The 51,909-nt window shown below is 33.5% G+C and carries 57 protein-coding genes and 1 pseudogene (1 of these 58 cut by a window edge); 42 read left to right on the top strand and 16 right to left on the bottom strand.

The genetic code is table 11. The features are described from left to right. The first annotated feature begins 135 nt into the window (after window positions 1-135). From hisF to DYH56_RS06305, 14 genes are all read left to right on the top strand, one after another. The gene (gene hisF / locus DYH56_RS06365; RefSeq protein ID WP_114642031.1) at window positions 136-894 is read left to right on the top strand and encodes an imidazole glycerol phosphate synthase subunit HisF; all 759 of its coding nucleotides are present in this window, start codon (window positions 136-138) and stop codon (window positions 892-894) included. A gap of 16 nt (window positions 895-910) precedes the next feature. Next, window positions 911-1,519: a bifunctional phosphoribosyl-AMP cyclohydrolase/phosphoribosyl-ATP diphosphatase HisIE gene (gene hisIE, locus DYH56_RS06360; RefSeq protein ID WP_114642030.1), complete on the top strand. Its 609-nt coding sequence runs from the start codon at window positions 911-913 to the stop codon at window positions 1,517-1,519. A gap of 257 nt (window positions 1,520-1,776) precedes the next feature. Further along, window positions 1,777-2,208 (top strand): MarR family winged helix-turn-helix transcriptional regulator, encoded by a 432-nt coding sequence (locus tag DYH56_RS06355; protein WP_114642029.1) that lies wholly within the window; start codon window positions 1,777-1,779, stop codon window positions 2,206-2,208. Between the two features lie 143 nt (window positions 2,209-2,351). Beyond that, window positions 2,352-2,705 carry a carboxymuconolactone decarboxylase family protein gene (locus tag DYH56_RS06350; protein WP_114642028.1) on the top strand — a complete coding sequence of 118 codons (354 nt, stop codon included), beginning with the start codon at window positions 2,352-2,354 and terminating at the stop codon, window positions 2,703-2,705. An 88-nt stretch (window positions 2,706-2,793) separates the two neighbouring features. Beyond that, window positions 2,794-4,494, top strand: coding sequence for a dihydrolipoyl dehydrogenase (gene lpdA, locus DYH56_RS06345; RefSeq protein ID WP_114642035.1), 1,701 nt, complete (start codon window positions 2,794-2,796; stop codon window positions 4,492-4,494). After that, window positions 4,487-5,482 carry a lipoate--protein ligase gene (gene lplA / locus DYH56_RS06340; protein WP_114642027.1) on the top strand — a complete coding sequence of 332 codons (996 nt, stop codon included), beginning with the start codon at window positions 4,487-4,489 and terminating at the stop codon, window positions 5,480-5,482. Before lpdA ends, lplA begins: the two co-directional genes overlap by 8 nt. A gap of 216 nt (window positions 5,483-5,698) precedes the next feature. Continuing rightward, on the top strand, window positions 5,699-6,595 hold the full coding sequence (locus DYH56_RS06335) for a GGDEF domain-containing protein (RefSeq protein ID WP_114642026.1): 897 nt from the start codon (window positions 5,699-5,701) through the stop codon (window positions 6,593-6,595). A gap of 615 nt (window positions 6,596-7,210) precedes the next feature. Beyond that, a complete protein-coding gene (gene glsA, locus DYH56_RS06330) occupies window positions 7,211-8,128 on the top strand; it encodes a glutaminase A (protein ID WP_114642025.1) in 918 nt (305 codons plus the stop codon). A gap of 28 nt (window positions 8,129-8,156) precedes the next feature. Beyond that, window positions 8,157-9,599, top strand: a complete 1,443-nt coding sequence (locus DYH56_RS06325; protein ID WP_114642024.1) for an alanine/glycine:cation symporter family protein — start codon at window positions 8,157-8,159, stop codon at window positions 9,597-9,599. Window positions 9,600-9,773: 174 nt separating this feature from the next. Then, window positions 9,774-11,024, top strand: a complete 1,251-nt coding sequence (locus DYH56_RS06320; RefSeq protein ID WP_114642023.1) for an ATP-binding protein — start codon at window positions 9,774-9,776, stop codon at window positions 11,022-11,024. Continuing rightward, a complete protein-coding gene (locus DYH56_RS06315; protein WP_114642022.1) occupies window positions 11,021-11,881 on the top strand; it encodes a DNA-binding domain-containing protein in 861 nt (286 codons plus the stop codon). Before DYH56_RS06320 ends, DYH56_RS06315 begins: the two co-directional genes overlap by 4 nt. A 189-nt stretch (window positions 11,882-12,070) precedes the next feature. Then, window positions 12,071-12,979 carry a GGDEF domain-containing protein gene (locus DYH56_RS06310; protein WP_114642021.1) on the top strand — a complete coding sequence of 303 codons (909 nt, stop codon included), beginning with the start codon at window positions 12,071-12,073 and terminating at the stop codon, window positions 12,977-12,979. A 147-nt stretch (window positions 12,980-13,126) separates the two neighbouring features. Continuing rightward, complete coding sequence (locus tag DYH56_RS15960; RefSeq protein ID WP_158539082.1) at window positions 13,127-13,276, top strand: SAM-dependent methyltransferase; 150 nt, start codon at window positions 13,127-13,129, stop codon at window positions 13,274-13,276. Beyond that, window positions 13,273-14,538 (top strand): glycosyltransferase, encoded by a 1,266-nt coding sequence (locus DYH56_RS06305; protein WP_114642020.1) that lies wholly within the window; start codon window positions 13,273-13,275, stop codon window positions 14,536-14,538. The genes DYH56_RS15960 and DYH56_RS06305 overlap by 4 nt, the downstream gene beginning before the upstream one ends. A 40-nt stretch (window positions 14,539-14,578) precedes the next feature. Here DYH56_RS06305 and surE read toward each other — a convergent pair whose 3' ends face one another. The 3 genes from surE to DYH56_RS06290 are packed head-to-tail and all read right to left on the bottom strand — an operon-like array spanning window position 14,579 to window position 18,885. Beyond that, entirely contained in the window at window positions 14,579-15,493 is a 915-nt protein-coding gene (surE, locus tag DYH56_RS06300; protein ID WP_158539081.1) for a 5'/3'-nucleotidase SurE, read from the bottom strand. A gap of 34 nt (window positions 15,494-15,527) precedes the next feature. Further along, window positions 15,528-16,955: a glycoside hydrolase family 1 protein gene (locus DYH56_RS06295; protein ID WP_114642018.1), complete on the bottom strand. Its 1,428-nt coding sequence runs from the start codon at window positions 16,953-16,955 to the stop codon at window positions 15,528-15,530. A gap of 16 nt (window positions 16,956-16,971) precedes the next feature. Next, window positions 16,972-18,885 (bottom strand): beta-glucoside-specific PTS transporter subunit IIABC, encoded by a 1,914-nt coding sequence (locus tag DYH56_RS06290; protein ID WP_114642017.1) that lies wholly within the window; start codon window positions 18,883-18,885, stop codon window positions 16,972-16,974. Between the two features lie 193 nt (window positions 18,886-19,078). On the opposite strand from DYH56_RS06290, the gene DYH56_RS06285 reads away from it, so the two are divergent. Continuing rightward, a complete protein-coding gene (locus tag DYH56_RS06285) occupies window positions 19,079-19,933 on the top strand; it encodes a replication initiation protein (RefSeq protein ID WP_114642016.1) in 855 nt (284 codons plus the stop codon). Between the two features lie 317 nt (window positions 19,934-20,250). Next, a complete protein-coding gene (locus DYH56_RS06280) occupies window positions 20,251-20,445 on the top strand; it encodes a hypothetical protein (protein ID WP_233500001.1) in 195 nt (64 codons plus the stop codon). A 144-nt stretch (window positions 20,446-20,589) separates the two neighbouring features. Here DYH56_RS06280 and DYH56_RS15955 read toward each other — a convergent pair whose 3' ends face one another. Further along, window positions 20,590-20,736 (bottom strand): hypothetical protein, encoded by a 147-nt coding sequence (locus DYH56_RS15955; RefSeq protein ID WP_158539080.1) that lies wholly within the window; start codon window positions 20,734-20,736, stop codon window positions 20,590-20,592. An 88-nt stretch (window positions 20,737-20,824) separates the two neighbouring features. Continuing rightward, the gene (locus tag DYH56_RS06275; RefSeq protein ID WP_114642015.1) at window positions 20,825-22,072 is read right to left on the bottom strand and encodes an L-lactate MFS transporter; all 1,248 of its coding nucleotides are present in this window, start codon (window positions 22,070-22,072) and stop codon (window positions 20,825-20,827) included. Between the two features lie 261 nt (window positions 22,073-22,333). On the opposite strand from DYH56_RS06275, the gene DYH56_RS06270 reads away from it, so the two are divergent. From DYH56_RS06270 to DYH56_RS06245, 6 genes are all read left to right on the top strand, one after another. Continuing rightward, complete coding sequence (locus tag DYH56_RS06270; RefSeq protein ID WP_114642014.1) at window positions 22,334-22,885, top strand: PadR family transcriptional regulator; 552 nt, start codon at window positions 22,334-22,336, stop codon at window positions 22,883-22,885. 448 nt (window positions 22,886-23,333) lie between these two features. Next, window positions 23,334-24,896, top strand: a complete 1,563-nt coding sequence (locus DYH56_RS06265) for an acyl CoA:acetate/3-ketoacid CoA transferase (protein WP_114642013.1) — start codon at window positions 23,334-23,336, stop codon at window positions 24,894-24,896. 50 nt (window positions 24,897-24,946) lie between these two features. Continuing rightward, entirely contained in the window at window positions 24,947-25,879 is a 933-nt protein-coding gene (locus DYH56_RS06260; RefSeq protein WP_114642012.1) for a nitronate monooxygenase, read from the top strand. Between the two features lie 135 nt (window positions 25,880-26,014). Then, window positions 26,015-26,680 carry a Crp/Fnr family transcriptional regulator gene (locus DYH56_RS06255; protein WP_114642011.1) on the top strand — a complete coding sequence of 222 codons (666 nt, stop codon included), beginning with the start codon at window positions 26,015-26,017 and terminating at the stop codon, window positions 26,678-26,680. A 155-nt stretch (window positions 26,681-26,835) separates the two neighbouring features. Beyond that, window positions 26,836-27,327, top strand: coding sequence for a phenolic acid decarboxylase (gene padC / locus DYH56_RS06250; protein WP_114642010.1), 492 nt, complete (start codon window positions 26,836-26,838; stop codon window positions 27,325-27,327). Window positions 27,328-27,359: 32 nt separating this feature from the next. Beyond that, window positions 27,360-28,076 (top strand): alpha/beta fold hydrolase, encoded by a 717-nt coding sequence (locus DYH56_RS06245; RefSeq protein ID WP_114642009.1) that lies wholly within the window; start codon window positions 27,360-27,362, stop codon window positions 28,074-28,076. A gap of 110 nt (window positions 28,077-28,186) precedes the next feature. On the opposite strand, the gene DYH56_RS06240 is transcribed toward DYH56_RS06245, so the two are convergent. Together DYH56_RS06240 and DYH56_RS06235 are read right to left on the bottom strand one after the other, a co-directional pair. Continuing rightward, entirely contained in the window at window positions 28,187-29,029 is an 843-nt protein-coding gene (locus DYH56_RS06240) for a sulfurtransferase (RefSeq protein ID WP_114642008.1), read from the bottom strand. Window positions 29,030-29,154: 125 nt separating this feature from the next. After that, complete coding sequence (locus DYH56_RS06235; RefSeq protein ID WP_114642007.1) at window positions 29,155-29,601, bottom strand: GNAT family N-acetyltransferase; 447 nt, start codon at window positions 29,599-29,601, stop codon at window positions 29,155-29,157. A 173-nt stretch (window positions 29,602-29,774) separates the two neighbouring features. On the opposite strand from DYH56_RS06235, the gene DYH56_RS06230 reads away from it, so the two are divergent. From DYH56_RS06230 to DYH56_RS06195, 8 genes are all read left to right on the top strand, one after another. Continuing rightward, a complete protein-coding gene (locus DYH56_RS06230; RefSeq protein ID WP_114642006.1) occupies window positions 29,775-30,665 on the top strand; it encodes a nucleoside hydrolase in 891 nt (296 codons plus the stop codon). Window positions 30,666-31,011: 346 nt separating this feature from the next. Then, window positions 31,012-31,308: an ArsR/SmtB family transcription factor gene (locus tag DYH56_RS06225; protein ID WP_114642005.1), complete on the top strand. Its 297-nt coding sequence runs from the start codon at window positions 31,012-31,014 to the stop codon at window positions 31,306-31,308. After that, window positions 31,305-32,276: a permease gene (locus DYH56_RS06220; RefSeq protein WP_114642004.1), complete on the top strand. Its 972-nt coding sequence runs from the start codon at window positions 31,305-31,307 to the stop codon at window positions 32,274-32,276. The genes DYH56_RS06225 and DYH56_RS06220 overlap by 4 nt, the downstream gene beginning before the upstream one ends. A gap of 48 nt (window positions 32,277-32,324) precedes the next feature. Next, window positions 32,325-32,843, top strand: coding sequence for a 4Fe-4S binding protein (locus DYH56_RS06215; RefSeq protein WP_114642003.1), 519 nt, complete (start codon window positions 32,325-32,327; stop codon window positions 32,841-32,843). Between the two features lie 88 nt (window positions 32,844-32,931). Continuing rightward, window positions 32,932-33,162, top strand: coding sequence for a thioredoxin family protein (locus tag DYH56_RS06210; protein ID WP_114642002.1), 231 nt, complete (start codon window positions 32,932-32,934; stop codon window positions 33,160-33,162). A gap of 21 nt (window positions 33,163-33,183) precedes the next feature. After that, entirely contained in the window at window positions 33,184-33,654 is a 471-nt protein-coding gene (locus DYH56_RS06205) for a YbaK/EbsC family protein (RefSeq protein WP_114642001.1), read from the top strand. 244 nt (window positions 33,655-33,898) lie between these two features. Next, window positions 33,899-34,654 (top strand): flavodoxin domain-containing protein, encoded by a 756-nt coding sequence (locus DYH56_RS06200; protein WP_114642000.1) that lies wholly within the window; start codon window positions 33,899-33,901, stop codon window positions 34,652-34,654. Between the two features lie 329 nt (window positions 34,655-34,983). Continuing rightward, window positions 34,984-36,978, top strand: a complete 1,995-nt coding sequence (locus DYH56_RS06195; protein WP_114641999.1) for a cache domain-containing protein — start codon at window positions 34,984-34,986, stop codon at window positions 36,976-36,978. Window positions 36,979-37,195: 217 nt separating this feature from the next. On the opposite strand, the gene DYH56_RS06190 is transcribed toward DYH56_RS06195, so the two are convergent. The 8 genes from DYH56_RS06190 to DYH56_RS06155 all read right to left on the bottom strand — a co-directional run bounded on the left by DYH56_RS06190 (window position 37,196) and on the right by DYH56_RS06155 (window position 42,346). Further along, window positions 37,196-37,624, bottom strand: coding sequence for an Hsp20/alpha crystallin family protein (locus DYH56_RS06190; protein WP_114641998.1), 429 nt, complete (start codon window positions 37,622-37,624; stop codon window positions 37,196-37,198). Between the two features lie 163 nt (window positions 37,625-37,787). Further along, window positions 37,788-38,216 carry an Hsp20/alpha crystallin family protein gene (locus DYH56_RS06185; RefSeq protein WP_114641997.1) on the bottom strand — a complete coding sequence of 143 codons (429 nt, stop codon included), beginning with the start codon at window positions 38,214-38,216 and terminating at the stop codon, window positions 37,788-37,790. Window positions 38,217-38,696: 480 nt separating this feature from the next. After that, window positions 38,697-39,182, bottom strand: a complete 486-nt coding sequence (locus tag DYH56_RS06180; RefSeq protein WP_114641996.1) for a Crp/Fnr family transcriptional regulator — start codon at window positions 39,180-39,182, stop codon at window positions 38,697-38,699. A 277-nt stretch (window positions 39,183-39,459) separates the two neighbouring features. Continuing rightward, window positions 39,460-40,317 (bottom strand): ATP-binding protein, encoded by an 858-nt coding sequence (locus tag DYH56_RS06175; protein WP_114641995.1) that lies wholly within the window; start codon window positions 40,315-40,317, stop codon window positions 39,460-39,462. Beyond that, complete coding sequence (locus DYH56_RS06170; RefSeq protein WP_114641994.1) at window positions 40,314-41,159, bottom strand: ATP-binding protein; 846 nt, start codon at window positions 41,157-41,159, stop codon at window positions 40,314-40,316. Before DYH56_RS06170 ends, DYH56_RS06175 begins: the two co-directional genes overlap by 4 nt. Next, window positions 41,156-41,515, bottom strand: coding sequence for a NifB/NifX family molybdenum-iron cluster-binding protein (locus DYH56_RS06165; RefSeq protein ID WP_114641993.1), 360 nt, complete (start codon window positions 41,513-41,515; stop codon window positions 41,156-41,158). The genes DYH56_RS06170 and DYH56_RS06165 overlap by 4 nt, the downstream gene beginning before the upstream one ends. Before the next feature lie 154 nt (window positions 41,516-41,669). Further along, on the bottom strand, window positions 41,670-42,035 hold the full coding sequence (locus DYH56_RS06160; protein WP_114641992.1) for a NifB/NifX family molybdenum-iron cluster-binding protein: 366 nt from the start codon (window positions 42,033-42,035) through the stop codon (window positions 41,670-41,672). Window positions 42,036-42,067: 32 nt separating this feature from the next. Continuing rightward, complete coding sequence (locus tag DYH56_RS06155; protein WP_114641991.1) at window positions 42,068-42,346, bottom strand: DUF134 domain-containing protein; 279 nt, start codon at window positions 42,344-42,346, stop codon at window positions 42,068-42,070. Between the two features lie 457 nt (window positions 42,347-42,803). On the opposite strand from DYH56_RS06155, the gene DYH56_RS06150 reads away from it, so the two are divergent. From DYH56_RS06150 to DYH56_RS06120, 7 genes are all read left to right on the top strand, one after another. Then, the gene (locus tag DYH56_RS06150; RefSeq protein WP_114641990.1) at window positions 42,804-43,016 is read left to right on the top strand and encodes a DUF1858 domain-containing protein; all 213 of its coding nucleotides are present in this window, start codon (window positions 42,804-42,806) and stop codon (window positions 43,014-43,016) included. Window positions 43,017-43,074: 58 nt separating this feature from the next. Continuing rightward, entirely contained in the window at window positions 43,075-43,458 is a 384-nt protein-coding gene (locus DYH56_RS06145) for a C-GCAxxG-C-C family protein (protein WP_114641989.1), read from the top strand. An 89-nt stretch (window positions 43,459-43,547) separates the two neighbouring features. Further along, on the top strand, window positions 43,548-43,916 hold the full coding sequence (gene nifU / locus DYH56_RS06140; RefSeq protein ID WP_114642034.1) for a Fe-S cluster assembly scaffold protein NifU: 369 nt from the start codon (window positions 43,548-43,550) through the stop codon (window positions 43,914-43,916). Between the two features lie 275 nt (window positions 43,917-44,191). After that, a complete protein-coding gene (gene dps, locus DYH56_RS06135) occupies window positions 44,192-44,743 on the top strand; it encodes a DNA protection during starvation protein (protein ID WP_114641988.1) in 552 nt (183 codons plus the stop codon). Window positions 44,744-44,789: 46 nt separating this feature from the next. Further along, window positions 44,790-45,074, top strand: a complete 285-nt coding sequence (locus tag DYH56_RS06130) for an ATP-binding protein (protein WP_114641987.1) — start codon at window positions 44,790-44,792, stop codon at window positions 45,072-45,074. Window positions 45,075-45,349: 275 nt separating this feature from the next. Next, window positions 45,350-45,667, top strand: a complete 318-nt coding sequence (locus DYH56_RS06125) for a metal-sensitive transcriptional regulator (RefSeq protein WP_114641986.1) — start codon at window positions 45,350-45,352, stop codon at window positions 45,665-45,667. Window positions 45,668-45,742: 75 nt separating this feature from the next. Next, window positions 45,743-46,318: a class I SAM-dependent methyltransferase gene (locus DYH56_RS06120; protein WP_114641985.1), complete on the top strand. Its 576-nt coding sequence runs from the start codon at window positions 45,743-45,745 to the stop codon at window positions 46,316-46,318. A 33-nt stretch (window positions 46,319-46,351) separates the two neighbouring features. Here the strand turns inward: DYH56_RS06120 and DYH56_RS16125 are convergent. Beyond that, window positions 46,352-46,528: pseudogene (locus DYH56_RS16125) on the bottom strand (heavy-metal-associated domain-containing protein); the annotation flags it as partial. Window positions 46,529-46,870: 342 nt separating this feature from the next. Here DYH56_RS16125 and DYH56_RS06110 point away from each other — a divergent pair. The 5 genes from DYH56_RS06110 to DYH56_RS06090 form a co-directional block, all read left to right on the top strand. Then, window positions 46,871-47,644, top strand: a complete 774-nt coding sequence (locus DYH56_RS06110) for a sterol desaturase family protein (RefSeq protein WP_114641984.1) — start codon at window positions 46,871-46,873, stop codon at window positions 47,642-47,644. A gap of 101 nt (window positions 47,645-47,745) precedes the next feature. After that, a complete protein-coding gene (locus DYH56_RS06105) occupies window positions 47,746-48,936 on the top strand; it encodes an aspartate kinase (protein WP_199532982.1) in 1,191 nt (396 codons plus the stop codon). A gap of 183 nt (window positions 48,937-49,119) precedes the next feature. Further along, window positions 49,120-49,356, top strand: a complete 237-nt coding sequence (locus DYH56_RS06100) for an SHOCT domain-containing protein (RefSeq protein ID WP_114641982.1) — start codon at window positions 49,120-49,122, stop codon at window positions 49,354-49,356. 23 nt (window positions 49,357-49,379) lie between these two features. After that, window positions 49,380-49,874, top strand: coding sequence for a periplasmic heavy metal sensor (locus DYH56_RS06095; RefSeq protein WP_114641981.1), 495 nt, complete (start codon window positions 49,380-49,382; stop codon window positions 49,872-49,874). Between the two features lie 267 nt (window positions 49,875-50,141). Further along, on the top strand, window positions 50,142-51,909 hold the 5' portion of the coding sequence (locus tag DYH56_RS06090; RefSeq protein WP_114641980.1) for an FAD-dependent oxidoreductase. Its footprint extends 761 nt past the window's final position; 1,768 of the gene's 2,529 nt are visible here — the first part of the coding sequence; it begins with the start codon at window positions 50,142-50,144; its stop codon lies off the right edge, out of view.

Genomic DNA, 51,909 nt, shown 5'->3' with positions numbered 1-51,909 from the left:
AGAGCCTAAAAGAAATAGTCGAAGCTATAGGAGGTCACACTAATCCACAGCGTCTATGTTAATTATATACTAAAAAATTAAATAAACTAGAAATAGTGCTTTTATAGCTCTATTTCATTATACAAGGAGGTAACAATGATAACCAAGAGAATTATCCCGTGTCTGGATGTGAGGGACGGGAAGGTAGTTAAAGGGGTTAAATTTGAAGGTGTCAGAGATGTGGAAGATCCTGTAAAGCTTGCCGGGATATACAATGAAATGGGAGCTGACGAGCTGGTATTTTACGATATCACTGCTACCAACGAGGGAAGAAAACTTTTTACAGATATTGTTAAGGAGGTGGCAGACCAGGTATTCATACCTCTCACAGTAGGAGGAGGGATCAACACTTTAGGCGACTTTGACAGGGTGCTAAAGGCTGGGGCAGACAAGGTAAGTGTCAATTCAGGGGCCATAAAAAATCCTGAACTCATAAGGGAGGCTGCACTGAAATACGGCAGCCAGTGTGTGGTCCTGTCTGTAGATGTAAAAAGGGTAGATGGTATATTCAAGGTATTTTTAAACGGGGGAAGAAAAGAAACAGAATTGGAAGCTGTAGAATGGGTTAAAAAAGGATGTCACCTTGGAGCAGGAGAAATAGTGGTAAATAGTATAGACACAGATGGTGTCAAAGGCGGATTTGACCTGGAGCTCTTAGAAGCTGTAAGCAATGTGGTGGATGTACCTGTTGTTGCTTCCGGGGGAGCTGGAAAGATGGAGGATTTTAAAATACTTTTTGAAAGACTTCCAAAAGTGGATGCAGGGCTGGCTGCTTCTATCTTTCACTTTGGAGAGGTAAAAATACCCGATCTTAAGAGGTACTTAAAAGATTGCGGAATTGAAATCAGAATATAGTTTGAGGGGAGTAAATATGGAAAATATAAAATTTGATAAAAACGGACTAATACCTGCCATAATTCAGAACTCTAACAGCGGGGAGGTACTGATGTTAGCCTATATGAACGAAGAAAGCTATAAGAAAACTCTGAATACAGGATACACATGGTTTTATTCCAGAAGCAGACAGGAACTTTGGAACAAGGGAGCTGTTTCAGGAAATACTCAGAAAGTAAAAGAAATATCCTATGACTGCGACGGGGACACTCTTCTTATAAAGGTTGAACAAAAAGGTCCTGCGTGCCATACAGGAAAAAAATCATGTTTCTTTAACAGGGTGACACCTGCAAAAAGTATGACCATGGGAGAGGTGCTTTTTACCCTGGATGATATTTTAAAAGACAGAAAAACCAGCCCTGTGGAAGGTTCCTACACTGCTTACCTGTATAAAGAGGGGGTAGATAAGATCCTTAAAAAGGTAGGAGAAGAGTGTGCAGAGGTGATTATCGCTGCCAAAAATCCCGATAAATCAGAACTTATATATGAGGCAAGTGACCTTATATACCATCTTTTAGTGCTTTTAAAGGATCAGGATGTAGAGCTGGAAGATATAAAAGACCAGCTTATGGGAAGAATGAAATAAGAGATTTATACCAACACCTTTCAATTTTAATAAATTAATGATATTGTTATGCATACAAAACCTCCATCATGAATTTCCAGTGAATTCCTATGATATCAGGTTTTGTATGCTTTTTTTATTTAAATTATTCTCAAATTCTCCATTAAGATTATACAGCCAATATATATATATGTTATTATAAAGTAAAACTTAATTCAAATAGACTTTTTATTCTAATGAATTTATAGCTCTATTTTACTACACGAGGAGGAGAGTGCATGATTAAGCTTAGTGATTGTGTTGGATTTATAACGAATAAAGCTTCAAAAAAAATTGCAGATGTTTTCAATGAAAAATTAAGTGCTCATGAGATTACAAGGGTTCAATGGACGGCCTTATATTTTTTAGGTAAATGGGAATATATTAATCAAAGTGAGTTAGCTGAAAAGATGGATATAAAAAAATCTACAATAGTAAGATTGGTTGACCGAATGGAAAAGGAAGGATATGTCCGGCGGAAAAAAGATATAAAAGATAGGAGAATAACATATATATGCTTAACCGAATTGGGTAAAAAATTGAGAAAAGAATTGTTACCCTTTGGTGAAGAGTTTAGTAAGTTAATCACTAGAGATATTTCTCATGAGGAGATTGAAATATTTAAAAAAGTGTTGAATAAATTGGTTGAAAATGCACAACTTAGCGAGTAATAGATAATTTAAGATAATATATATATAATTATTAATAAAAATCTTGATTTATTAAATAGATAATGTTATTATCTAGGCAAATATAGTTGCTATACTAACTACTGTTGTGACAACTATTGAAAAAAGAAAATGGGGGGATAAAAATGAAAAAAAATCCAAGAGTACTATTAGACGCATTTATGGGAGGACTGCAAGATGTAGGTGAAACTAGTGGAGAACATGTAAACGCTTTTATGGGACTATTAGGGGCAGCTTATAAACCGGGAACACTGGATACAAAAGCTAAAGAGTTGATAAGTGTAGCCATTGGAGTTTATAATCGTTGTGAATATTGCATCGTATTTCATGCCTATAAAGCTTTAGAGGCAGGAGCTAATCGTGAAGAAATCATGGAAGCTGCAATGGTATCGGTAGCTTTTGGTGGAGGACCTGCTATGGCATACAGTGCAACACTATTAAAAGATTCAATAGATGAATTTGAGAAAGATTTTAAATAATATTTAATTGTAGATAAAAGGCAGATTACTTTAACTGCCTTTTCTTTATATGAATAAATCAAAGTTTTTGAATGGGGGAGGAGCAATGATGGAAATAAAACTTGAACAATTATCCGGAGAGAGTAAAAGCGGAAGTGTGGGAAAAATAAATGTAAAAATAGGGGATGAAATAAAAACAGGTGATATCCTGCTTCAGGTAGAATCTCAAAAAGGAAATGTTTCTGTGAAATCTAATGCCAGTGGTATTGTTGAAAAAATAGCAATAGATGAAGGAAATACAGTTAATATAGGGGATGTTTTATTTGAAATAGACGGAGTGCAAAATGAGGAATCCACTGAAAAAACAGGCGGATTTAATTATTTTGGTAATTTAATGAAACCTCAAAAGCAAGAAATAGAGGCAGATATAACTATAATAGGAGCAGGTCCGGGGGGATATGTTGCAGCAATTCATGCAGCAAAGCAGGGAAAAAAAGTGGTTATAATTGAAAAAGAACATGTAGGAGGGACATGCTTAAATCATGGATGTATACCTACAAAAGCACTTGTACGTTCATCGGAAATCTATAGAAATATGAAAGAAGCTGACAGTTTTGGTATTTTTGCTGAAAATGTTTCTGTGGATATGGGAAAAGTTATTGATAGAAAAGATAAGATTAAAAATCAGCTTAAAAATGGAATAGAATATCTATTGGAAAACCATAATATAGAAAAGCTTCATGGGAAGGGCAAAATTATAGATGCAAATACCGTATTTGTAAAAACAAACAGAACAGAAATAACTATAAATACTAAAGATATAATAATCGCCACCGGATCGGAATCTTCAACTGTACCTATTAAAGGAATCGAGTCTAAGAATGTATTAACAAGCAAAGAAGCTCTGAATATGACCAGTCTGCCTCAAAAATTAGTAATAGTTGGTGGAGGAGTTATAGGGATGGAATTTGCTTTTATTTATGAAAGCTTTGGAGTGGAAGTTTTTGTGGTTGAATATGCAGATGGAATATTAGCTTCATTAGATGAGGATGTATGTGATGAAATCAGTAAAATTGCAGTGGAAAATGGGATTAAATTATATACCGGTTCAAAAGTTGGAGCAATAGATGAAACTGAAAATGGCGGAGCTGTAGTTTCATTTATCAAGGAAGGAGAAACTAGGTATATTTCATGTGACAAAGTACTGGTTGCAGTTGGAAGACAGCCATATTTTAAAGGGTTGGGCCTTGAAGAATTAGGCATTGAAATGAATGACGGTAAAAAAGGTATCAAAATAAATGAAAAAATGCAGACAAATATCCAAAATATTTATGCTATAGGTGATGTTACAAATGTCCTGCAATTAGCACACGTTGCTTCCCACCAGGGAATGGTTGCTGTGGATAATATTTTAGGAGAAAATAAAATTATTGATTACTCTACAGTTCCAAGTGCTATTTTTACTGAACCTGAAATAGCAGTTGTAGGAATTACTGAAAAAATAGCAAATGAAAAAGGGATAGAAATTGTAGTGGGAAAATTTCCCATGTCTGCTAATGGCAAGGCATTGACATTGGGAGATCCTAAAGGTTTTGTTAAAATAATAAAAGAAAAATCAACCGGGAAAATAATAGGCAGCACAATAATAGGGCCCCATGCAACAGATCTACTTTCTTCTGTGACATTGTGTATAAATAACGGGCTTACTACGGAGCAGATAACAGAAACTATATTTGCACACCCGACAACTGCCGAATCAATACATGAAGCAGCACTGTCTGTAGAAGGGGGGGCTATCCACTTTGCATAGTAATATTTCAACCAAAATAATATGTTCAACATCGTATAACCCGTGGCATAATCTGGCTTTTGAAGAATATCTGCTGGAAAAAGTTAAAGAAAATGAAATGATATTATATCTGTGGCAAAATGACAATACTATTGTCGTAGGAAGAAATCAAAATCCATGGAAAGAATGTAAGTGTAAAGATTTTGAAGGAGACGGTGGAAAGATAGCCCGGAGATTATCCGGCGGGGGAACCGTTTTTCACGATATTGGAAATTTAAACTTTACCTTTGTTATGGATAAAAAATTATATGATTTAGAAAAACAGCTCAGTGTAATCCTTAAAGCTGTGAACAATTTAGGAATTGACGCTGAATTTTCAGGAAGAAATGACATATTAGCAGGGGAAAGAAAATTTTCAGGAAATGCATTTTATGAAAAAGAAAATTCATCATATCATCACGGAACTATCCTTGTTGATGCAGATATGGATAAATTGAGTAAATATTTAAAAGTATCCAAAGAAAAAATTGCTTCTAAAGGAATTGAGTCGGTTCGTTCCAGAGTAGTGAATTTGAAAACCATTAAAGGGGACATAACCATTGAAAACTTAAAAGATAATATTATGAGTAGTTTTCTTGAGATTTATAAAGGTAAATCAGATATAGAGTATGTAGAAGACCAGAATTTTATAAAGGATTTATATGAAAAATATTCTTCCTGGAAATGGAAATATGGAGAAACTCCTAAGTTTGACATAAATTTTGTAAACAGATTTACATGGGGAGAAATAGATCTGAATTTAAATTTAAAGGATGGTATGATTGATTCTATAGTTATTTATTCCGATGCAATGAATAGTATTTTTATTAAGGATATGGAGTGTGAATTATTAGATTCACCATTTAAAATGGAATTTATTTCTGAAAAACTAGATAATATCAACTGTAAAGTTGATGAAAAAAATATGATTTTTGAGATAAAAGAATGGTTAAAAAGTAAAATTGGATAAGGGAAAGAAAAAGTAAACAAAAGGAGCTGTTCTTTTTTGAAAAACCTCTTATAAGCTGATTTTTTTACTAAATATTTCCAAAATGAAAAAAAAACAGATAATTTGTCATTTATTCTTTCTAGCTGTATAAATAACAAGGAATCTAAATAGTAATATTATTGGCTTTCTAATGTCTTGGGGTTATACAATTATTAGCAGGGATGGTGTTGAGATAATATGAACTTAATTGAATTTATTAAAGAACAGAGTCAATCATTAACAGAGTTAGTGGATCTGCTTCCTATCCCGATCTTCTATAAAGATAGAAAAGGAGTATATTTAGGATGCAATCAGGCATTTGAAGAATTTATAAAACTTTCAAAAAAAGAGCTGATAGGAAAAACAGTACACGAACTGTTCCCCAAAAAAGAAGCGGATGTTTATTTCCAGAAAGATGAAGAGTTATTTAACAGTCCGGGGATTCAACTTTATGATGGAAAGGTAGCGACCCATGAGAATGATTCATACAATGTTCGTTTTCATAAAGCCACCTTTAAAAATGATAGGGGGGAAATCACCGGGCTTATTGGTGCAGTGTTTGATATTACCAAAGAGGTGATACAGGAAAAACATTTAGATAGACTTGCTTCCTATGATGAACTCACAGAACTCTATAACAGGCGTAAGGGAATGCTTCTATTGGAAGAACAGATTGAAAAAAGTAAATGTGACAACATTCCATTTTCAGTTATTATGATGGATATAGATCACTTTAAAAAAATCAATGATAACTACGGCCACACTTATGGAGATGAAGTTCTTAAGATTATTTCACAGGTGCTGAAAAGTAATTTGAGAGATCAGGATGTAGTTTTTAGACATGGCGGAGATGAGTTTATCTATTTCCTGCCAGGGATAGGTAAAGAAGACGGTTTTTTAATTTCGGAAAGGATACGGGAGAGTATATTGAAGAGGTTTAAGAATCACGAGAAAAAGATATGCAGAGATATCAGTGCAAGTTTTGGGGTTGCAGTATTCCCTGATGACGGGAATACCTCTGATAAGCTCATCACTAGAGCAGATGATGCAATGTATAGAGTTAAAACAAGTGGACGTAGCGGGGCTGGATTTTGATTCATAGAATTTCCTTTAATGTTTGGTGGTACAAACATTGGGCAGGATTTTTCTATGGATCTTTTTTTTTTGCATTTAATTATACAGCACAAGATAAAAAAAAATAGGGACAGCTAACAAAATAAATGGGAAAAAGTGTTTTCTATATCGATATTTAGATTATACACTCAGTGAGTTAGGAATAAAGTTCTGAAAGTCCAGAAAAATTAATAAAAAATAATAATAGATGAAAAATTCATTCTAAATCCTTATTTTTAAAGGTCTTACAGGGGTAGACCTGATTTTTTCCTCCACCTCTATAATTATATATATATTATATTGTTAAAATATATGGTGTTTATGGAGTGTGGTTCATTATTTTTTCAGCTAACTGGATCTCACTGTGCTCTACTAGAACCTACTGGAAGTAAAAAAAAGATATGAATTATAGATCACAATATATATATATAATATATTATTTGAGTTTTTTTAGTATATAAAGCATATTTCTATCAATTTGACGCTTCCTTTATTCGTGTATTATAATTGCACAAACAGATGGTTGGCCGACCTTATAGTTTCAAAAAAGTATAATCGATGTATGGTGATTATGATTTACATCGGGGGAGATTCATTATGATAGATTCGGATATTCTTTATCAGTTAATTTTAGCAAATAAAGACAAGTGTAAAGGGGGGAAGGTAGCGGACTATATCCCGGGTTTGAAAAATGCCAATAAGGAAAATTTTGGAGTTTGTCTTATTGATAATAATAACAAAGTTTCTTGTGCTGGAGATTATGAGAAAAAATTTACCATCCAAAGTATATCAAAACCCTTAATTTTAATGCTGGCAATATTGGACAATGGAGAAGATTATATCTTTTCAAAGATAGGAATGGAACCTACCGGGGATCCCTTTAATTCTATAAAAAAATTAGAAACATCTTTAAGCAAGCCTTTTAACCCCATGATAAATGCTGGAGCAATAGCAGTCTCCTCCATGATAAAAGGAAGCACTTCAGAGAATAAATTTAACAGAGTTCTAGATTTTATAAAGAAAATTTCAGAAAATCCTAATTTGGATTATGATGAAGATATCTATATGGGAGAAAAAATAACTGGAAATAAAAATAGAGCCATGGCTTATTTTATGAAAAATGATGGGATTATAGAGGGAGACGTAGAGGAAGCTTTAGATATCTATTTTAAACAATGTTCCATAAGGGTATCTGCATTTGATCTGGCAAAAATAGGACTTTTTCTTGCAAACAACGGAGTGACCAGCTATGGGGAAAGGGTTATTACAGAACATACTGCGAAATTAATAAAAAGTCTGATGGTTACATGTGGGATGTATGATGGTTCAGGAGAATTTGCAGTAAGGGTGGGAATACCTGCCAAATCAGGAGTAGGCGGCGGAATACTTTCACTTGTTCCAGGAAAGATGGGAATAGGAGTTTATGGTCCTGCTTTAGATTCCAAAGGGAATTCCATAGGAGGATATGCTCTTTTAGAGGAGATGTCTAAAATTCTCTCTTGCAGCATTTTTTAAAAATAAAACACATAATAAGGAGGAACAGATGCTTAATTTAATCAATAATATTATCGATACAGGAAATACAATTTTATGGTCTTATGTACTTATAGCAGTTTTAATAGGGGTAGGGTTATTTTTCACCCTGAAGACGAACTTTATCCAATTTCATTATATAGGAGAGATGTTTAAAGTTTTAGGAGGAAGTGGTTCGAAAAAAGAAGGAGGAGTATCAGCATTTCAGGCATTCTGTATAAGTGTGGCCTCCCATGTAGGGACAGGTAACCTTGCAGGGGTTGCAATAGCAGTTTCTGTAGGAGGTCCGGGAGCAGTATTCTGGATGTGGGTTATTGCCCTTATAGGAGCAGCTTCAAGTTTTATCGAAAATACCCTGGCTCAGGCATTTAAAATAAAGGATAAAAATGGTTATCGTGGGGGACCTGCCTACTATATGGAAAAAGCCCTGGGAAAGAAAAAAATGGGAATGGTTTTCTCTGTACTTATAACAATATCATTCGGACTTGTTTTCAACTCAGTTCAAGCAAACACTGTTTCATTTGCCTTTGAGGAAGCTTTTGGTTTGAGTAGAGTCGCTGTAGGATTAGGACTGAGTGTTCTTACTGCCATGGTTATATTCGGAGGTGTTAATAGGATAGCAAGAGTTTCTGAGATTTTGGTACCTGTTATGGCTACAGCATATGTTTTAGTTGCGTTATTTGTAATTGCAAAGAATTTCACCCTTATTCCTGGAGTGTTTGCTATGATTTTTGAAGGAGCTTTTGGAGTGAAAGCTGCAGCAGGCGGGGGGATCGGAGCTGCCATGATGATGGGTATCAAAAGGGGACTCTTCTCCAATGAGGCTGGTATGGGATCTGCTCCAAATGCCGCTGCCACTTCTGAAGTAAGTCATCCTGTAAAACAAGGTCTTCTTCAGACTTTGGGAGTTTTTGTGGACACTATATTAATATGCAGTTGTACTGCTCTTGTGGTTCTTATTTCAGGAGCTAACCAGACTGAAGGACTCACTGGAATTCAACTTACTCAGACAGCTCTTTCTTCACAAGTTGGTTCTTGGGCTAATCTATTTATCGCTGTATGTATCATGTTATTTGCATTTAGTTCAATCATAGGTAACTACTACTATGGTGAATCCAATATAGAGTTTCTTAAGGTGAACAAAAATTGGCTTCAAGTATTTAGAATATCCGTAATATTCATGGTTTTCTTTGGAACTCAATCAGCCGTATCGGTAGTATGGAATATGGCAGATCTCTTTATGGGTCTTATGGCTCTTATGAACCTATATGCTATAGTTAGACTAGGTCATATTGCAGTGGATATCCTGGCTGATTATAAAAAACAAAAATCCCAAGGGAAAGATCCTGTATTCATAGCTTCTAATATAAAAGGGTTGGAAAAAGCTGAAGTTTGGACAGAGGAACATGCAGATCAATTTAGAGAAAAAGAAGTGGAACCTGTAAATGTTTAAAAATTTATAAAAATTATCATTAAATTTGACCCTTGTTCTAAATTCAGGACAGGGGTTCTTTATATCCGTGTTTCCTAAATACTTTGTATTCTATTGGCTTATATAGTATAATTTCACTATATTTTGCAATAGTTTTAATAAAAGCAACCGACGTTGCATTGGTGAGGTGGCATTTTGAACAAATATTTTTCTTACTTTATACTCCTCCTTCTAACTAAAAATTTACGTTACTATTTCTTTGAAAGGGAACTTGAGTTTTCTGGAGCGGTATTTACACTTTTTCTTCTGATTCTCATAGACCAAAAGATTAATTTAAAAAAAATTATGGGTTTGTTTGCAGGGATATTTTTTATAGATATCTTCGTACTAAATTGGGTTCTTTTTAATTATGCCTTTGAAAAGTCCTATTCTATGGCTCTCCCGGCGGTATTTTACTACTATACTTTTTTATTGGGCTGCATAATAATTGATATTAAAAAATATAATCATGGTAAAAAGATGGTTATCCTCCTAATTATGGATTTCGTCTGTAATTTTTTAGAGCTTCTGGTTAAAAACAGTCATCATCTCCCCCTAATCAACTATATGATCATAGCTATTATCATAAGGGGAATCATAGTATATACCATATTTCTCGCTTATAAAAAAAAAGAGATGTTGATACTTCAAGAGGAACACAACGATAAATATATGAAATTAAATTTAATGGCTTCGGATCTTGAAGCCGAATCTTTTTACCTAAAAAAAATATCTGCCAATGTGGAAGCCCTCATGAAAAAAGCGTATACTTCCTATAAAACAGTATCAGATATAGAGGAAGCCAAAAAATATTTTCTAGATCTATCCAGGGAGATACACGAGTTAAAAAAAGATTATACAAGGGTAGTGCTGGGTTTAGATAATCTTTTTAATAAATTTGAACATGAGGAAATTATATCCCTCTCAAAGATTGGGGATATAATAAAAAACAATACCAAACGCTACCTTATGGAAATAAACCTAGATATTCTTTTTAAGGTTAAATTCAAGGATAACTTTAAAATCAGGTATTATCATAAAATATTTATAGTGGTAAATAACCTTATTATTAATGCCATAGAAGCCATGGCTGAGGATGTGACCTCTCTTATATCTAATTTAAAAATTGAGGTTGTGCAGTATAGTGATGATGACTATATCTACATCGTTGTATCAGATAACGGTCCTGGGATACCTGATGGATTTTTTGAACTTATATGCAATCCAGGGTTTACCACGAAGTTTAACAAAAAAACAGGGATTCCTTCTACAGGGATGGGACTTTCCCACGTAAAAAACATAGTAGATGAAATGGAGGGAGATATTGATATAATATCTTCTAATGAATCAGGGACAAGATTTGAAATAAAACTTCCCATTAAAAACTTTAGAGGTGATACAGCATGAAAAATAGAATTATTATAATTGATGATGATATATCTATAAGGAAAATGCTTCGTTTTATAATAGAAAAAAATTCCCTGGGACAGATCATTGAAGAATTATCTTCAGGTGACAAGGCATCAGAATTGATAAAAATCTATAATCCGGATATAGTTTTAATAGATTTCCTCCTTCCTGAAAAAGATGGGGTAGAGATTATAAAAGAGAGTATAAAAAATGGGTATAGGGGAAAATTTATCATGATATCCCAAGTAAAGGATTCAGATATGATAGGCGAGGCCTATAAACAAGGAGTACTTTTCTTTATCCATAAACCCATCAATGAAATAGAGGTGAAAAGTGTCCTAGAAAATATCATAAAAACTATAGAGGTAGACAGGTCCATGGAGATTATAAGGACTACTTTGATAAATACTGCTCCTCCTAAAAAGGAAGAGAGTAAAGATGACTTGAAAAAAATATTTTCCGATCTTGGTATAATTTCTGAATTTGGAATAAATGATCTTAAAAAGGTAATTTTATCTATAATGATCCTCAAAGAACGAAATTCTTCTAAACCTTATCAATTAAAGGATATATTTCAAGAGGTAATAGAAAACTATAAAATTAATGATGGAGTTGATATTAATTTTAAAAGTTTTGAACAGAGGATAAGAAGATTAGTGTACAAAGCCTTTGAAAATATCTGCCATGTAGGAGCAGAGGATTTTTATAACCCCATTTTCTCTAAATATTCAAATATACTTTTTGATATGGGTGAGATCAGAAAAGTCATAAATAATTTTGACGGAAATGAGGAAAAAAAAGGAAAAATCAATGTAAAAAAATTTATAGAGGGGATAGTATTGAAGGTTAGATAATTTTAATCTATAATAATTTCAGAAGGTTTATACGTAAGAAACCTATAATTAACAGATAGTTTGTTATTTAATGTTTATAACTGTATAATGTAACAAGGAGGCTAACTACAGCTAAAAGTATTTATTATTGTCGGTTTTGTCATACGCATAGTGTTATGTAATTATTAGTAGGGATCGTGTTGAGGTAAAATGAACTTAATAAAATTTATTAAAAATAACAGTGAATCATTGACAGAGTTAATAGAGTTACTCCCTATTCCTATTTTTTATAAAGACCGAGAAGGGGTATATTTAGGGTGCAATAAAGCATTTGAAGGGTTTGTAAAACTTCCAAGAGAAGAGGTAATAGGAAAGACAGCATATGAACTATTATCCAAGAAAGAAGCAGATCTTTATTTCCAGAAAGATCAAGAGTTATTCAATAATCCAGGTATTCAAATTTTTGATGGGAAGGCAGCATCATCTGAGAATGATTCATATATTGTTCGGTTTCATAAAGCAACCTTTAAAAATGATAAGGGGGAAATCACCGGGCTTATTGGTGTAGTATTTGATATAACCAAAGAGGTGATGCAGGAAAAATATCTAGATAAACTGGCTTCCTATGACGAACTTACAGAACTCCATAACAGGCGTAAGGGAATGCTTCTATTGGAAGAACAGATTGAAAAAAGTAAAGGTGACAATATTCCCTTTTCAGTTGTTATGATGGATATAGATCATTTTAAAAAAATCAATGATACCTATGGTCATAGTTATGGAGATGAGATCCTAAAGGAAATTTCACAGGTATTGAAAAATAACTTGAGAGATCATGATATAGTTTTTAGACATGGTGGAGAGGAGTTTATCTACTGCCTGCCCAAGACAGACAAAGAGGAAGCTTTTTTAGTATCGGAAAGGATACGACAGAGTATATTGAAAAAGTTTAAGAATTATGAGAAAAACGGATGCAGACATGTTACTGCAAGTTTTGGAATTGCAACATTTCTTGATGACGGGGACAGCGTCCACCATCTGATTAATAGAGCAGATCATGCAATGTATAAAGTTAAAACAAGTGGACGTAATGGGGTTGGGTTTGCTGATATAAGATAATTAATATGGATAGAGCCAGGCTTAGGTGCCTGGCTTTAATTCTATATTCTACTTAATTTTAATGGGAAGAAAAGGAATTTGGTTAATAATGCCTATAATAGAGCTAACTACAGTAATTATGGTTCTTTAAATTAGGAGGTGTATAAAATGTTTGATATTACGTTTAAACCAATTGGATATATTTCATCTCCCTTTAAAAGAGTTGAAGAAATCCCAGCTCAAAGCATCCATGCTAAAGAAAAAGTAGCCACTATAAAGCTTATGGAAGAGTATCGGAAGATAGGAGGATTATTATGAAAATTTGTACCTTCCCGAATTGTGCGTATTTATCAGAAACCTCTAGAATGATAGAGCTATACAAAGAAATGAAATCACGAGGTGAAGAAGTTGTTATGGCTACTCACGGCGGACCCTATGAGTGGTTATTTAAAGAAGAAGGTATTGAATATAATCTTGTAACACCTCACTTTAGTAATGAAAGGGCAAGAGACTTTGTTCTAACTAATACCGGAGAAAAAGGACTGGCAGAATTTTATACAGTAGAGGAATTAGATGAACATGTAGGTAGTGAAATTCAATTCTTTAAAGAACAAAACATAAAAAAAATAGTCACAGGATTTACACTATCGTGTGCTATATCTGCAAGGGCATTAAAAATTCCATATTATGTGACCCATTTAGGTTCCTTTGTTCCGCCTGTATTTGAGAAAAAAATGCTGGTACCTACATTGGTTACTAATTTTAAAATATTTAAAGTTATTCCCCGATCATGGTTGGTAAATTTGGTAAATGGGTTAATGTATAAGTCAAAAATGGCAACAAAGTCTTTTAATAAAGTGGCAGTGAAATATGGTGTTGAGCCATTTATGAGTATGGAAGAAATAATGATGGGGGATGTAATTGTCGTAACAGATGTACCTGAGATTTTGACTATATCAAAAGAGGAAATAGAAAATTGGAAACCGGAAGGGAAATATAAAAAATACTACAATCATCCAGTGAAGCTCAGATATGGAGGTGCTATTTTTGCAAAACTATTTGGCGATGCGAGTGATGAAATATTAAATTTTTTAGATACTGATAAAACAAAGATCTATGTTGCTTTAACATCTGGTCAATCAGCTGTCATCGAACGTGTTTATGAAGGTATAAAGGATTTAGATGCAAAGATTGTAATCCTTAGTACCGTTCACAAAATTAAAGAAACCAGTCACGATAATATTCTCGTTGTTGATCATCTACCATCACATAAAGTGATGCCCCTTATGGATGTGGCAATAATTCATGGTGGACAGGGTAGTGTTCAGACAGCCATTGATGCAGGTACACCAATTGTTGGTATTCCATTACATGTAGAACAGGGTCTTAATGTTGCCAATGTAGAAAAACATGGTGCAGGTATTATGCAGATAAAACATGATATTGATCCAGAGGAAGTTCGAGAAAAAGTAGAAAGAATTCTAGGAGATATTAGTTATAAAGAGAATATGAAAAAATTATCTATTTATCAAAAACAAGTTGATGGGGTTGTTAAAGCAGTTGATATTATACTTGAATAAAATTAAGAACTGCAGCCTTACAGGCTGCAGTTCTTTTATATCAAAATTGGATTCCCTTTAATACCTCTTCCATATACTCTGCTTTTACTCCGCTGGCATCCCAATCACCATCTATTACCGTAACAGTTATATATCCTCTGTTAGATTCAGTCAAGTCTGTTTCTATACTTATATCTTTTATCTCAGCAGAAAATTTTTCCATATCATTGTAGTTATAGATTTTGCCATCTTCGCCATATTTATAGTTTTGAAAATCTGTATATACATTTTCATTCCCTATAAATTTTAAACCTTTTACACTCCCTAGTGGATAATTGATACTTATTCCAGTTCCTAATGGCATAATCATCCTGCCTGCTTTCCATTCATCTGATAATTTTTCAACTATATTTGCCGTATAGTCTACTGCCGGTTCTAGATGTGAACCTAAGTTTTCATCGTCACCGCCATAGTATACCAAACTAACTGCCATAGATGGATAACCATGTCTTATTGCTCTGGCTGCTCCTCCTACAGTTCCAGAGTTAAACTGCACCTCTCCAAAGTTAGGTCCATCATTTACTCCAGATATTACTAAATCAGGCTTTTCATCCATTAATAGGTTGACTGCTACCTTAAAACAATCTGTCGGACTCCCTTCAAAGGCATATTTTCTCTCTCCATATTTTACCAATTTATGAGGTTTCTTATTCCATTTAATAGAAGTCCCAGCTCCACTCTGATTATCAATAGGAGCCACTATCCATACTTCGTGCCCTTTAGACTCTAATTCTTCATACAACATCTGAGCTCCAAGAGCATCATAACCATCATCATTAATCATTAATATTCTCATAGGTCTTTCCAATCTTTTATTGACAGCTACCCCATTATCTACCAGTTTTTCGCTTGTTCCTGTGCTAGTACATCCTGTAACTGCTAATATTAAAGATAAAATTATTACTATTTTTTTCATCATATTAATCTCCCTATATTTTTTTTAAAACTCTTTATAAACTATTTCTTTCTATGATATTTTTATACCAATGAAAACTTTTCTTCTTCAGTCTTTTGTTTGTCCCATTGCCATCATCGTCTTTATCGACATAGATGAGTCCATATCTTTTTGACATCTCACCAGTACTAGCACTTACCAAATCTATACATCCCCAAGGTGTATATCCCATCACTTCTACCCCATCATCTATAGCAGTTTTGATACTACTAATATGACTTTTTAAGTAATCTATTCTATAATTATCTATGATACTTCCATCCTCTTCTACCTTATCTTTTGCCCCTAATCCATTTTCTACTACGAATAGTGGTAACTCATATTTGTTATACAACCTTTGTAGGATAATGTTAAGCCCTATTGGGTCTACTTCCCATCCCCATTCACTGGCTTCCAAGAACGGATTCTTAACTCCAGCTAACATATTTCCACTAGTTTTATTCATATCTTCATCTACAGTTATAGTTCCAGACATATAATAACTAGCTGAAATAAAATCTACAGTATTTTCTGCAATTAATTTCATCTCTTCATCTGTACTTTCAAGGGTAATGTTTTTCCTTTCTAATTCTTTTAATATAAAACTAGGATAACGACCCCTTACCTGTACATCCAATGGAAAATCAACAAATTTCATCTCCTCTTTCTGAGATTCTCTTTGGTTTAACGGGTTTGAATCATACCCATACATAGGTAGGATTATAGACATGCACCCTATCTGCACATCTTTTCTTAAGCTTTTAGCATATTTTATTGCTTTTGCCCCGGCAACAAACTGGTTATGCATGGCTTTATACAGATTTGCTTCTTTCGTTTCCTTGTTATTATCTATGAATCCCAATGAAAATAATGGAAAGTGAAAAGCACTATTAATTTCATTAAATGTAAGGAAATATTTTACCCTGCTAATATATCTATCAAATACTACCTTTGTATAGTTTTCAAAGAACCCTATTACTTTTTTATTCTTCCAGGCTCCATATTTTTTTGTCAGGTTAAGGGGCATTTCATAGTGAGAAAGGGTAATAAGTGGTTCTATTCCATAACTTAATAGTTCGTCTACTACCCTATCATAAAATTCTAAGCCCTTTTCATTTGGTAGTTTTTCATCGCCATTAGGAAAGATCCTGCTCCAGTTTATAGACATACGAAACACTTTGAATCCCATCTCAGCAAATAATTTAATATCTTCCTTATAATTGTTATAAAAATCTATACCTTCATGGTTAGGATATACATTTTTTTCCCTGTCTATTTCAAAGTCAAAATCCGGTTGGTTAATTATTTTAAACCTTTCCTTCCCACCTGGTAATATATCTGCAATACAAAGACCTTTTCCATCTTTGTTATACGCTCCTTCACATTGGTTTGCAGCTGTTGCTCCTCCCCATAAAAATCCCTTAGGAAATTCACTTCTATTCATTTATACCACTCCTTTTTTATAATATTATTCTTAATAATTCTTCACTAAAGTTTATTTTTTCTTTCCCAGTATTTATTACTTCACTATAATCATCTGAATTAGATATAATAACCGGCGTATGCAGTGAGTACCCCTCTTTTTTTATCATATCCATATCAAATTCCAGCAATAAGTCTCCTGCCTCTACTATAGCTCCTTCAGCTACTTTAGGGTAAAAATGTTTTCCTTTTAGCTGTACTGTATCTATTCCTACATGCATGAGTATTTCTGCTCCGTCTTCCGTTTCCATAGCTACTGCATGACCTGTTGGGAAAAATACACTTACTTCTCCGCTTACCGGTGCTACCAGTTTACCTTCTGTAGGTATTATTACAACGCCCTTACCTAAAGCTCCTGATGCAAAAGCTTCATCTGCTGTTTCAGTTAAGTTTTTTACCAAACCCTTCAATGGGCTATAGATTTTTCCCTTTTCAACTTCTATTTTCTCTCTTTTTTCCACTACTTCTTCATCCTTATATCCAAAGAAGTATGTAACAAGGAATGCTAGTATAAATCCAACTGTCATCGCTGCCATACCTCCCAAGAACTCCATACCCAAGCCTCTTTCTGGATGTATAAATGTAGGTAATCCAAATATTCCAAGTCCACCCATCATAAATATTTTACTTCCAAAGAAACCTGATATTCCCCCCGATATGGATGCCGCTATACAAGAGATTATAAATGGTTTTTTTCTAGGCAGTGTTATTCCATATATAGCTGGTTCAGTTACTCCAAATGTTCCTGATATAACTGCTGATAAAGATAATGCTTTTAGTTTTTTATCCTTAGTTTTTAATAATATTGCCAATACAACTCCTGTTTGTGCAAATGAAGCCCCAAAAATAGCTGCAAGGATTGGATCAGATCCAAGTACTGTCAAATTATTTATCGCTAATGGAACAAGTCCCCAATGCAGACCAAATATTACAAATATTTGCCAGAAACCACCCAAAAATAAACCTAATAATATAGGGCTAAAATTATTGATAGACATAGTAATAATTCCCAATAATTGTCCTGCCCATGTTGCTAAAGGACCTATAACTATTAATGTTATCGGCATTACTAACAATAATGTACAAAATGGAACTAAAAATAGCCTTACAACACTTGGTATTACTTTATTAAAGAATCTTTCTACCTTTGAACTAAACATCACTGCAATTATTATAGGTATTACACTGGATGAATAATTCATCAATATAACCGGTATTTTCATAAAAGTCACATGTATAGGAGATTCTATAGATGTTCCTTGAAATAATGTAAACAGTGTCTCGCCGGATCTTAATCCTCCTAAAGTTGGATAGACCAATGTTGCTCCTATAGCCATACCTATAAATACATTACTATTAAACTTTTTGGCCGCTGTATATCCTAAGAATATAGGAAAGAAATAAAAGAAACTATCTCCTGTAGCTAGTAGTATTTCATAAGTACCTGAACCTGCAGATATAAGTCCAAGTGCTGCAAGTAAAGCTGTAAATCCTTTTATCATCCCGGTTGCGGCTAATAGACCTAAAACAGGTGTGAATACTCCCGATATTACATCTATTACTCTATCTAGAACTTTCCCCTTTGGAAGATCTTCTTCTTCTTCTTCTTCTTCTTCTTCTTCTTCTTCTTCTGTATTATCTGCCTCTATTCCGGCTATTTTTATAAGCTCTTTATATACATCTGGTACATGATTCCCTATTACAACTTGATATTGTCCACCACTTTGCACTACTGTTGTTATTCCGTCTAACTTTTTCAAAGTTTCTGTTTCTGCTTTCCCCTCATCTTTTAATTTGAACCTCAATCTTGTTATGCAGTGTGCCACACTTCTGATATTTTCAGCACCCCCTATTAGATTTATTATCTCTTTTGCTAATTCTTTATAACTCATATAATCCCCTCCTTTATCTGTATAAAGTATATATTTTATTTTAATTTTGTTCAAAGGCACTGTTTTTGATCTGTTTTCGTCATAAAAAACTTGAATTCAGACAAAATATAGCTTATACTACTAAAGTAGAGAAAAATAAAACTAATTTTTCGTCTTTAAACAACAACTATTTTTTTTTTCATAAGGGAGGATTATGTATTATTTTTTAAAAAAGCAGGACTTCAACCTTGAGAAGTACGACTTTGACATAGATATTTCACCTAGACTAACAAAAAAAGAGCAGGAAATTTTAAATTTATTCCTGACTTATTTTGATTTAGAAAAGGAATACTCTGAATTCATCTTTGACTTTAAGGTTTTCAATTTAACTATTGAGGAACTTAAAAAATATATTTACAGCATGAATAAAAAAGTAATTAGCGCATCTATATATAAAGGGGAAAAGGAATTGACATCCCTTTACTTTAGTATTTTCAATATAGTGGTATTTCAGGAAAATAAAGTAATATACAAGCTATCGGAGGAACTTCGTTTAGCTCATAATTATGGCAATTTTTTTAATCGATTTAATATCTTAGCTATATTAAGGTTCAAATCTATGTATAGTTATAACCTTTTTAAATTATTTATAAAGAATGTTAGTCCTAAGAAGGAATTTGAGTTTGAGTTAAATTTAATCGATTTCAAAAAAGTTTTAAATATACCAGAGGATAAGTATAAAAGATTTTATGATTTTGAAGCAAAGGTTTTAAAGCCTGTATTAAGAGATTTGGAATTGGTTACTCCACATATCTATATAGAAAAGATTAAAAGTCAAAAAGGTAAAGGGTCAAAAATTACAGGAATTAAATTTCATGCAATCAATCCCTTTCACATAGAAGTTAATAAAGATACGAATCTGTTATTAAAAGAATTTACAGATTATATAGAAGATTTTTCTATAGCTTATGAAAATGTTTATTCCTATAGAAAAACTCATTCATTATTAGATACAAGAAATTATATTTTGCAGAACACAGACTCCATATTTAGTATTAAAAAAAAATGAGCCTTGGACTTCCCTGGAATGTTAAATTGAGTATAGTACTCCAAAAATAACAGAATTAAATATAATCCATTGGGTTCAACTAAAAAAAGTCACTTTATAGTGACTTTTTTTCTACTATTTTAAAACTGCAATCTTCGCAATAGGGATTTCTTGGTGGAAGTGACAGAAAATGAACCCATTTATAAAAATGTTAGTATTATTAGACTTTATTATATCTGACAGGAAAGTGTTTTATATTTTATTTAGTTTATTAAAAGAAGAGATAATGATATAAAAAATGGTATGATGGATCAATGATTAGAAAAGGAGGTGGGGAAATGGAAAATGAAAAATTTACTATTCCGGCAGTAGGAGGGATTATAGAAGGGAATAGAAATGGAGAAGATATGATCTTGATACAAAAAAGGGTTAAAGATTCCAAGGAAGGTATTGGTTTACTGGAAATACCGGCAGGAAAAATCAGCTCCTTAGATCCTCCAATGAGTCTCAGGAAATTCAGTGGATTTCATTGAAAGTATTAAAGGAAAGGCTGGAAAGATCGCAAAAAGATTTTTATCCAATGCATATCAGTACATTAAAAAAATACCTTAAAATGAAGAATGTGTATTAACAAAAAAGGATGCTGATAGACTAATCAGCATCCTTTTTACTAAACTTTAGTTTTCATCCTTTATTTCAATGGGGTTTTCAGGATAACTCGTCCAATCGGAATAACTTCCTATATACACCTTTCCATTGGAGAAAAATTCACTGTAAACTGCGTAATCTAAAGATGCATTTACCCCGGAACCACATGAAAACACTATATTTTTACTTTTCTATATTATTCAGCTTTTTTTTTACATAGCTTAACTTCTATTTAAATAATATTCAATTATTTCTTAATTCTTGTTACATCTTTTCATAAGATAATTCGCTATTTTCGTTTTTATTTACAACTCTATAAATAAAAGTTATCGCTAAACCTGCAATACTGAAACCTATAGCAATAAGAAAGGCTACTTTGCTCATTTTAGCAATTTTTACCATAATTGTCGGCCCGAAATAACCTGCAACTGCAAATCCTGAAAACATTATTCCGAAATTAACACTGTTGTTTTTAGATCCAAATTGATCTGCTGTAAATCCTGGATATACTCCCATAAATGATCCAAAGCATATTCCGATAATAGATAATCCAATGTAGAATGTTGTTACGTCCCCGTTTCCTGAAATGTATAAGAATCCTAATCCAATCATTGATAGTGAACATGCAAGAGCAAGAGTATTGATTCTTCCTATTTTATCAGAAATACTTCCAGCCCAAATTCTTCCCATTACGTTAAATAATGCTAGTGCTGATACTGCTACAGTAGCTTCCGCAGTAGACATTCCTATAAGTTTTCTAGCCAGCGGTGAAGCTAATGGAATAATCATAAGTCCAGAAAAAGCTCCACAAGTAAGTAAAGTAATCATTATATAGAATTTAGGTGTTTTTAACATTTCTTTCCAATCCATATTAGCTTTAGGTCCTGATTTTTTTTGTACTGGAGGTTCCCATCCCTCAGGTTTAAATCCATCTGGGCATTTTTCTATGAAGAATGCACTAATACATACAATCAGAGTAAATGCTCCACCAATAATCTTAAATGCAGATATTACTCCCATTTTAGCAGTAATAACCGCAGCGATTGGTGGTATTATTACTGAACTGATACCAAATAGAGCTGTTGTTACTCCACCAACAAATCCTCTTTTGTCTGGAAAAAACTTGATAGAAGTACTGATCGTACAACCATATACCATTCCAAGACCTAGTCCTGTTATAACTCCATATGAGAGTATCAACGAACTAACACTTTTAGCAAATCCGGATAATATCATTCCACCACCAAACATAAGTCCGCCAACAAAAATTACTAATTTGGGTCCAAAAGTGTCATTAATTTTTCCTCCAGAGATCATTGTGATAGGACCTACTGAGTTAGCAACGATAAACACAACTGTTAAATGTGCAGGCGTAATTTTCACACCATTAATTTGACTTAAATATTCCGCCATAGGTGCTGAAAACACACTCCATGCATATAAAGAACCAATGCAAAGATTAATAAAACAACTAGCAATTAAAATTAACCATCTTTTTTTTGAATAATCCATATTTCCTCCTATTTTATTGTGATTTTTTTATCTTTTCTTTAGAAATAACAACATAAAATTTAGCGTAGCATCTCCACCTCCCCCTGTTTATATTTTGAGTTTATTGTCATTTATTTTGAAATAACAACTTGGAATCAAGCATAACATATTTTTTCAGACATGTAAACATTTATATGTCTTGATATATATATATTTGTAGATGTAATTTTTATATGATAAAATTATTAAATAAAAATAATTAGAAAAAAGGTGGCTGATAGTATGAGAACTTTAAAATATGCAATTTTAGGACTTTTAAATAGAAGACCTATGACTGGATATGACATTGGAAAAGAATTTAATTATGAATTATCTGAATTTTGGTATGCAAAACACAGCCAAATTTACCCGGAATTAAAAAGATTAGCTAAAGAAGAGTTTGTTACCTATGATATTGAAATTAGTGGAGATATATTAGAAAAAAAACAATATTCTATTACTGAAAAAGGACAAAAAGAACTTCTTATGTGGTTACACAAAGATGAAATTATTGAAAAGACTCCTAAAGATGTTTTTAGATTGCGTATGTATTTTTCTAATAATCTAGATTTAGAATCAAGAATTCACCTTTTAGAAAGTCAGAAAATGCAACATAAGAAGCGTTTATATGCTTTGCAGAAAATTTTAGAACAGTATCCTGTGGTTCCTGATTATAATAGTGATCGTTTTGGAGATTTTATAATATTAGAAGGTGCAATTATACGCCAAGAGAGTCTTCTTAAATGGCTGGATAAATGCATAGATTATTGCAAGAAAGCCCAAGAAGAGAAATAATGGAATTATTCTAAGTTGCCCCTTGTAAAAAAGACCTAAGGATCCCGTTTTTAACGGGGGTTATTTCTTTTCATACAAAACTCCTTCCCAAATCAATAAATTAAAATTTTTAGTCATCAGCGAGGACTCCAAGTGGAGTTCTTTTTTTTATTTCCTGTTCTTTATTTATACGTTTCATTTCAAATATGAGCTATTTAGTAATTTTTAATTATTTTTTTTTAGAAAAACACTTGATTTTTAAAAATAAACATGTTAATATCAACGTATAAATGTTTACATGTTTGAAAAAACTTGTATGTAAAGTAATAAATCATAGCTATGCAAAATTTGCAGGATATGTACTATTAATAGCTGCCTGTTTGTCTACTTACATGAAAGGAATATCAGTAATCATAGCTTGACCATTTGGAAGTCCAATTTATAAAATAAAAATAAGGAGTTGAAAAAGATGGCGAAAATAATATCAGCAAGAGAAGCTGCAAAATTAATTAAAGATGAGTCTACGGTTGTTGCCAGTGGATTTGGTCTTGCTTGTTGGCCAGAGGAAATAGGAATAGGAATAAAGGAAAATTATCTTGAAGAGGGGCACCCTAAAAATATTACTTTAATGCATTCAACTGCAATAGGGAATAGAAAAACTAAGGGAATAGGTCATTTTGCACATGAAGGGCTTGTTAAAAGATGGATTGGTGCTATAACAATAGCTGCACCAGAGTTTGCATCTATGATAGAGCAAAATAAATTAGAAGCTTATAACTTGCCGCAAGGAGTAATAGCACAATTATATAGAGAAATTGCATCTGGAAGACCTGGTGTTATAACAAAGGTAGGTTTAGGAACATATGTGGATCCTAGAATTGAAGGTGGAAAGCTGTCGCCAAGAACAGTAGAAGATATAGTTAAAGTCGTGGATTTTGAAGGGGAAGAATGGCTGTTTTATAAGTCGTTCCCATTGGACGTGGCTATAATTAGAGGAACAATAGCTGATGAAGCCGGTAACCTGACTATGTCAAAAGAAGGTCTGTTAATGGAAGTGCTGCCTATTGCACAAGCAGTTAAAAATTCTGGTGGAATAGTAATAGCACAGGTAGAAGGTATAGCATCAGAAAATACAATCCACCCTAAAGATGTAAAGGTTCCCGGAATTTTAATAGATTACCTAGTGGTATCTAAACCAGAAAATCACTTTCAAACAGAGGCAACAAAATATAATCCAGGATTCTCAGGAGAATTAAAGGTTCCCGTGAAAAACATAGCCTCATTACCAATGGATGAAAGAAAGGTAATAGCCAGACGTGCTGCTATGGAGCTAGAATCAAATACAATCCTAAATCTAGGAGTGGGAATTCCAGCTAATGTAGGAAGTGTTGTAGTAGAGGAAGATGCAAAAGACCTAGTAACATTCACTACAGAAGCAGGTACTATTGGAGGTATACCTGCCGGCGGAGGAGACTTTGGACATGCATATAATCCACAAGCTCTAATTGATCATCATGCTCAGTTTGATTTCTATGACGGTGGAGGAATAGATCTATCTGTTTTAGGATTGGCTCAGACAGATGAATCTGGAAATATAAATGTAAGTAAGTTTGGAACAAGAGTAAATGGGTGTGGAGGATTTATCAACATATCTCAATCAGCTAAGAAACTAATATTTGCAGGAACATTCACAGCAGGTGGATTAAAGCTGAAAGTAGAGGATGGGAAATTAATAATAGAAAATGAGGGTAAACACAAGAAGTTTATTAAAAATGTACAGCAAATTACTTTCAGTGGAAAATATGCATCAAGTGTAGACCAATATGTGCTATATATTACTGAAAGAGCAGTATTTAAACTAATAGATGGAAAAATGACTCTAATCGAAATAGCACCTGGTGTAGATTTAGAAAAAGATATCCTAGCACAGATGGACTTCGTACCAGCAATTTCTAAAGACTTAAAAGTAATGGATGCTGGAATCTTTAGTGAAAATTGGGGACAATTAAAATCGATCCTCGAAAAAAAATAAACAAATAAACAAAAAAAATAAATTAAAATAGAAATAAGGAGTTTAATAAAATGAAGATAACAGAATTATTAGGAATTGAATACCCTATATTTTTAGGTGGAATGGCACAAATCTGTATGGGAGAGTTTGCAGCCTCAGTATCAAATGCAGGTGGACTAGGAGTAATAGCTTCTGGAGGAATGAGTGCAGACGATTTACGTAGAGAAATAAGAATTTGTAAGGGATTAACAGACAAGCCCTTTGGTGTAAATATCATGCTTATGATGCATAATCGTGCTGAGTTAGCTGAAGTATTAGTAGAGGAAAAAGTAAATGTAGCAGTAACTGGAGCAGGAAATCCAGCTCCATTTTTAGAAATGTGGAAGGAAGCGGGAATAAAAGTAATCACAGTAATCCCATCTGTAAAGATAGCAAAGAAGATGGAAGCATTAGGTGTAGATGCAGTAGTAGCAGAAGGGACAGAAGCTGGTGGTCATGTAGGTGAGACAACTACCATGGCTCTTCTTCCCCAAGTAGTAGACGCATTATCTATTCCAGTAATAGGAGCAGGTGGAATTGCAGATGGTAGAGGAGTAGTGGCTGCTTTTGCTTTAGGTGCTCAGGGAGTACAGGTAGGAACTCGTTTTGTAGCAACAAAAGAGTGTCCAGTACATGAAAACTTTAAAATTGCTGTTTTAGAAGCGTCTGATACCGATACTCTTGTTACTGGTAGAAGTCTGGGTGGGCCTGTTAGAGGGATAAAAAATCCTATGACTATGAAGTTCTTAGAGCTTGAAAAGAGAAGTGCATCCAGAGATGAATTAGAAGAATTATCTCTAGGTTCTTTAAGAAAAGCTGTCTTTGAAGGTGACAAAGAAAATGGTTCTGTAATGGCTGGACAAATATGTGGTATGGTAAATGAAATTACTACTGTAAAAGAAGCTATAACAACAATATTTGAAGAAGCTAAAGAAGTTTTAACTAATCTAAAAACTTTTAATTAATTATTTAATAAGACAAGCCCTCAGAAAAAACATTCTGAGAGCTTGTCTTATTATTAAAGGTTCTGGTGTAACAATTATGAAAAAATTAAAATATCTGTATAATATTTTTTATCAAAACTTTTTGAGGAGGAATTTATGACTAAGGCAGAAATACTTTCTAAACTGAATCTGGAAGAACTTATAGGAACTCCATTTGAAAATATGATAGATATTACTAAGATTAAGAGAGGAAGCTCTGTCTATTACGAACGGTTAAAGGAATTCAATACATGCTATATAATAGAAGGACATATTCAGCATATAGTATATACTCCTGATGGAGGGGAATTTTATAGGGACCTCTATGAAGATGAGATCACAGGAGTAAACTTTTGTTTTTCCAAGAAGATTTCACAAGAACGTTTTCGGCTCTTTGATGTGGATATAGTAGCAAAGGAAGATTCTAAGATTGCGTATTTACCCCTTGATAAGATAATGGATCTTGAGTTTAAAGGGAAGAGTGCCGTTCTCAAAAAACTTATAATGATGGGAGTAGAAGATCACTTTAAAGAATTTAAATATCTTCTTCTTAAAAATGTATATTCAGATGAACAGTTCTTTATTAAACACCTGGAAAAGTGCCAAACTATAGATATTGGAAGTACCAGAATAATTTCCGAACATTTGAATATAAATTTGAGAACTCTCCAGAGGTTGTTAAAAAATCTTCAGGATCAGGGTATTATAGAGAGAACGGGGGATAAGCTCTCTATAAAGGACCCTGTTAAGCTGGGGAAATATAAGGAAAAATTTGAAAAGTAGAGGCCTCAAAGCCTCTACTTTTTTATATAATAGAAAATTATGGTATTCGCGCCTATTGGCGTGGGATTTTCAAACAAACCAGTTTATAATGTCTATATAAGAAATAAAAACTTTAGAAAGTTTATATTTAATTAATAAAAAATGGAGGTATTTAAATGAAAAATTTTATCGGAACACAAATGATTTATACGTATGCCAATGGATGGGAATATGAAATCTATATAAAAAATGAGGATACTGTAGATTACCGTATTCACAGCGGTATGGTAGGCGGAAGATGGGTAAAGGAACAAAAGATGCATCTAGTGGAGTTAACAAAAGGTGTTTACAAAATATCATGGACCGAGCCTACTGGAACAGATGTAAGTTTAAATTTTATGCTGGAAGATAATAAAATGCATGGTGTAATTTTCTTTCCAAAATGGGTACACGATCATTCAGAAATAACTGTATGTTATCAAAATGATTACATCGATTTAATGGAAGAATCCAGAGAAAAATATGAAACATACCCTAAGGATGTTGTAGATGAGTTTGCAGCTATTACTTATGTAAAAAATGTAGGAGTTAACAACGAAAATATAATTTCCGAAGCTCCCTATAAAGGAATGTCAGATGAAATAAGAGCAGGTAGCTTTTATAAATAATCTATTTTCTAAAAAAGAAGGAGGGGTAAATTATGAGTACTTATATATTGGTTCATGGAGCATGGCATGGAGGGTGGTGCTGGGATAAAGTCGTTTCCCTGTTAAAAGAAAAAGGACACAAGGTTTTGGCTCCAGACCTGCCGGGGCATGAACAGAAGGATCCAATTCCACCTGGCCAAATTACTCTACAGGATTATGTAGATAAACTTTGCAAGGTTCTGGACGAACAGTCTGAACCGGTGTATCTCGTTGGCCACAGTATGGGAGGAGCCGTCATCACTCAGACAGCTGAATTCCGGCCAGACAAGATCAAAAAACTTGTCTACGTCAGTGCATTTTTACTTCAAAATGGTGAATCCCTGACGACAATTGCTTCGGTGGATGAAGATACCCTGCTCTTCCCTAATACGGCGATTTCCGAAGATAAAGCTTATGCCACTGTAGGAGAAGATTTGATAAAGAAAATCTTTTTTGGTGACTGCTCCCACGAGGATGTAGAAAGAGCAAAGTCGCTCTTGACTAATCAACCGGCAGCTCCTCTTATTACACCGGTTGAAACAACTTCTGAAAACTTCGGCCGGGTATCGAGAATTTATATCTCTTGCACACACGACAGGGCTATTTCTCCTTCTGCACAGAAGAAGATGTATACAAATTCTCCCTGTGAAAAAGTGATTAAAATGAATACCAGTCACTCTCCTTTTCTTGCAGCTCCTGATGAGCTAGCAGGTCATCTGCTTTCACTATAAGGCTAAAGATCAGAAGGTTTCATCAAAGGAATGGGATAAGGCATACAACTAAAAAGGCAAGTCGATAAAATGAATCGATTTGCCTTTTTAGGATATGAAATATGAAAGTTTCAATTGCTTATTATGGAGTTTTCATTCTTTGTTTCAATGGGGTTTTCAGAATAACTCGTCCAATCGGAATAACTTCCTATATACACCTTTCCATTGGAGAAAAATTCACTGTAAACTGCGTAATCTAAAGATGCATTTACCCCGGAACCACATGAAAACACTATATTTTTATACTTATCCAGCCTCCTGAAGATTTCTTTTAATTCATCTATGGATCTTACCTTTCCATCTTTTAACAGTGACTTTGAATCAATACAAAGAGCTGTGGGGATATGACCCGGCTTAGAATAAAATGGTTCATTCAGGCCTAAATATCTTTCGTGGGATCTGCATTCTACCAGGGAGATATCTTTATCCAATATTCCCTCTTTAACTTCATTGATCTCAGCATATATATCATTTTGGATCTCAAAATCATATCTGCTGTTCTCTGGTAATGGAGTTTCCTCCTCAGTTACCCTTCCCCCTTCTTTTACCCACTGTGCATATCCGCCATCTAATATTTTAATATCTTCATGGCCGATATATTTAAACATCCAAAATGCTCTGGCTGCTGTAACCATCTCCTCATCATATACGACGATAGAGCTGTCCTTTGTTATTCCTAATCTTTCAATTTTTTCTATGAACTCCCCCATCTCAGGCAGTGGTCTTGACCCACCATGCTCTTTTTTTACTCCTGCTAAGTCCCTGTCTAAATCTATGAAAAAAGACCCGTCAATGTGCTCTTCCTTATATTTTTTCTGTCCGTACTCTTTATCGTGTAGATCAAACCTTACATCTAGGATTACCACTTCTTTTAAATTTTCTTTTAGTCTATTTACACTTATAAAATTATTCATTTTAAAGCCTCCTGCAAAATATTTATATTTGTGTTATTAAATAATTTTTATAAAAACTACCTAATAAATATACCATAGATAAGTAAAAAAGACCTCTTTTTCAAGAAGCCTTTATATTCTAAACCTTATTTCTTAAAGTAAGTCATATCCACATGGGGAATACCGTCCTCTGAATAAACCTCGGAAACCGCTTCAAATCCCAGACTTTCATAGAATTTTTTCAGATAATCCTGTGCTCCTATGGTTATCTTCTTTTCGCCCCAGTTATGAATTATATAATCCATCCCGGCTTGTACAATTTTTCTGGCTAACCCTCTTCCCCTTGCCTGGCAGGTTACTAAAACCCTTCCTATGGAAGGTTCATCATATGAAATTCCTGGTTTTATAACTCTTAGATAAGCCAGAATTTTATCATCTTCCTCAATCATAATATGAACTGATTCCAGATCTTTTCCATCTAAATCGTTATAGACACAGTCCTGTTCTACCACAAAGACCTCCGATCTCACCCTTAATATTTCATATACTTCCCTGGTTGTAAGATCGTCAAAATTTTTAATCTCTAAATTCATTTTCTAATACCTCCCTTTCATACCTTATATATATAACAAGATATCATTTTTTTGAAATGTTTACAATAAAAGCCCTTTTACCCTATTCAAGACCTATATGAATTTAAAAATAATCCGGCCCTGTTGAGAAACAAACTTTTATATGATATTATAAAAAGAAAAAGGAGAATTATATGCAGAAAATAATATTAGATTGTGATCCGGGGATGGATGATGCTTTAGCTGTCATAACAGGCTTAGCAGATAAGAATATAGAGATATTGGGAATAACTACTGTGGCTGGAAATGTAGAACTTTCCCATACAACAAGAAATGCGTTAAATCTTTTGGAGTATTTAAATGAAGATCTAGATGTATATTGCGGATTAGATAAACCATTAAAAAGGGATCTGCATACAGCAACTGAATTTCACGGAGAAACAGGGATGGGAGACATAGAACTTCCCAATTCATCCAAGGGATTTTCAAAAAGATATGCAGAATTTTATCTGGAGTGTGCTGAAAAATATCCCCAGGAAGTTGAATTAGTTGCCGTAGGGCCCTTAACAAACGTTGCTGCAGCACTGACTAAATACCCGGAATTAAAAACTCTTTTAAAGGGAATAACTATTATGGGGGGATCACTTTGCGGCGGGAATATAACTCCCCATGCAGAATTTAATATTTTTGTTGATCCAGAGGCGGCAAACATAGTATTTAGTTCAGGTTTAGAAGTAAAAATGGTTGGATTAGATGCTACTATGAAGGGGCAGTTCACAATTAATGAACTGGAGGATCTCAGAAAATCTAATTCTAAATACAGCAGGGCGACAATGGAAATTTTTGATTCTATGTTCAGAGTCAGGGAAAAAATAGGAATGACAAGTGTAACCTTCCACGATACAATAGCCATGATCGCACCTGTATATGAGGATGCATTTAAGTTTGAAGAAAAAAATATATTAGTTGGAATAGATGAGAAAAGGGGAGAAACTGCTGAAAATTTTTGTGGCGGTAAAATAATGGTAGCTGTTGATTTTGATAAAACTTGGTTTAAAAAATATTTAATTGAGACATTAAATTAAAACAAAAAAGGTAACTTCTGTAGTCTACAGAAGTTACCTTTTTTTTATCCAGGAAATTATAAATCAGAAGATTTACAAAAGAAGAATCTTTTTTAAAGTATGATGGTTATCAAAAAAGACCGATAATAAATTAATATAATATAAAAAAAAACAAAATTATAAAAACCAAAATAAATATGAAATTGACCTTTATGAAGACTAGAAGAAAAATAGCAGGTATAAATTCTTATTCAAAAGATTTATTTACTTATAATTTTGTAAATATATTTAAAAATGATATTGACAATAATTAAATTAGGGTATATAACTATATTAGAAAATAATTATATAGTTGTGGAGGGGTATTATGGAAAAAGATATGGTTAAAGTTTTTAAGGGACTCGGGCATCCCATAAGGCTTAAAATAGTAAAAAAACTCGGAAAAGAACGTCTGTGTGTCTGTGAACTTCAAAAAGATGTGGAATTTTCCCAGTCTAATCTTTCTCAGCATTTAAAAATAATGAGGGATTCGGGAATCCTTACTGCAGAAAAGGAAGGACTCAAGGTGATGTATCAGATAAAAGATGAAAATTTACTTAAGGTTATCCACACAGTAAAGGAAATCCTGGATCTCAGATATTTAGAGGAGGCGAAGCAATCATGATAAAGTATATATTTTCCTTTGGCTGGCTTGACCAGGGAACCACCTGGATTCTTAAAAATTTAGGAGTAGATATGGGAAGCAGATTTGGCGGATCGGTTCATTTCTTTATCTATGATGTAATAAAGATTCTCATCCTCCTTTCCATAATGGTATTTGCTATCTCCTATATAAGAAGTTATTTTTCTGTAGAGAAAACAAAAAAGATCTTGGAAAAAATGGGAGGGTTAAGGGCACATATAGCAGCCAGTCTTCTGGGAATAGTGACACCTTTTTGTTCTTGTTCCAGTGTCCCGCTCTTCATAGGATTTATAGAGGGGGGAATTCCCCTTGGAGTGACCTTTTCCTTTCTTATAACCTCCCCCATTGTAAATGAGGCAGCCTTTGTGATTTTACTGGGAACTTTCGGCCTTAAGATAGCGGGTTATTATGTTCTTGCAGGAGTGGTCTTAGGGATCTTAGGGGGGTATCTGATCCATATTTTAAAACTTGAAAGATATGTAGAAGAATATGTATATGAGATAAAAATGGGAGAAAGTCAGATAAGAGTTTTATCCAGAAGGGAAAGACTGGAATTTGCCAAAAGCAATGTAAGGGAGATCGTAGGAAGAATATGGAAGTATCTTTTAATCGGTATAGGAATAGGGGCTCTTATCCACGGATGGGCTCCGGAAGAGATTCTTTCTGAATATGCAGGACCGAAAAACCCATTGGCAGTACTCTTTGCTACAATTATAGCTATTCCCCTTTATTCCAATGCCATGGGGACTATTCCCATTGCAGAAGCCTTGATAAATAAAGGAGTAGGGATGGGAACGGCCCTGGCATTTATGATGGCTACCACAGCTCTGTCGCTGCCGGAGATGATACTGCTCAGAAAGGTGATAAAGCCCAAACTCATAGGAGTATTTACAGGGATAACAGGGATGGGAATAGTGGCAGTAGGATATCTTTTTAATATGATTATATAAAAGATGAACATAATTAACGGTATTTATTGAAGGATTAAGGGGGATAAAGTGTTTTCAGAAAAATTGATTAAATCGTCTCAATGGAAAAAGAATTTCTATGAGAAATATACTTGGATAATATTTTTGTTGATGTGGATTTTGCCGCTGATTGATATCAGATTTGGAATTTTAGGCTTAATTTCTATGACTATGGCAGTAATTCTATCTCTTTTTAGTAAGGGAAAACCTCACTGTGCCTATTTTTGCCCCAGAGGCGGGGGGTTACAAAAATTATTAAGAAGGTTTAGTTTAGGGCTTAAGACACCTGAATTTTTAAATAATAAGGTCGTCAGATATGGATTTACAATATTTTTAACAATAAAAGTAGTTTTAGGAATTATAAGTGCTGAAAATATATATGATCTGGGATCAGCTATGTATTTTGGATTTGTAGCTACCAGTATTTTGGCAATTACAATGGGGTTACTGATAAAACCCAGAGTTTATTGTGGTCAGCTGTGCCATGCTGGGAATATTGCCGGACTTATTAATACAATAAAAAAGCAAGGTGACGTTGCATCCAGATAGGCATAATCTAGTATTTTGGTGACACCCTTGCGGGTATAATTTTCTAGATAATAATAATAAATAATTTTAAAATAGGGAGGAATTAATAGTGGAAATTAAAATATTGGGAACAGGGTGTAATAAGTGTGATGATCTTTATGACAATGTGGTAAAAGCACTTTCTAAAGCGGGAAAGGAGGCAGATATAGAAAAGGTAGAGAATATAGTAACTATAATGTCCTTTGGTGTAATGAGTACTCCGGCTCTTGTTATCGACGGGAAAGTAGTGATCAGCGGAAGGTCTGCTAAGGTAGAAGAAATAGAGAAGTTACTTAAATAAATTTATAAACAGGGGGCAATTATGAGTATTCAGACTGTGAAACAATATTTTAAAGATAATAATCTTCCTTTAAAGGTTATTGAAACCAATGAAGATACTTCTACTGTGGAAAAAGCAGCCAAAGCCCTAGGCGTGGAACCTGACATGATAGCCAAAACTTTGGCATTTAAGTTAAAAGAAAAAGAAATTTTAATTTTAACTAAAGGAAGAGCTAAAACAGATAATAGAAAATTTAAAGATTATTTTAAAGAAAAGCCTAAATTTGTTAACCTCGAAAAGGTTGAGGAAGTTACAAGCCATCCCATAGGAGGTGTCTGTCCCTTTGGTCTGCCAAAAAAATTAGAGATATATCTGGATATATCCTTAAAGGAATTTACCACAGTATATCCGGCAGGAGGTTCTCCTAATTCTGCCGTAAAGATAGATGTAGATTATCTTGCAGAGGTAACTAAAGGAACTTGGATAGACATAACTAAACAAGAATTAGTCTAAGGTCTAGCCCGCAGATAGAATTTTACAAAAAATCAGGTTAGCCTGGTTTTTTTTATTATTTAAGATTTATAATTATTTCAATGGTAACCAATGTTACAGAAGATTCAAATTTAATCTGTTATAATATTTTTGAGTAAAAAAGCAACGTGACGTTGCATCCAGACAAACACAATCTAGGTTTTTTATTCTCTTTGCGAGTATAATTTTCTAGATATTAAAAAATCTAAATAAAAGGGTGATTGAAATGTTATACATTTTATACTACACAGAGACAGGAAATACAGAAAGGGTGGCATTAAAACTTAAGGAAAGGCTAAAGACAGCAGTGGTAGCAAATATTAATGATTTTGATTCTGATATACTCAAAGAGGAGGACACTCTTATTCTGGGATGTGCTGCTTATGGAGATGAAGAGTTGAGTGCAGAGATGGAAATATTTGTAGATAAGATTAATTATGAATGGAATGGAAAAACATTGGGGTTATTTGGCAGTTATGGTTCAGGTGACGGCACTTGGATGGATAGATGGGTAAAAAAGATGGATGATATAGGGGCTAAAGTTGTAGATAATGGATTGAGAATTCAGAGAGACTCTATTGAAGGTAGATCATATGATGAGTATGCTGGTTTTTTTAAGGAGGTAATGGAGATGAAATATTCAAAGGATAGTCTTCCTAAGGAAGCGGTTAAAGTAGGAGAAACACCATTTATGACAGGAGAAAATGTTTTTCCCGGGATTTTAGAAAAACATATGGCTCCTAAAGAAAAATATGGATATATAGTTGTTGAAGAAGGAAGTCTTGATTTTGTATGGGAAGATAACTTAGAAGAAGTATTTACTGTAGATAAGAACCATCCTTTCCTTATAGAACCGGAGAGATATCATCATGTTATAATTACAGAAGAGGTTAAATTTAAGGTAGAATTTTATAAATTTGAGAAAGAGATTAAAGAGAGCTGTGTGGAAGCTCTAAGACCTGGTGAATCTTTTATAAAATAATTTAGTGTAGATGGCTCTTACTTTTAAGAGCCGTTTTTTTTCTTGCTCTTTTTTAATAATTTTATGATTAAGGGGATTTTTTATGGAAAAAATAAAGCTAAAGTACATAAAATTATCGGATCCCTGGAAGAGATGAAAGCAAAGACAGGACTTAAATTTCTAGCTGCGGCAGTAGAAACAAAATAAACAGTAATAAAATATAAGAGGAAATTTAAACTTAAAGAGCAATATATTAATATGTTCTATTATTTAAATAGTTCGATAAAAATTTTATTCCCATCATAGCAGGAGATTTAAAAAATGTTTTTACTTATTTTTAGAGGTGATTTATGAGAAATTTGAGAAAGATAGGGAAAAGTTTTCGTTATACCGTTCTCTTTATAGTAATTATTAATATTCTGTTTATAGGAGGTGTATGGATTTATTCAACATATAATTATTTTAATGAAGAATCGGAAAAAATAAAACAGGAATATACCCTCAGGGAAAAAATGAGAGTGAAGGATGCTGTCAACCAGGTTATAGAAAGGATAGAATATCATAAATCGGAAACGGAGAAAATTTTGGATAAAAGAATCAAAGAAAGAGCCTATGAAGCCCATGATATGGCTGTGGTTATCTATGAAAAATATAAGGGGGATAAAAGTGATGAAGAAATAGAAAAACTCATCAAAGAAACCCTGGAGGTCATCAGATTCAATGATGGGAGAGGATATTATTTTGGCGGAAATATCAATAAGGGAAAACTTTTATTTACCTCTAACCCCGACTATGTGGGGGAAATGGTTTTAGATTACAGGGGAGCTGACGGAAGATATATCTTCAGGGAAATGGTGGATCTGGTAAAGGAAAAAGGAGAAGGCTTCTATGAATATATGTGGGCAAAACCCGGAGATACAGGGTATGACCATAGAAAAAAATCATTTTTAAAACTCTTTAAACCTCTCAATCTATGGATAGGAACAGGAGCATATTTTAAAGATGTGGAAGAGGATATAAAAAAAGATATTTTAAATGAGATAACCCACCGAAGTCCGGATAATGGGAAATATATTTTTGTACTGGATTTTTCAGGAAAACTTCTGGCTACGGAAGATATAGATCAAAAGAAAGACATAGGAGAAAATTTGTGGGAGTTGAAAGATGATAACGATATAAAAATAGTACAGGAATTAAAAAAAATATCTGTAAAGCCCCAGGGGGGATTTTTAAACTATAATTGGATAAAACCGGGAGATGAAAATAAAGAAGTTCCTAAAATGACCTTTGTCAGGGCAGTAGATGGCTGGGAATGGATGGTAGGAACTGGTGTTTATCTGGATGATATAGACAAAACAATTTCTACCAATAAAAAAATTTTAATGGATCAAATGAAGGAAATTTTAATGGAAATTTCACTTTTCATATTTTTAATGGGTGGAATAATTTTTTTATCTGAATTTTATGTAATGAAGAAAGTAAAGAGATTCATAGATGAAAGCGAAACTATATATGAAACACTGATAAATTTATCCCTTGACGGGATTTATCTGGGAAATGAAAAGGGGGAAATAGAAGATTGTAATATCAGTGCATATAAAATGCTGGGATATACAAGGGAAGAATTAGATACTTTATCCCTGTATGATTTTCAAAAAAATAATTTGGATGATTTAAGTGCTCCGAAGGATATTATTACAGGGGATTCCTACGAAGAAAGAATTTTTAAAAAAAAGAATGGAAAATTTATTTTTATAGAACTAAATTCAAAATATGTAAAACTTAACAATAAAAAGATGCTGATCGCCTTTGTAAGAGATATTACAAACAGGAAAAAAATGGAAAAAAGACTCATAGAACTATCAATAACAGATGGGCTGACGGGGCTGAGCAACAGAAGACATCTTCTAAACCAGCTGGAAGTGAAACTAAAGGAGGTCAATGCTGAGAAACCCCTGTGTATCTCCATGATCGATATCGATCATTTTAAAAAAATCAATGACACTTTAGGGCATTGTGCAGGAGATGAAGTTTTAAAGGAATTTGCCAGAATTTTGACCGGGAATCTTCGGAAAACAGACCTCATAGGCAGATACGGAGGGGAAGAATTTTTAATAGTCCTTCCTGATACTTCTCTGGAAGAGGCAGAAAAACTAATGGAAAAAATAAGGCTGAAAGTTTATAATTCCTCCTGGAAATATCCGGAACTCCGGGTAAGTTTCAGTGGGGGTTTATCAGAGGTAAATGATCCGAAAAACATGAGTTTAGAAAATATAGTGATTAAAGTGGATGAACTGCTCTACAAAGCCAAGGAGGGCGGCCGAAATAAAATTGAGGTAAGTTAATAAAGAGAACAAAATAAGTTAATACTAAAAACTTTGTAGTACCTGCGGATCTTTAATCTATGATCTAAGGCAGCTAATAAAAAATCAAAAGAATTGTTAAAATGAAGGATTAAAAATTTTTAAGCATAATAAAAATACTGATTACTAGATTTAGTAATCAAAAAACAGGCTGATCTTTCGGATCAGCCTGTTTTTTGATTCAAGTCTGTAAACACCACTATTTAATTTCAATATCCATTGAATTTTCTTCTTTAATTACTTCAAATTTAGGGAGTAGTATAGCTAAGATACCATTTTTATGCTCACTGGAAATTTTTTCAAGATTTACGTCTTTAGGCACAGTAAAACTTTTAGTAAAAGACTGGCTTTTGAACTCTCTCCTATGATAATTTTTTTCCTTATACTCGTCTGAATTTTCCTGCTCATATGAGATGGTCAAAACCCTTCCTTTACAAGTTATCTTTATATTTTCTTTTTTTATACCTGGTATTGAAAGATCTACTTGGTAGTTTTCTTCATTTTCTGAAACATTTATAGGAGGCATAATTCTTTTATGTAATAATCGGTCTGTAAAAATGTCATCCTCAAATAAATTTCCAAAAACATTAGGGTAAAAAAAATCATGTTTTTTAACTAAATTGGACATAACTAGCCCTCCCATGAATAAATGTAAAAAAACGATAAAAATAAATCACACATTATTGCTGGCTTCTACATTAAATATATATTTTTCTAGATTATCAAATTAAATGCAACTGCGTATTCTCCTCTGGGTGTTTCATACTTTTTCATGATTGCTCCACCAGAACCTATTTAATTTCAATATCTATTGTATTTTCTTTTTTAGTTACTTCGATTTTAGGAAGTAATATAGATAAGATACCATCTTTATGCTCACTGGAAATCTTTTCAAGATTAACATTTTCAGGTACAGTAAAACTTCTGGAAAAAGACTGACTCTTAAACTCTCTTCTATGATAATTTTTTTCCTTATACTCGTCTGATTTTTTTTGCTTATATGAGATGGTCAAAACCCTTCCCTTACAAGTTATCTTTATATTTTCTTTTTTTATACCTGGTATTGAAACATCTACCTGGTAGTTTTCCTCATTTTCTAAAACATTTATAGGAGGCATAATTCTCCTATGTAATAATCGGTCTGTAAAAATGTCATCTTCAAATAAACTTCTAAAAATATCGGGGTTAAAAAAATCATATTTTTTAATTAAATTGGACATAACTATCCCTCCTATGAACAAATAAACAATAAAAATTAATCACACATTTTTATAAGATCTAACAATATGTTCACCGTTATTTCTAAAAATCCTTTATTTTTTTAACCTAAGTATTGTTATCAAAATAAAAGGATTTTATTGTATCTCATTGTATAGAATATTTGCGTTGTATAATATTATTGGGAGAACTAAAGACAAAACAAGAAAGGGTGAGACTATGGATCTTATAAAATTGCTGCTATCGGAAATTAAAAACTTCCATATATTGGGTTATTGGATACTATTTTGCCCAGTCTCTTGATTTTATAAAAATGTGGTTAGGACACGCAGGGTTTTTTTTAGCGGTTCTTGTCTGTTTATTTATTCTCCTTTACATCCTCAAAAATTACCTTGTGAAGAAAGATCGGTAAATTAATGTTGCATGAAATGACTCAATAACGGCATTATCATAACAGTTACCTCCTCTACCCAATGGAAACTTTATCCGTTTTTATCTATGTAATGAAGGAGTAGATTATCGGTCTGTTTAAGTCTGCGCGAAATCTCTCTGGCTATGTTAAGAATCAGCAAACAAAAAAGATCCTTATCGGTATTGTAGAAGTCGAAAAGCATTTTTTTAGAGATCACAGCAAGCTCTACATCTCCTACAGCTATTGCAGACAGGGTATGCGGATGTATCCCTATTATAGATTCTTCGCCGATACAGTTTCCTTCTACAAATTCAAAGAGTTGATAACTGGTATAATTTATATCTTCAATTAGTCTTATTTTACCCTTGAGTATTATATAGATATAGGTAGGGGCTTCACCTTGTTTAAAGATAAATTCTTTATCTTTATATGTTACTTTTTGCAATGTCTTTAAGATTTTATAGAGTTGGGTATCGTTAAGACCTCCAAAGATAGAGATTTTAACAAGGATGTTAATAATTTTATCCATTTCAAAGAAAGGCATTAATTCTTTCATAATCGGCTCCTTTTGTGGGCTAATACGGGGGTTTAAATGGATGTAACGTATGGGGGATCATAAATTATATCTACAAGGAAAAACAAAAAATCCTTTTATTTTTCAGAGGAATGTCATACCAGTTAAAATCATCAATTATCGCGGACAAAATCCAAAATAAAACAAAGACAAAAATTAAAATAATAATAAATAAAAGGACAAATAGATTTAATTTATCTCTTGCCCTTTTTAAAATATTAAATATGCTTATTTCGGAACTTTGGGAGGGGAAATAGGGTTAAAATAAACTCTCTATAAAATTAAAAAAATTAATTTCATTAAAAAAATCTTTTTCTGCTATAGAAGGAATAGTTTTATTAACTATAGATTTCACTATTTTTTCAGTAAATGGAATTTTTAATCCTACTATAATATTATTTTTTAAACAATATTCTTCAATCATCTCACTATGGTGGGAGGACAGGTCGAATTTATTAATAACTACCTGGACTTTAAGATTGAATTTTTTAGTCAATTGGTGGATTCTTTTCAGGTCGTGAAGCCCGGAAAAAGTAGATTCAGTAACTATGATAACCTGGCTGGCTCCTGTGATAGAGCTGATAACATTACAGGCAATCCCAGGGGAGCCGTCTACTACTATATATTTTTTATTGTTTAAAACTGCCAATGCTTTGGCTTTTTTTCTGACTTCAGCCACTAATTTTCCAGAAGTTTCCTCCCCGGGGATCAGTTTTGCATGGACAAAATTTCCAAAAGCTGTGTCTGATTCATAGAGTTCTCCCACAACTGCATCCTCCATTGAGATTGCATCTACAGGGCAGATAAACTCACAGAGCCCGCACCCCTCGCATTTCGACTGAGTTAAGGTTATATCCTTTGAGATGGCTGAAAATTTACAGTGTTTTTCACAGAGCCCGCACTTAATACATTTTTCCTTATCTATAATGGCTTTTTTTAACCCTACAAATCTATGGGTAGATCTTATTTTAGGATCCAATAAGATATTTAGATCTGGAGCATCTACATCACAGTCAGCAATGATTAGATCTTGTAAATACGGGATAAGAGATGCTGTTAAAGTGGTTTTCCCAGTTCCTCCCTTACCGGAGATAACTACAATTTCATTTATGTTCATAATGATCTCCTCCCCTCTGCAATTTTTTTATAGATATCACTAAAGAAATCTTGATATTCAGGAAGGGAATCGCTAAAAATCTTCCCGTCAGCATAAAGTTCAGCTATTTTTTTATCAAAGGGGATCTCTCCCAAAATTTCTATATTTTCATCCTCACAATAATGATAGATCTCCTCATCTCCTAATCCGGCTTTGTTGATAATAAGTCCCAAAGGGATCTTCATTTCACGGAGCATCTCCACAACCATCTTCATATCACTGACCCCGAATGGTGTAGGCTCTGAAACGATTACAGCATAATCCACATCTTCCACTGCTGCCACTGTGGCACATGAAGTACCGGGAGGAGAGTCAATAAAAATCGTTTTTCCATCTAAATCAGAATATTTTTTTAACTGATCTATGATTTTTACTCCCGACATTTCACCGATATTTAAAAGACCGTAATGAAGTTCTGTATTATATTTTGATCGGCCTTTAAATATTTTTCCAATCTCACGTTTTTTATATGTGATAGCACCATTTGGGCAGACTAATTTACAGCCGCCGCAGTCATGGCAGCTTTCACGGAAGATAATTACCTGGTTTTTAGCGGGGAGAATAGCATGATAATTACAGAAATCCCCGCATTTACCACAGAGGTTGCAAAGTTCTTTGTCAATAGACGGATACAGTGTATATACAGGTTCGGAGGCTGAATTTTTCATGTCCATAAAAATATGTAAATTTGGCTCCTCCACATCGGAATCTATACCTATAGAATGTTTTATATTTACAGCGAAATTAGAGGTGACAGTAGTTTTACCTGTCCCTCCTTTCCCGCTTAAGACAGCTATCTTCATAATCTAGTCAGTCCTTTTTTCTTTGTTATTTCTTTTAATTTACCGGATTTATACGCTTCTAAAACCTCTCCTACAGTTTTATAATCCTCCTGAGAAACAGTTTTTATTTCAAAAGCTTCCATGGCTTTTTCAGCCTTAGGTCCCAGATGAGGAACGACAGCTATGTCTACATTATATTTCGAAATTAATTTTACTGCTTCACCCCCTGCACCACTGGCTTCATTTTTAGCTGTATTTTCGATAGTCTCCACTATCATTGTATCCATATCTATGATAGTAAAGTTTTCTGTTCTGCCAAATCTTTCATCGATTAAACTATCCAATCCTTCTTTTTTTGAACATATGGATATTTTCATATTGTTCCTCCTAATTTTATTTTACTTCTGTTATTTATAATTTCCATGCATACTTATCCTTCTTAAATTCAGTATACAGAAATATTTGTCTGTCAAAATTTATATTTTTAAGATAAGCCGAAATAAATTCGGCTTACATAAATTAATATTGTTTTTAATGATTACACTCATGATCCCCATGATGATGACTACAAGCAGATCCAGTAGATGCCAGCTGTCCATCTAAAAATGTATTTAAATTGTCTGCAATACTTCCAGTAGCTCCTAAGATAACATCTATATTTTGTGTTTTAAAGAGATTGATTGCCATAGCTCCCATCCCCCCTGTAATTACAGTAGTAATCTTATGTTCACCTAAAAATTTTGGTAATACACCAGGTGCATGAGGCGGCGGAGTGATGAATTCTTCCGATACAACTTCCCCTCCCTTTGTATTCAACACTTTAAACTCGGCACAATGTCCAAAATGCTCCTCGACATTTAACCTGTCATTTGTGGGAAATGCGATTCTTAATTCCATAATTTGTTCCTCCTTATATTTTAATTTAATAGTTAATGCTTATTTTTTATAACAATAGCTTTTTCATTTAAAAAACTATCGACAATTTTTTTTCTTCCGGAATTCAATAACCTTTGAATAGTTCCACGGGAGATCCCCATCAATTCACTGGCTTCTATCTGGCTTTTTCCTTCGTAATCACAGATTCTAATGGCTTCAAATTCATCGGCTTCAATATTATTTAGATCTATCTCTTTCATTGAAATACCTACTGGTTTGTATACAATTTCATTTTCCAAAAATCGACAACACCTCTTCTTTTTTCTATTCATAAAACCTCCTAGCATGTGCATATGCACACTCAAACTATACTCCTACCTTACCACTTTGTCAATAAAATATTTTTAAATTGTAAAATATAATGTCCCACCTTACAAAAAATAAAAGACTCATAATAAAATCTAATACAAGTTAAACACCACATAAAACCAGTATAAGAAGATTGTCATGAGTCAGATTAATTTTAACATTAAATCAAAAAAAATTAAACAAATAAAATTCAGAGAAATGACAGGAAGTGGATACCAAAAATATCGAGACTGATAAATATTCAAAGAGCAAATAAAGCTGCAATTTCCAAAAAATTTTTAATTTAATTTTTATTGACAAAATTACAAGATAGGAGTATATTCTTAGTGTGCATATGCACAAAACAGAGAGAGGGAGAATTATCCCACGTTAAAAAAAAAGATATTGTCGTTTATTGGATGAAGAAAGGGAGTAAGTAGTATGATAGATGAAAATTTTCTTTTGAAGATGAATATTCAAGAACTTTTTAAAAAGTATCCTTTTATCGTAGAAATTTTTGAAAATTACGGATTAAAGTGTAGGGGATGTACTTTTTCTGAAAAGGTAACCTTAGAAGAAGCTTTAGAAAGTTCTAAATTACCTTCGAAAGAAATTATTGAAGAAATATTGGAGCATTTGGAAATACTTCCTTAGCCGAGGATTTAAAAATAAATAATTATTTATAAAAAATTTATACGGAGATGATTAGCAGATGGAAAAGAAAACAATTGAAAATTACAAATGCGGATATAACTGCTCCCAGGCAATTTTAAAATCATGTTCTCATGAGCTTGAAATTGATGAAGAAGCACTTATAAAACTATCTTCCGGTCTTGGTTTTGGAATGTATACCGGGCAGACATGTGGAGCAGTAACTGCAGCAAACATAATATTTGGACTGAAATACGGAAGCAGTGATTATAACGACAAGGACAGTTTAAGAAAAGTTTATAAAATGATAAAAACTTTTGAAACATCTTTTAAAGAAAAAAATTTTTCATTGAATTGCGGTGAGCTTAAAAAAGTCTATAAAGTGGATTGTGAAGTTTTGATTAAAACTTCTGCTGAAATATTGAAAGAACTTTTAAATAAATAATTCTTTAGAATAAGATTGTATTTCATACAAATAAAATAAAAGATGGGAAGTGATTATAGATGGTATCTACGGAAGAAATAATGGAAAATTTGATGTATACAAAAAAATTAATGGATCATTTTATGAATCCTAGAAACGTTGGAGTAATGGAAAATCCTGATGGATATGGAAAAATAGGAAGTCCATCTTGTGGAGATATGATGGAGATCTTCTTAAAAATAGAAGATGAAGTAATCATAGATGCAAAATTTAGAACATTTGGATGTGCATCAGCTATTGCCTCCTCATCGGTAACTACAGAGATGATCATAGACAAAACTATAGAAGAAGCATTACAATTGACAAATAAATCTATTGCAGAAAATTTAGATGGTTTACCAGCATCAAAATTACATTGTTCAGTTTTAGCTGAAGAAGTTATAAATGCAGCAATAGAGGATTATACATCTAGAAAATAATGATTTTACTGGGGATAGAGACTATCCCTTTTTTTTATTTATTTCAGGAAAACCTTACAAATTTTCGATAAAAAATCCATTATTTATAGGAGAGATAGATAGTTAAAAAAATATTGAAGGAATTTTTCAGTACTTCCAGTAAAAGATTGTTAATGATGTCTGTGAAAATTCATATTTTTTTATTAAGTGATTAGCAAGCATAGAAATAAATAAAAGTGAAGTTATTGTTGGTCTTTTGGGTGGTAGGTGTTCATTTAAAAAAATGGAGGTATTTTATGGCTAAAGTAGCAAGAAAGATGGTAGAAGATGCCGGAGTTGACGTTGAAAAACTTTTGGATTTATTAATTAAGAACGCAGCAGCTGAGTTAACTACTTTTTACTACTATACAATTCTTAGATGTAATCTTATAGGATTGAAAGGAGAAGGGATAAAAGAAATTGCAGAGACTGCCAGAATAGAAGACAGAAATCATTTTGAAGCTTTGATTCCGAGAATTTATGAGCTCGGGGGAAAATTACCTGATGATATGAAAGTTTTTCATGATATGTCAGCATGTCCTCCGGCTAATTTACCAAAGGATCCCAGCAATGTTGAAGAAATATTAAAAGTTTTATTAAACGCAGAAAGATGTGCTGTTCGTGGTTATACCGAAATCTGCAACATGACTGCCGGAAAGGATCACCGTACCTATGATCTGGCATTAGCTATCCTCAATGAGGAAATTGAACACGAGTCTTGGTTTGCGGAATTTTTGGGGGAAGGTCCTTCTGGACATTTTTTAAGAAGAGGTGAAACCTCACCATTCGTTTCTAAATTTATGAAATAAGTATGGATTTATAAATGACTTTATAAAAATTAAACAGGGAGGAATTATGGCAAATAAAAAAATTGAGGTTGAGGTTGCAGAAGCATTCGGTAGAGAATTTGTAAAGGGTAATCTTCCGGAGATAAATCCGATCCGTTGTTTAGGGTGCTCAAATTGTGTTGCTCTATGCAAAAAATTGGGACCAAATGTATTGGAAATTGTGGATGGCATCGCAAAAGTAGTGCGTCCAGAAAACTGTATCGGCGATGGAGCATGTATGAATGCCTGTCCGACTAAAGCAATATTTCTTATGAGCAGACATGATCCCAAAAATCCACCTGAATCTGTATAAGTTAGGGAAGATGAGATTTGGAACTATAATTGCAACTCTTATACCCAATGAAATAGGATCTAACGATGATGATTAAAAAGAGGTGTAAACCTCTTTTTTTGTTACCTTAAAGTTTTCATCACCATCAAACACACCTATCTTTTATAGAATACCCCCCTATAGTTTTTATACAGTATGTCTTTTAAATTGAACTTTGTCAATAAATATAAGAGTTTTGACTTTTCATTTTTTATTATATATAATAGGTATAGAGAGTATTTCAACAGGAGGTCAATATGGAAGCTAAAATTAAAAATTCTTGTGAAATTTGTGATGAAGAAGGTCAGGTTTCGTATGAAAAAGAAAAAAAAGTTTTTATTACAAGGTTAAATAGGATAGAGGGTCAAATCAGAGGTATCAAAAAACTCATAGAAAATGATGCTTATTGTGATGATGTATTAAACCAGATAAGTTCAGCTAAATCTGCTTTAAATGGTGTCGGAAAAGTGCTTTTAGAAAAACACATGGAAAGTTGTGTTGCTAAAAAATTAAAAAAAGACGATCCTGAGATCATTCAAGAGTTTATAAAAACAGTAGGTAGGCTTCTGAAATAGAAGAAGGCTATTAAAAAAAACTCTTAAAAATTGGAAGGAACAACTGATAGAAAAAAATGGAAAGGAGTTCTGGCTATGAAGGCTTATCTATATGATAAATTAATGAGTAAAGTCGAAAAAAAGATGCTGCACAAGGAAAGAAGTATCCTTCTAAAAAATATTGAAGGAAGAGTTATAGAATTTGGAGCTGGAACCGGTGTTAACTTTGAATTTTATTCGAAGCATCGAGTAACAGCCGTAGAGCCGGATAAGGAGTTAAGTCTGGAGGCTGAGAAAAAAATCGGTGAGAAAAATATAGAGATAGTTTCTGCTTCAGGAGAAGATCTGCCCTTTGATGATAATACATTCGATACTATAGTGATAACCCTGGCTCTGTGTACAATTCCTGATCCTGATAAGGCATTGAAAGAAGCTAAAAGAGTGTGCCGGCCAAATGGAAAACTTCTAGTCCTGGAACATATTAAAAATGAAAAGAACTTTTTATTTTTCTTACAAAATATCCTTACTCCTGCATGGAAGATCTTTGCAATGGGCTGCCATTTAAACAGAGATACCCTTAATACTATTGAGGTTAATAACTTTGAAAAAATTTCTTTAAAATACTTTTTTGGAGACAACTTCATAAGGGGAACTTTTAAAAATATAAAATAAAGTCAATAATAAAATGAACCTTAAAAGGACACTTCATGAGTGTCCTTTTCTTTCTTCAGGGTGTTTGATTCCCTCTATAGGTTCTATTGCAGTAACCTTGTATCCTTCAGATTCAATGGCTGCTTTTAAAACCTCCTCATCCACATCTCCAGATACATATGCCTCCTTTTCATCCAAAAGAACCTTCACCTCTTCCACTCCATCGATAGATTTGAGTTTTTTTTAAATTTTATCCGTGCATTTGCTGCAAACCATTCCTTCTATCAAAATCTTTCTCATAAATCTCCTCCTCATCCTTATTAATTTTCTTCTTTAACCTTCGATCTCCTCAAATATTATTTACGAAAGTCTTATATTTTTTCCTCTTCAAGGTGTACCAGATAAATGGATAAGGTCCTCAATTAATAATAGACATAATCCTGACAGGCAAGGGTTCTCTTTAAAATAGACCCCGTAAAAGAGGAGCATGGGAAATAGAGAGTATAAAATACAGTATAGTTATAGAATTTTCAGAAATTGATATTCAAAGACATCGAAAAAAGGGGGGAAGCTATGGAAAGATTAATATTGATGGGAGGAATTTTCCTGATGTTATTTATATTGGAAAGAATAATGCCTCAGGTAGGCAGGAATATTGTTGGAAAGAGCCATGACATAAGTAATCTGGGACTTGGGGCAGTTAACTTACTTATTGGAAGGTATTTTGCACTATTCACAGTTTATGCCCTGGCCAAATACCTTGAGAACTTAGAAGTGGGGGTTATGAATATGACCTCTTTTGATTCTAAATTTAAACTTATCTTAGGAGTTATACTTTTAGACTGTGTAAACTACTGGTGGCACCGGCTCCTTCACAGGGTTTCCTTTCTAATGCGGTTTCACAGTGTTCATCATACAGACAGGCTGCTCAACGTTTCTTCTGCTCTGAGATTTCATTTTTTTGAGGTACTCATGGGCCATCTTTTCAAGCTTCCCTTTATTCTTTTAATGGGAATACCCGTAGAAGCCCTTCTGCTTTATGATGTGATATTTAATATTAATGTATATTTTCATCACAGCAATATAAGAATCAATCGGAGCTTGGACCTCCTTCTTTCTAAGCTTATTGTGACTCCTTATATCCATAGGATTCATCATTCTTTAAAGTGGAAGGAGTCAAACTCCAACTTTTCATCCTTTCTGATACTATGGGATAAAATTTTTGGAACCTTCCACCCCCAGGGGGATATATCTACACCTAAGTATGGAATACCCGGATATACCCAAGATAAATATCAGCACTTTTCATACATGATGAAGCAGCCCTTTATAGAAGAAAAATCATAAAAAATCACAGGAGTGTATTTATAATTTTTTTTAAGTACTAAAGGATTAAGAACTGCAGAGTAGTAAGTTATAGATTAGAAAGAAATATGGGGGTTAAAGATATGAGGTTAGTGCAGAAATACGGAGGTAGTTCCGTGGAAAGCATAAATAAGATTAAAAAAATAGCAAAAAACATTGCCAGTTTAAAAAGAAACGGCAAGGAACTCGTAGTTGTGGTGTCGGCCATGGGGAAAAGAACTGATGAACTTTTAAAAAAAGCTCGATCTGTCAGCAAAACTCCCAACAGAAGAGAGCTGGACAGACTTCTTTCCATAGGAGAACAGGAAACTATTGCACTTCTTACTATTGCACTCCATGAGGAGGGTATAGATGCCATATCCTATACGGGATATCAGGCTGGTATAACAACTACAGGACTTCATACAAAGAGTCGGATAAAAAAGATCGATACCCAAAGAATTGAAAAAAGTCTAGATGATGGGAAACTGGTAATAGTTGCAGGCTTCCAGGGGATAAACAAGAACGGGGATATAACAACCCTTGGAAGAGGTGGATCCGATACAAGTGCAGTAGCTTTGTCAGCGGCCCTGAACTGCCCGTGCGAGATATATACAGATGTAAATGGGATCCACACTGTGGATCCCAAAGTATATGGCAGTGCCAAAAAATTGGATTGTATATCTTATGAAGAGATGATGGAGATGTCCAAGTTGGGAGCAGGGATAATGGAAGTAAGGGCCGTCGAGTTGGGGAAAAAATTTAGGGTTCCAATCTATGTTGGAAGGGCCCTCGGGAAAATAGCGGGAACTAATATAAAGGAGAAGAGCGATAATATGGAGGAGAAGGTAATAACAGGCCTTAGCATAAATGAACGTATACTTATGATAGAAATACAGAATATTGAACACAGTCCCCAAGAGATGGCCTATATATTCAGTGAGTTGAGCAGAGCCCATGTTAACGTAGATATGATAAGTCAGATAAAAGGGTTTAACCTTTCCTTTACCTGCCCCTTAAATGAGGAGGAACTCTTTGACAACGCCATGAAAAAGATAATGAAAAAGCTTCCAAATATAGAGAATACCAAAAATAGGGAACTCATAAAGATCTCACTGGTGGGAATAGGAATAATGGGCCACTTTGGAGTTATTAGTTCTTTGTTTGAAGTTTTTGCAGAGGAGAACATTAATTTTTATAAGATCACTACATCTGAGATAAGCATCTCCTATATCATAGATAGAAAAAATATGAAAAAAGCTGTAACTGCTCTGGCAAAAGCGTTTAACCTTTAGAGAGAGAAGACATGAAATATTAAAAAATATAAGGACAATTTAGGTCTATCAAGAAATAAGAATAAGCGTGATTATATTTGAAGGATCAGGGGACAACATTTGTCCCCTCTTTTTATTCTTCACACAATTTTCACAGAGATCTTCTATACTTAAGTATAAGAAGATAATAAGGATGTGATTGCAATGATGCATGGATTTGGATATGGAAACTCTATGTTTATGGGAGGAGGGATCTTTATGTTTATATTTTGGATATTAATAGCCGTATTGATAGTCTCTCTATTAAAAGATAGTTCTTTAGGAAAAAATAGGCACTCTAAACAAAGTGAAACACCCATGGAAATCTTAAAAAAAAGATATGCTAAAGGAGAGATTACAAGGGAACAATATCAAAATATGAAAGAAAAACTGAAAGACTAATAAAAATTAAGGGAGTGATTAAAATGAAAAAGAAAATTATAGTAGGGTTATTAATAGTATCGGCATTATCATTTGCAGCTGTAAACAATAACCAAATAAATATGAATAACAACAGTCAAAGGGGGACACACTATTCTCAAATGATGAATAATTTATCGGTAAGCCAGCAGAATGAATTAACCAATATGATGCAGGATAGAAGGGAGGCTAACTATAAAAAAGGTTTGGACATAAGATCTAAGCAATTAGAATTAGAAAAATTACTATCAAAAGATAAAGTAAACTGGCAGAGCGTAGAAAGAGTAAATAATCAAATATCAGATATGAAATCTAAACAAAGATTAGATAATATGAAATTTAGAAAGAATGTAGAAGATAAATTTGGAATAACTATGGGGTATAAAGGGATGAATGGACATATGGGTGACGGAAGTGGCAGACATATGGGCAATGGAATGATGAATGGAAATGGCAGACATATGGGCAATGGAATGATGAATGGAACTAGAGGTTACTAAACTGAATATGATGATAGATTAAAATAGGATATCCTAAATAGGGTACCCTATTTTTTTACTTTTAAAATCTTTGTTTTAATACAAATATCCAAAAACACCGGCAGATATTTCCCCATTAATATCGGTGAAATAGTCATCGATTTTACAGACAGACAAGGTATTATATCTAAAGAATAAAGGAAATTCAGCAAAAAATCTATATATTAAAATTAATACTTTTATTTTATAAATAAAACAATTTAAATAATAGCAAAAGGAGTGTATTTTATGAAAATTCTTATAGTAGGCGGAGTAGCTGGTGGTGCGTCTGCAGCTGCAAGACTCAGAAGATTGAACGAGGAAAATGAAATAATTATGTTTGAAAGAGGGAAATATATATCCTTTGCCAACTGCGGATTACCCTATCATATAGGGGGGGTTATAAAGGATAGAGACGCCCTGTTGGTCCAAACCGTAGAGGGAATGAGGTCTAGATTTAACATCGATGTCAGGATAAAAACAGAGATACAGAAGATAGATAGAGAGGCTAAAAAAATAATAGCTAAAAATCTTGAAACCGGGAAAACTTATGAAGAATCCTATGATAAGATTCTGCTTTCTCCAGGTGCAGAAGTATTTGTGCCGCCTATCAAAGGTGCAGATTCTCCTAGAGCATTTATCCTCAGGAATATGAAGGATATGGATAAGATAATAGCTCATGTAAAAAATAATAATGTAAAAAAAGCTGTAGTAGTGGGAGCTGGATTTATAGGGATAGAGATAGCTGAAAATTTTGTGGAATTGGATATGCAGACTACAGTAGTAGAGTTCGGCTCCCAGGTATTGGCACCGGTAGATGCAGAGATAGCAGCTCAAATTCATCAAAATATGAAAGAACACGAAGTTGAATTGTTCTTGGAGCATGGAGTGACTGAGATAATCGATGGTGAAAATTCATCAACCGTTAAGATCGCAAAAGCTGGAGAAAAAGAAGCTTCAATAGAGATAAAAGCTGAAATAATCATCCTGGCAGCGGGAGTAAGACCTGAAACAGCCCTAGCCGAAAGTGCTGGATGTGAAATCCATGAAAGATTCGGTATAAAAGTAGATGAATATATGGAAACATCTGTAAAAGACATCTATGCTGTAGGAGATGCTATCACTGTAAATCACTTTATAAACGGACAGGAGATAAATATTCCACTGGCATGGCCTGCAAACAGACAGGGTAGACTGGTAGCAGATATCATTCTAGACAGACCCAATAAACAGCCGTATAAAGGAACAATGGGAACTTCTATCTTAAAGGCTTTTGACTATACAGTAGGAGCTACAGGATTAAATGAAAAAACACTCCAAAGGTCTGGGTTAGTATATGGTAAAGATTATTATACAGCTACCATAAACAGAAACTCCCATGCAGGATATTATCCAGGAGCGACTCCATTGACATTAAAAGTAATCTTTACTCCAGAAGGGAAGATACTGGGAGCTCAAGGAATTGGACATAAGGGTGTAGATAAAAGAATAGATGTCATTGCAGCGGCTATCAAAGGAGGGATAAATGTTGCTGAACTTCAAGAAATAGAATTAGCCTATGCACCGCCATTTAACTCGGCTAAAGATCCGGTAAATATCTTGGGATATTATGCAGAAAATATATTGAATAAGGATATCAGGGTAGCCAGAATAGATGAAATAGAAAGTCTGACAGCTGCAGGAAACTATGAATTACTGGATGTAAGAACTGCTGATGAGAGGGAATTAGGAGCTATTCCCGGGGGGATCCATATCGATTTGGCAGAATTAAGAACCAGGATAGATGAATTAGATAGGGAAAAGACATATATAGTCTATTGCCAAGTCGGATTAAGAGGATATCTTGCCTATAGAATGTTAGTAAATTTGGGGTATAAAGCACTTAATTTAGATGGCGGATATAAATTGTGGGAACCGGCCAGTCATGACCAGTCAAATATAGGAATATTTGAAGGAAAGGAAGCAGAAAATTTCATCCATCATGAAAATCATCCTCTGGACAATGAAACTATGCTGG

The organism is Psychrilyobacter piezotolerans (assembly GCF_003391055.1).
Classification (GTDB): Bacteria; Fusobacteriota; Fusobacteriia; order Fusobacteriales; family Fusobacteriaceae; genus Psychrilyobacter; species Psychrilyobacter piezotolerans.
This window is presented reverse-complemented; position numbering and strand designations above follow the sequence as displayed.

Bases quoted from the DNA above. Each gene is read 5' to 3' on its own strand.
- DYH56_RS06105 (WP_199532982.1), top strand. From the start codon at position 47,746: ATGAGGTTAGTGCAGAAATACGGAGGTAGTTCCGTGGAAAGCATAAAT.
- DYH56_RS06130 (WP_114641987.1), top strand. From the start codon at position 44,790: ATGGCAAATAAAAAAATTGAGGTTGAGGTTGCAGAAGCATTCGGTAGA.
- DYH56_RS06335 (WP_114642026.1), top strand. From the start codon at position 5,699: ATGAACTTAATTGAATTTATTAAAGAACAGAGTCAATCATTAACAGAG.
- DYH56_RS06125 (WP_114641986.1), top strand. From the start codon at position 45,350: ATGGAAGCTAAAATTAAAAATTCTTGTGAAATTTGTGATGAAGAAGGT.
- DYH56_RS06095 (WP_114641981.1), top strand. From the start codon at position 49,380: ATGAAAAAGAAAATTATAGTAGGGTTATTAATAGTATCGGCATTATCA.
- DYH56_RS06355 (WP_114642029.1), top strand. From the start codon at position 1,777: ATGATTAAGCTTAGTGATTGTGTTGGATTTATAACGAATAAAGCTTCA.
- DYH56_RS06265 (WP_114642013.1), top strand. From the start codon at position 23,334: ATGGCGAAAATAATATCAGCAAGAGAAGCTGCAAAATTAATTAAAGAT.
- hisIE (WP_114642030.1), top strand. From the start codon at position 911: ATGGAAAATATAAAATTTGATAAAAACGGACTAATACCTGCCATAATT.
- DYH56_RS06145 (WP_114641989.1), top strand. From the start codon at position 43,075: ATGGAAAAGAAAACAATTGAAAATTACAAATGCGGATATAACTGCTCC.
- DYH56_RS06205 (WP_114642001.1), top strand. From the start codon at position 33,184: ATGAGTATTCAGACTGTGAAACAATATTTTAAAGATAATAATCTTCCT.
- glsA (WP_114642025.1), top strand. From the start codon at position 7,211: ATGATAGATTCGGATATTCTTTATCAGTTAATTTTAGCAAATAAAGAC.
- padC (WP_114642010.1), top strand. From the start codon at position 26,836: ATGAAAAATTTTATCGGAACACAAATGATTTATACGTATGCCAATGGA.
- DYH56_RS06290 (WP_114642017.1), bottom strand. From the start codon at position 18,885: ATGAGTTATAAAGAATTAGCAAAAGAGATAATAAATCTAATAGGGGGT.
- DYH56_RS06100 (WP_114641982.1), top strand. From the start codon at position 49,120: ATGATGCATGGATTTGGATATGGAAACTCTATGTTTATGGGAGGAGGG.
- DYH56_RS06180 (WP_114641996.1), bottom strand. From the start codon at position 39,182: ATGAAAGAATTAATGCCTTTCTTTGAAATGGATAAAATTATTAACATC.
- DYH56_RS06240 (WP_114642008.1), bottom strand. From the start codon at position 29,029: ATGAATAATTTTATAAGTGTAAATAGACTAAAAGAAAATTTAAAAGAA.
- DYH56_RS06280 (WP_233500001.1), top strand. From the start codon at position 20,251: ATGGAAAATGAAAAATTTACTATTCCGGCAGTAGGAGGGATTATAGAA.
- DYH56_RS06195 (WP_114641999.1), top strand. From the start codon at position 34,984: ATGAGAAATTTGAGAAAGATAGGGAAAAGTTTTCGTTATACCGTTCTC.
- dps (WP_114641988.1), top strand. From the start codon at position 44,192: ATGGCTAAAGTAGCAAGAAAGATGGTAGAAGATGCCGGAGTTGACGTT.
- DYH56_RS06275 (WP_114642015.1), bottom strand. From the start codon at position 22,072: ATGGATTATTCAAAAAAAAGATGGTTAATTTTAATTGCTAGTTGTTTT.
- DYH56_RS06350 (WP_114642028.1), top strand. From the start codon at position 2,352: ATGAAAAAAAATCCAAGAGTACTATTAGACGCATTTATGGGAGGACTG.
- DYH56_RS06285 (WP_114642016.1), top strand. From the start codon at position 19,079: ATGTATTATTTTTTAAAAAAGCAGGACTTCAACCTTGAGAAGTACGAC.
- DYH56_RS06235 (WP_114642007.1), bottom strand. From the start codon at position 29,601: ATGAATTTAGAGATTAAAAATTTTGACGATCTTACAACCAGGGAAGTA.
- DYH56_RS06225 (WP_114642005.1), top strand. From the start codon at position 31,012: ATGGAAAAAGATATGGTTAAAGTTTTTAAGGGACTCGGGCATCCCATA.
- DYH56_RS06120 (WP_114641985.1), top strand. From the start codon at position 45,743: ATGAAGGCTTATCTATATGATAAATTAATGAGTAAAGTCGAAAAAAAG.
- DYH56_RS06200 (WP_114642000.1), top strand. From the start codon at position 33,899: ATGTTATACATTTTATACTACACAGAGACAGGAAATACAGAAAGGGTG.
- hisF (WP_114642031.1), top strand. From the start codon at position 136: ATGATAACCAAGAGAATTATCCCGTGTCTGGATGTGAGGGACGGGAAG.
- surE (WP_158539081.1), bottom strand. From the start codon at position 15,493: ATGAAAAAAATAGTAATAATTTTATCTTTAATATTAGCAGTTACAGGA.
- DYH56_RS06295 (WP_114642018.1), bottom strand. From the start codon at position 16,955: ATGAATAGAAGTGAATTTCCTAAGGGATTTTTATGGGGAGGAGCAACA.
- DYH56_RS06325 (WP_114642024.1), top strand. From the start codon at position 8,157: ATGCTTAATTTAATCAATAATATTATCGATACAGGAAATACAATTTTA.
- DYH56_RS06315 (WP_114642022.1), top strand. From the start codon at position 11,021: ATGAAAAATAGAATTATTATAATTGATGATGATATATCTATAAGGAAA.
- DYH56_RS06310 (WP_114642021.1), top strand. From the start codon at position 12,071: ATGAACTTAATAAAATTTATTAAAAATAACAGTGAATCATTGACAGAG.
- DYH56_RS06245 (WP_114642009.1), top strand. From the start codon at position 27,360: ATGAGTACTTATATATTGGTTCATGGAGCATGGCATGGAGGGTGGTGC.
- DYH56_RS06270 (WP_114642014.1), top strand. From the start codon at position 22,334: ATGAGAACTTTAAAATATGCAATTTTAGGACTTTTAAATAGAAGACCT.
- DYH56_RS06175 (WP_114641995.1), bottom strand. From the start codon at position 40,317: ATGAACATAAATGAAATTGTAGTTATCTCCGGTAAGGGAGGAACTGGG.
- DYH56_RS06170 (WP_114641994.1), bottom strand. From the start codon at position 41,159: ATGAAGATAGCTGTCTTAAGCGGGAAAGGAGGGACAGGTAAAACTACT.
- DYH56_RS06165 (WP_114641993.1), bottom strand. From the start codon at position 41,515: ATGAAAATATCCATATGTTCAAAAAAAGAAGGATTGGATAGTTTAATC.
- DYH56_RS06255 (WP_114642011.1), top strand. From the start codon at position 26,015: ATGACTAAGGCAGAAATACTTTCTAAACTGAATCTGGAAGAACTTATA.
- DYH56_RS06160 (WP_114641992.1), bottom strand. From the start codon at position 42,035: ATGGAATTAAGAATCGCATTTCCCACAAATGACAGGTTAAATGTCGAG.
- DYH56_RS15960 (WP_158539082.1), top strand. From the start codon at position 13,127: ATGTTTGATATTACGTTTAAACCAATTGGATATATTTCATCTCCCTTT.
- lpdA (WP_114642035.1), top strand. From the start codon at position 2,794: ATGGAAATAAAACTTGAACAATTATCCGGAGAGAGTAAAAGCGGAAGT.
- DYH56_RS06260 (WP_114642012.1), top strand. From the start codon at position 24,947: ATGAAGATAACAGAATTATTAGGAATTGAATACCCTATATTTTTAGGT.
- DYH56_RS06155 (WP_114641991.1), bottom strand. From the start codon at position 42,346: ATGAATAGAAAAAAGAAGAGGTGTTGTCGATTTTTGGAAAATGAAATT.
- DYH56_RS06220 (WP_114642004.1), top strand. From the start codon at position 31,305: ATGATAAAGTATATATTTTCCTTTGGCTGGCTTGACCAGGGAACCACC.
- DYH56_RS06230 (WP_114642006.1), top strand. From the start codon at position 29,775: ATGCAGAAAATAATATTAGATTGTGATCCGGGGATGGATGATGCTTTA.
- DYH56_RS06110 (WP_114641984.1), top strand. From the start codon at position 46,871: ATGGAAAGATTAATATTGATGGGAGGAATTTTCCTGATGTTATTTATA.
- DYH56_RS06190 (WP_114641998.1), bottom strand. From the start codon at position 37,624: ATGTCCAATTTAGTTAAAAAACATGATTTTTTTTACCCTAATGTTTTT.
- DYH56_RS06185 (WP_114641997.1), bottom strand. From the start codon at position 38,216: ATGTCCAATTTAATTAAAAAATATGATTTTTTTAACCCCGATATTTTT.
- DYH56_RS06305 (WP_114642020.1), top strand. From the start codon at position 13,273: ATGAAAATTTGTACCTTCCCGAATTGTGCGTATTTATCAGAAACCTCT.
- DYH56_RS06150 (WP_114641990.1), top strand. From the start codon at position 42,804: ATGATAGATGAAAATTTTCTTTTGAAGATGAATATTCAAGAACTTTTT.